Origin of the sequence: Kitasatospora sp. NPDC005856, assembly GCF_040629945.1 — a bacterium.
Classification (GTDB): Bacteria; Actinomycetota; Actinomycetes; order Streptomycetales; family Streptomycetaceae; genus Kitasatospora.
This window is the reverse complement of the sequence record NZ_JBEXWT010000018.1, coordinates 1-57,671: the sequence shown is the minus strand read 5'-3', so window position 1 is coordinate 57,671 and position 57,671 is coordinate 1. Positions and strand designations below refer to the sequence as shown.

Here is a 57,671-nt window from a genome sequence, read left to right as displayed (position 1 = left end):
CTCACCGTCCTGGCCCGCCCGCTCTGGCACGTCGCCCGCAACGCCGTGACCATCGCCCACGAGGGCGGCCACGGCCTGGCCGCCCTGGCCACCCGCCGCAAGCTGACCGGCATCCGGCTGCACTCGGACACCTCCGGGCTCACCCTCTCCTACGGCCGCCCCACCGGCCCCGGCATGGTCCTCACCACCGCCGCCGGCTACACCGCCCCCGCCCTGCTCGGCCTCGGCTGCGCCGCCCTGCTCGCCGCCGACCGGATCACCCTGCTGCTCTGGCTGGCGATCGTGCTGCTGCTCGCCCTGCTGCTGCGCATCCGCAACGCCTTCGGCTTCCTCAGCGTGCTGGTCGCCGGCGGCGCCTTCTTCCTGGTCTCCTGGTTCGGCAGCGCCGAGGTCCAGGCCGGCTTCGCCTACCTCGGCTGCTGGTTCCTGCTCTTCGGCGCCGTCCGCCCCGTCCTGGAGCTCCAGCACCAGCGCCGGATCGGCTGGGCCCGCGACTCCGACGCCGACCAGCTCGCCCGGCTCACCCACGTCCCCGCCCTCGCCTGGGTCACCGTCTTCCTGCTCGTCGCCCTCGCCTGCCTCGCCCTCGGCGCCGCCTGGCTGCTCCAGCCCCTGCGCTAGCCGACGGCCGCCCGCCGCCCGCCGACGGCCGCCCGCCGGCAGCGGCCCGGCACCGTCCCGCCGCCGTGACCGACGCCGGGGGTTCGTCCACGGCCCCTAGACTTGCCCCATGACCGAGACCCTGTGGCCCGCCCCCGTCGCGACCAGCCCCGTCGACGCCACCATCACCATCCCCGGCTCCAAGTCGGTCACCAACCGGGCCCTGGTGCTGGCAGCACTCGCCGACGGGCCGGGCTGGGTGCGGCGCCCGCTGCGCAGCCGCGACTCCCAGCTGATGGCCGACGGCCTGCGCGCCCTCGGGGTCACCATCGAGGAGAAGGTCAACAACGACTCCGGCGGCATCGGCGGCGGCGAGGCCTGGCGGGTCATCCCCGCCCCCGCGCTGCTCGGCCCGGCCTCCGTCGACGTCGGCAACGCCGGCACGGTCATGCGCTTCCTGCCCCCGCTCGCCGTCCTCGCCGACGGCCCGGTGCACTTCGACGGCGACCCGCGCTGCTACGAGCGCCCCCAGCACGGCGTGATCGACGCCCTGCGCGCGCTCGGCGCCCGGATCGAGGACGGCGGCCGCGGCGCCTTCCCGCTCACCGTGCACGGCACCGGCTCGCTGGACGGCGGCCCGGTCGAGCTGGACGCCTCCTCCTCGTCCCAGTTCATCTCCGCCCTGCTGCTCTCCGGGGCCCGCTACAACCACGGCATCGAGGTCCGCCACGTCGGCGGACCGGTCCCGTCGCTGCCGCACATCCGGATGACCGTGGCGATGCTGCGCCTGGCCGGCGCCCAGGTCGACGCCCCCGAGGACGGCGGCGAGAAGGACGTCTGGCGGGTCACCCCGGGCGCCCTGATCGGCCGCGACCTGGTGGTCGAGCCGGACCTCTCCAACGCCGCGCCGTTCTTCGCCGCCGCGCTGGTCACCGGCGGCCGGGTCACCGTGCGGGACTGGCCCAGGCAGACCACCCAGCCCGGCGACCAGCTGCGCGAGATCTACACCCGGATGGGTGGCGCCTGCGAGTTCACCGACGAGGGGCTGCAGTTCACCGGCACCGGCCGGATCCACGGCATCGAGGCCGACCTGCACGACGTGGGCGAGCTGACCCCGGTGATCGCCGCCGTCGCCGCGCTGGCCGACTCCGAGTCCCACCTGTACGGCATCGCCCACCTGCGCCTGCACGAGACCGACCGGCTCGCCGCGCTCGTCAAGGAGATCAACGACCTGGGCGGGGACGTCACCGAGACCGAGGACGGCCTGCGGATCCGCCCGCGCCCGCTGCACGGCGGCATCTTCCACACCTACGAGGACCACCGCCTCGCCACCGCCGCCGCCGTGCTCGGCCTCGCCGTGCCCGGCGTCGAGGTCGAGAACGTCGCCACCACCGCCAAGACCCTGCCCGACTTCCCCGGGATGTGGTCCGAGCTGCTCGGCGAAGCGGCGGCGGGCGCCTGAGCGGAGACTGAGCACATGCGCCGCTACGGCAAGGACGCCGACGAGGACGACATCCGCAACCGCCCCGCCCGCCGGGGTTCCCGGCCGCGGACCCGGATCCGGCCCAAGCACGAGGACGCCGCCGAGGCGATGGTGCTGACCGTCGACCGCGGCCGGATCACCTGTCTGGTCGACCCGGGGACGAAGCAGGAGCACGAGGTCGTCGCCATGAAGGCCCGCGAGCTGGGCCGCAAGGGCGTCGTCGTCGGCGACGTCGTCAACCTGGTCGGCGACCTCTCCGGGGACGCCGACACTCTCGCCCGGATCGTCCGGGTCGAGGAGCGCACCTCGGTGCTGCGACGCACCGCGGACGACGACGACCCGTACGAGCGGATCGTGGTCGCCAACGCCGAGCAGTTGGCCATCGTCATCGCCCTGGCCGACCCGGAGCCGCGCCCCCGGCTGATCGACCGCTGCCTGGTGGCCGCCTACGACGCGGGCATGGAGCCGCTGCTGGTGCTCACCAAGTCGGACCTCGCCCCGGCAGCGACCCTGCTGGACTCCTACGCCCCGCTGGGCATCAAGTACGTGGTCACCCGCCGCGACGAGCTGGAGACCACCGGCGCCGAGGCCGTCCGGGAGCACCTGCGCGGCCTGTCCACGGTGTTCATCGGCCACTCCGGCGTGGGCAAGACCACCCTGGTCAACGCGCTCGTCCCGGACCGCCAGCGGCAGACCGGCCGGGTCAACGCCGTCACCGGCCGCGGCCGGCACACCACCGTCTCCGCGCTGGCGCTGCGGCTGCCCCCGCCGACCGGCGCCAAGGCCGGCTCGAAGAAGGCGCTGAACTCCGGCTGGGTGATCGACACCCCCGGCTTCCGCTCCTTCGGCCTCTCGCACATCGACCCGTCCCGGGTCATCCACGCCTTCCCCGACCTGGAGCCCGGCACCGTCGACTGCCCGCGCGCGTGCAGCCACGACGAGCCGGACTGCGCGCTGGACGCCTGGGTCGCCGAGGGCCACGCCGAGGCGGCCCGGCTCTACTCGCTGCGCCGGCTGCTGGCCAGCAAGGAGGGCGAGGCCGACTGAGTCCGGCCGCCCTCCGCCCCTGCCCGGGGTTGGTGGCCCGTTCGAGGTGTCGGAGCGGGCCCACCTGGCGATCATAGGAAAGTCGGGCCACACGCGGTCCGACCGTCGATCGACAGGGAGGGCACGGATGGCATGGGCCCTGGTGGTCCTGGCCGGCCTGCTGGAGACCGGCTTCGCGATCAACCTCAAGCTCAGCGAGGGCTTCACGAAGCTCTGGCCCACCATCAGCTTCTGCGTGTTCGCCCTCGGCAGCTTCGGCCTGCTCACCCTCTCGCTGAAGACCCTGCCGGTCGGCCCCGCCTACGCGGTGTGGACGGGCATCGGCGCGGCCGGCACCGCGATCTACGGCATGCTCTTCCTGGGCGAGAGCACCTCGGCGCTCAAGCTGGTCTCGATCTCGCTGGTGATCGCCGGGGTCATCGGCCTCCAGCTCAGCGGCACGAGCCACTGAGCGGCACCCGCACCGAGCCGCACGGCGCACCGGGCGGGCGCGCGCCCGTCCCCGCCGCGTCCCGCTCCGCGAGCCCGGCTGTGCCGATCGGGGCGGGCTCGCTAGGGTTTCGGACATGGCCGATTACCACGACGACCTCCGACTCGCCCATGTCCTCGCCGACTCGGCCGACTCGGTCACCCTGGAGCGCTTCCGCGCCCTCGACCTGAAGATCGAGACCAAGCCCGACCTGACGCCGGTCAGCGACGCCGACAAGGCCGCCGAGGAGCTCGTGCGCAACGTGCTCCAGCGCGCCCGTCCGCGCGACGCCGTCCTCGGCGAGGAGTTCGGCCTGCAGGGCTCCGGCCCGCGCCGCTGGGTGATCGACCCGATCGACGGCACCAAGAACTACATCCGCGGCGTCCCGGTCTGGGCCACCCTGATCGCCCTGCTGGAGGACGGCCCGGACGGCGTCGAGCGCCCGGTGGTCGGCATCGTCTCCGCCCCCGCGCTGCAGCGCCGCTGGTGGGCGGCCAAGGGCCTGGGCGCGTTCGGCGGCCGCAGCCTGGCCAAGGCCTCCCGGCTGCAGGTCTCCGGCGTCTCGCGGATCGAGGACGCGTCCTTCTCCTACTCCTCGCTCAGCGGCTGGGAGGAGCGCGGCCGCCTCGACCCGTTCCTGGACCTCACCCGCGCCTGCTGGCGCACCCGCGCGTACGGCGACTTCTGGTCCTACATGATGGTCGCCGAGGGCGCCGTCGACATCGCCGCCGAGCCCGAGCTGTCGCTGTGGGACATGGCGGCCAACTGCATCATCGTCGAGGAGGCCGGCGGCCGCTTCACCGGCCTGGACGGCGTCCCCGGCCCCGGCGGCGCCGACGCCGTCGCCTCCAACGGCCTGCTGCACGAGGAGGCCCTGCACCGGCTCTCCGTCTGAGCGCGGTCGCGGGCCGACCGTGGTCGCGGGCCGAACTGACCGCAGGCCGGCCGTGGTCGCGGTCCGAACGTCACCATGGGCCGACCGTGGTCGCGGCCCGAACATCACCATGGGCCGACCGTGGTCGCCGTCCGAGCGTGGTCGCGGCCCCTTGACCAGTGGGAGCCGGTCAAGGGGCCGCCGCCCTTCCCGGTCCGTGACTACTGCTTGCGCAGCTCCCGGACGGCCGCGTCCAGCCGCTGCCCGAAGTCGGCGTCGGCCTTGCGGAAGTTGTCGACCGCCCGCTCCACGATGTCCTCGCGGTCGGCGGAGACCTTGGCGATGAAGCCCGACAGGTTGCCGATCAGGCGCTGCTTCTCCTCCTCGGAGAGCAGTCGGTAGAGGTTGCCGGCCTGCACGAAGTCGTCGTCCTCGGCGTGCGAGGGCGCGGCGTGGGTGCCGGTGAGGCCGTCGACGGCGGTCGCGGCCCACAGCGGGCGGCCGGTCTGCACCGGGCCGCCGAAGCTGTTCGGCTCGTAGTTCTTCTGCCGGCCGTGGCGGCCGTCGTAGAGGTGGCCGTCCCGGCTGTTGGTGCGGGCCTCGGTGGCGTGCGGGCGGTTCACCGGCAGGTGGTCGGCGTTGATGCCGACCCGGTAGCGGTGGGCGTCGGCGTACGCGAACAGGCGGCCCTGGAGCATCTTGTCCGGGGACGGGCCGATGCCGGGCACGAAGTGCGCCGGGGAGAACACCGACTGCTCGACCTCGGCGAAGACGTTGTCGGGGTTGCGGTTGAGCTCCAGCTTGCCGATCTCGATCGGCGGGTAGTCGGCGTGCGGCCAGACCTTGGTCAGGTCGAAGGGGTTGAAGCGGTAGTTCGCCGCGTCGGCCGCCGGCATGATCTGGACCTGCACCGTCCAGCTGGGGAACTCGCCGCGCTCGATCGACTCGCGCAGGTCGCGCTGGTGGCTGTCCGGGTCCTCGCCGGCGAGGGTGTTGGCCTCGGCCTGGGTGAGGGTGCGGATGCCCTGGTCGGTCTTGAAGTGGTACTTGACCCAGAAGTGCTCGCCGGCCTCGTTCTGCCACTGGTAGGTGTGCGAGCCGTAGCCGTTCATGTGCCGGTACGAGGCCGGGATGCCGCGGTCGCCGAACAGCCAGGTCACCTGGTGGGTGGCCTCGGGCGACAGGCCCCAGAAGTCCCAGACGTTGTCCGCCTCCTGCGAGCCGGTGTACGGGTCGCGCTTCTGGGTGTGGATGAAGTCGGGGAACTTGAGGGCGTCCTTGATGAAGAACACCGGGGTGTTGTTGCCGACGAGGTCGTAGTTGCCCTCCTCGGTGTAGAACTTCACCGCGAAACCGCGCGGGTCGCGCACCGCGTCGGCGGCGCCGAGGTTGCCCGCCACGGTGGAGAAGCGCAGGAAGACCTCGGTCTGCCGGCCGATCCCGGACAGGAAGGCCGCCCGGGTCCAGGGCGTCACGTCGGCGGTCACGGTGAAGGTGCCGTACGCGCCGGCGCCGCGGGCGTGCACCACGCGCTCCGGGATGCGCTCGCGGTTGAAGTGCGCGAGCTTCTCGAACAGCAGCTGGTCCTGGAGGAGCGCCGGACCCCCGACGCCCGCCGTCTCGGTGTTCTGGTTGTCGGCGACGGGGGCACCCGCCTCCGTGGTCAGGGTCGGGCGCTGCTCGTCCTGGGTCGTCATGGGAGTGCCTCCGCGGTGTCCGGTCGTGATGACACGATCCTAACTTGGACTTTGTCCAAGTCAACACTGGAACCAAACTCGGATCCTGACCTACTCTGGATGACATGAGCGACCTGCTGGAGAGACTGCGCGCACGGGGCTGGCGGCTGACCTCGCAACGCCGGGTCGTGGCCGAGGTCCTGGACGGCGAACACGTGCACCTCACCGCCGACGAGGTGCACGCCCGCGCGACGGCCCGGCTGCCGGAGATCAGCCGCGCCACCGTCTACAACACGCTCGGCGAACTCGTCACCCTCGGCGAGGTCCTGGAGGTCGCCACCGACGGCCGCGCCAAGCGCTACGACCCCAACGCGCACCGCGCCCACCAGCACCTGATCTGCTCGGGCTGCGGCGCGATCCGCGACGTCCACCCGCAGGGCGACCCGCTCGCCGCCCTCCCCGCCGCCGAACGCTTCGGCTTCGCCGTCACCGCCGCCGAGGTCACCTACCGCGGCCTGTGCCCGAACTGCCGCCCCTGACCGGGGAACCGCACCGATCGGGGCCAGGACCGGCCCTACGCGCTCAACTCGGCACTCAGCGCGCCCAGCAGCCGCCCGGCCCGCTCGGCCACCTCGGCCGGCCCGGAGTCGATCGCCCGCCGGCACCAGTTCTCCGCCTGCACCGGCTCCCCCCGGCGCAGCGCCAGCAGTGCCAGGCGCAGCGCCGCCCGGCCGTGCCCGGCGTCGGCGGCCCGGGTGTACCAGAGCATCGCCTCGGCCTCGCTGTCCTGCCGGGCCAGCAGCAGCCCCAGGTTGAACGCGGCGCTGCGGCTGCCCGCCTCGGCCGCCCGCCGGTACCAGCTCTCCGCGATCTCCAGCGCCCCGCGCTCGGCCGCCCGCACGCCCATCCGCACCTGCGCCCGGCGGTGCCCGGCGTCGGCGGCCACCGCGTACCAGTGCTCGGCCTCGGCGTCCGCGTCCCCGCGCCGGTCCAGCAGCGAGGCCAGCCGGAACGCGCCCTCGGCCGAGCCCCCCGCCGCCGCCTGCCGGTAGCGCTCCAGCGCCCCGCCCAGGTTGCCGCGCTGCTCCTGGACGACCGCGAGCTGCAGGGCCGCCTCGCCGTGCCCCTCGGCCGCGGCCCGCGCGTACCACTCCTGGGCCTGCTGTTGCTCGCCTCGACCGGCGTGCAGCACGCCGAGGTTGAACGCGCCGTCCACGCTGCCGGCCTCGGCCGCCTTGGAGAACCAGGGCTGGGCGCCGGACTCGTCGCCGCGCTGCAGCAGCACCACGGCCAGCGCGTTGCAGGCCTCCCGGTGCCCGGCGTACGCGGCCCGGCGGTACCACTGCTCGGCCTGCTGCTCGCGGCCGGTGCCGGCGCAGAGCAGGCCGAGGTTGAAGGCGCCGTTCTGGTCGCCCGCGTCGAGGGCGGCGCGGTACCAGCGTTCGGCCGCGGCGGCCTCGCCGCGGCTCGCGTGCAACGCGCCCAGCGCGTTGGCGGCGTTGCCGTCCCCGGCCTCGGCGGCCTCCTGCCACCACTCGGCGGCGGCCGCCGGGTCCCCGGAGTCGCGCAGCAGGAAGCCCAGCGCGCAGGCCGCGCGCGGCTCCCCGTTCTGCGCGGCCTGCCGGTACCAGCGGGCCGCCTCCTCCAGCAGCGACTGGTCGGTGCGGGCGCGCTCCTCCAGCAGCACGCCCAGGCGCAGCGCGGCGCGGGCGTGGCTGCGGGCGGCGGCGGTGCGGTACCACGTCTCGGCGGTCTCCTTGTCCCCGGCGGCCTCGCGCATCCGGGCCAGCCGGTAGGAGGCCTCCCGGTGCCCGGCGTCGGCGGAGACCTTGAACCAGCGCTCGGCGCGCACGTCCCGCCGGTGCTCCATCAGGTCGCCCAGGGCGTAGGCGCCCAGCGGGTGGCCGTGGTCGGCGGCGAAGTGCAGCCAGTACTCGGCGGCCTCCTCCTCGCCCTGGTCGCGCAGTTGGAGCCCGAGCGCGTGCGCGGCCGGCGCGCTACCGGCCACGGCGGCCTGGCGCCACCACTGGCCGGCCTCGGCCCGGTGGCCCTGCTGGTGCAGCAGCACGCCGAGGTTGTTGGCGGCGGCGCGCACCCCGGCGGCCGCGGCGGCGCGCAGGTAGGGCTCGGCGTCCTCCAGTTCGCCGCGGCGCAGCAGCAGGGTGCCGAGCCGGCAGGCGGCGTCCGGGTCGCCGCCGTCGGCGGCCTGCCTGTGGCGGGCCTCCAGCGCGGCGGACTCGCGGGCGGCGAGGGCGGTCTCGAAGCTGGTCGTGTCCAGTCCGGCCGGGTCGAGCGCGGCCCCGGCGGCCGGCTCCCCGCCGGAGGGCCCGCCGTACGCGCCGACGGCGGCGGCGAACTGACGGGTCGACACGTGGACCAGGCTGTCGGGCCCGTAGCCCGGGGTCGAGGGGCGCTCGGACAGTCCGCTGGTGCGCTGGGCGGGCAGGGCTCCGGGGTGGGCGGCGGTGCTCTCGGCGCTCTCCGCCCAGGCGTCGGTGTCCGCCTCGACGGCCGCCGCGGACTTGGCGCCTGACTTGCCGATCAGCCTCATGCCGACTCCCGCTCCCCCAGAGTGTCGCGGCATCGTGCCCCGGCGTGCGGCCGGGAGGACCAGGAGAGGCGCCGGACCCGACGGCCGGTCAGCGGCCGTGCACCGTCCCCCATGTGTCCCATCGTCGCATCACCCAGTACCCGCGTACACCTGCCCCGGCCGAATTCCGGCGGGGCCGACCCGAAGCCGACGAAATTGCTTCGGCGCTTTGTCGATTTCCCGACACTTCAACCCCACAAACCCCGCTGCCGTCCTCCTTGGCGACGGTCGATAGTACCGGAGCGGTTCCCGCCGCTTCCGGACGAGAACGGGCGGGAACGGCTCGGGAACGGCTCGGGAACGGCTCGGGAAACACCAGAGGCCCGGAGGAAGGATCCTCCGGGCCTCTGGCCTTTGTAGCGGGGACAGGATTTGAACCTGCGACCTCTGGGTTATGAGCCCAGCGAGCTACCGAGCTGCTCCACCCCGCGTCGGTGATTGAACCTTAGCACGGACGCGGGGTGGAACGGAAAACGGTTGCCGCAGCTCAACGGCCGCGGCCGCGGGCTACGGCTGCGGGCTGGGCGATCCGCCGCCCGTGGCGCCCGGGGCCGGAGTGCCGCCCGGGGCGGGCGCCGGGGTGCCGCCGCCGGCCGCCGCGATGGCCTTCAGGGCGTCGCCGAGCGCCTTCTGGGCGGTGCCGTAGGCCGCCCAGTCGCCGTTCTTGATCGCGGTCTGGCTGTCGTTGTACGCCTTCTGCGCGTCCGAGATCGCCTTCTGGAGCTCCGGCGAGACCGTCGCGCCCGGCGCCGGCGTGGTCGGCGTCATCGGGGCCGTCCCGGTGCCCGGCGTGGACGGCGCGGTCGGGGTGGTCGACGGGGGCGCCCCGCCGAACACCTTCTTCAGCGCGGCCTCCAGGGTGTCCTCGAAGGCCACGTTGTCGTCCCCGTACACCGCCAGGACCTTCTGCATCGTCGGGTACTTGGCGCCGCGGCCGCGCACGTACACCGGCTCGATGTTGAGCAGTCCGCCGCCGACCGGCAGGGTCAGCAGGTTGCCGTACTCCAGCTCGGCGTCCCCGCCGCTCTTCAGGGCGAAGATCTGCGAGGCCACCTCCTGGCGGGAGTTGAACTTCGACTGCACCAGGCCGGGGCCGGGGGCGCCGCTCTCGCCCGTCATCTTCAGGATGCGGATCTTCCCGTAGTCCTCCCCCGGGTCCGCGTTGACGGCCATGAAGGCCGCCAGGTTGGGCCGCTGGTTGGGCACGAAGGTGCTGGTGAGCGAGAAGCTCGCGGTGGTGGTGTCCGGCATCCGCACCGTCACGTAGTACGGCGGCTGGACCTGCTTGGTGTCGCTGGTCGGGTCCACCGGGACCTGCCAGATGTCACTGCCGTTGAAGAAGGAGTTGGCGTCGGTGACGTGGTACTGGCCGAGCAGGTCGCGCTGCACCTTGAACATGTCCTGCGGGTAACGCAGGTGCGGCAGCAGGGTCTGCGGGATGTCCGCCTTGGGCTCGACGGTGCCGGGGAAGGCCTTCATCCAGGTCTTCAGGACCGGGTCCTTGTCGTCCCACTGGTAGAGCTTCACCTCGCCGGTGTAGGCGTCCACCGTGGCCTTGACCGAGTTGCGGATGTAGTTGACCTGGTTGGCGACGGTCAGCAGCTCACCGCGCTGGTTGGTCAGCGAGTCCTTGGTGGCGGCGCCCAGCGTCGTCTTCGAGGAGAACGGGAAGCCGTCCGAGGTGGTGTAGCCGTCCAGCACCCACAGCACCCGGCCGTCCTCCACCACCGGGTACGGGTCGGCGTCGATCGACAGCCACGGCGCGACCTTCTCCACCCGCTCCTTGGGCGTCCGGTTGTAGATCACCTTCGCGCCGTCGGTGATCGCCCCCGCGTAGAGGATCTGCGGCTCGGCGAAGCGCACCGCGTACGCGGCCCGGGTCAGCGGGTTGTCCAGCGAGACCCCGCTGCCACCGGTGTAGGTGTACTCGGCGTTCTGACCGGTCTTGGGATCGGTGTAGTCGATCTCCTTGTTCGCGCCGCCCACGATCGAGTACGTGGTGGTCTTCTCGCCGTAGTAGATCCGCTGCTGGTAGTCGCCCAGCGTGCCGGTGGCCGGCAGCCCCGACTCGGTGAACACCGGCTGGCCCTTGTCGTCGACCTGGTTGCCCTTGGCCGCCACCGCGCCGTAGCCGTGGGTGTACTTGAAGTGGTCGTTGATCCAGTTGCGCTGCACGCCGTTGAGGTCGAGCTCGCGCAGGCCGATCACGCTGTCCTGCTTGTCCTGCCCGGTGCCGTAGCGGTCCACGTCCAGCGTGTTCGGGAAGGCGTAGTAGTTGCGCTGCTGCTCCAGCGACTGGAACGCCGGCGAGACGACGTTCGGGTCCAGCAGCCGGATGTCACCGACGGTCTGCGCGTCCGGCTTCAGCGCCTCGGCGTTGGTGGTGCCCTGCGGGGTGTACTGGGTGGTCTGCGCGTCCGCGATCCCGTACGCCTGGCGGGTGGCGTCGATGTTCTTCTGGATGTACGGCGTCTCCTTGGCCTGCTCGTTCGGCTTGACCTGGAACTGCTGCACGATCGCCGGGTACAGCCCGCCGATCAGCACCGCCGACAGCACCATCAGCCCCAGACCGATCAGGGCCGGGGCCCAGGTGCGGCGGATCGGGGTCAGGAAGAACAGCACCGCGCAGATGATCGCGACGAAGAACAGGATGGTCTTGGCCGGCAGGAACGCGTTGGCGTCCACGTACCGCAGGCCCGTCCAGCCGGAAACGCCCTTGTACGAACCGGTCTTCACCGCCAGCGCGTACCGGTCCAGCCAGTACGCGACGGCCTTCAGCAGCACGAACACGCCCAGCAGCACCGCCAGGTGCCCCTGCGCGCCCGCACTCGCCCGGCGGCCCGGGCCCTGCAGCCGCAGCCCGCCGTACAGGTAGTGCACCAGCGCCGAGGTCAGCAGCGAGACGATCACCGCGCTGAACGCGAAGCCCAGCACGAACTCGTAGAACGGCAGGTCGAAGGCGTAGAACGAGACGTCCATGCCGAACTGGGCGTCCTTCTCACCGAAGGAGGTCGAGTTCGTCCACATCAGCCAGGTCCGCCACTGCCCGGAGGCCGCGGCGCCGGCCACCAGGCCGATCACCAGCGAGATGCCGATCAGCGCCCAGCGCTTGAACGGCGCGAGGCCCGCCCGGTAGCGGTCCAGGCTCTGCTGCTCCACCGACATCGCCGACAGCGGCGGGCGCAGCCGGTGCGCCAGCCAGATGTTGAAGCCGACGATCACCGCCATCAGCAGCCCGAACACCGCGAACAGGCCGGTCTTCGTCCACAGCTGGGTGGTGAACACCGAGGAGAAGTGGACCGACTTGAACCACAGCCAGTCCGTCCAGAAGCCCGCGAACATGACGAACAGCAGGAAGAGCACCGCGAGCACGCCCACGGTCAGCAGGGCCACCCGCGCCCGCCGGGAGGGCGGGCCTACCCTGCGCCGGAAACCCGGCCCTGAGCGTTCGGGCATCTGGAAGACCACGGTGGCACCTCGGCAGTGTCGGCTGAATGGGTTCGGTCGTCAGAGAAACTTAACCAGGCTTTGGCCGAGTTCCCACCGTTAGCAGACGGTTACGACAGCCGCCCGCCCGGCGGGCGGGCCCCGCCCGACGTGTGAGGATTGAGGCATGTCCGACGCGTCTGAACTGAACAACTCCCCCGACGACGTCTCCAAGCTCCCCGCCGCGACCCCGCTGACCCGGGCCGCGCTGGAGATCGACGAGTACGCCGCCACCCTCGGCTGGGACCTCCCGGCCCGGCTGTTCGCCCTGGTGGACAGCGCCGCCCTGCGCAAGGCCAACCCGAAGATCGCCAAGCAGCTCGGCCTCGCCGAGGGCGACGAGGCCGGCCTGACCCCGATCGAGCAGGACGAACTGCCGGCCGGCATGGAACTCGACAAGTTCCTCGGCACCATCGCCTGGCCCGACTCCGTGGCCGGCTGCGCCCTGGTCGTCGAGCGCCTGATGCTGCCCCCGGGCGCCGAGCAGTCCCGTCCGCGGGGCGCCACCGACGCCCAGCTCGCCGAGTGGGTGGCCAACCACCCCAAGCGCGAGGAGGTGCGGATCACCGCCGCGGTGCTGCGCGACGGCAAGAAGGAGATCGCCCTGCGGCTGCGTTCCAAGGACGTCGCCCGCGAGGTGCTGACCGGCCCCGACCTGGTGCCCGGCCTGACCGACGCACTGCTGGCGACCTTCTCCTGACACCTACCGGCCGGCTCCGGCTTCCCTGACCGGGCCGGCTCCCCCGCCCTGCACCGCCGGTTCCCCCGGCGGCCGCTCGCCCAGTGGCTGCCGGGGCGGGTGCCCGGCACCGGCTCGGCGTCCGCGGCTAGCCGGCGGTGCAGGACGGCAGCGCGGAGGTCTGCCCGGAGCGGACCTGCTCCAGCGACTTCAGCGCACCGTCCAGCGTGTCCGCCTTGATCAGGGTCAGCCCGGACGGGACGTTCTTGGTCGCCTCGGCGCAGTTCGAGGACGGGGTGAAGAAGTACTCGGCCCCGGCGTCCCGGGCGGCGATCAGCTTCATCGAGATGCCGCCGATCGGGCCGACCTTGCCGTCGTCGTCGATGGTCCCGGTGCCGGCCACGAACTTGCCGCCGGTGAGGCCGCCGCCCGGGGTGAGCTTGTCGATGATGCCGAGGGAGAACATCAGGCCGGCGCTCGGGCCGCCCACGTCCTGCAGGCCGATGTCGATCTGGAACGGGTAGGTGTGCCGGATCCCGGTGCCGATGCCCACCACCGCGAGCTCCGCCCGCTCGGCGGGGGCGTTCGGGTCGAGGTCCTTGGCCCGAACGGTCGGGACGGTGACGTCGGTCTTCCCGCCCGGCGCGGCGGCGCCGTTCGCGTCCTTGACCCGCGGCACGACGGTGAAGACCACCGACTCGCCGGGCTTGTGCTTGGTGACGGCCGCGACCACCTGGTCCACCGAGCCGGCCGGCGTGCCGTCCACCGCCACGATCTGGTCGCCGGCGTGCAGCCGGCCCTCGGCCGGGGCGCCCGCGGTGACCGACTTGACGATCAGCTCGTTGCCGACCGGGACGCCCAGCTGCTTGAGCGCCGCGGTGCGCGCGCTGTCCTCGGAGGAGGCGAACTCCTCCGCGTTCTGCTTCTTGGCCTCCGCGTCCGACTGCCCCTTGGGGTAGACGTTGTCGTGCGGCACCACCAGCACGTCGTCCCGCAGCCAGCCGACCACCGCGTTGACCAGGCTGGGCTCGTACTTGGCCCCGGTGACCTGGACGGTGGTCATGTTGAGGTGACCGGTCGTCGGGTACGAATCGTGCCCGCTGATGCTGATCACCGGCTTGCCGCCCTGGTTGCCGAGCGTGTTGTACGTCGGCCCCGGGCTCATCTCCGTGTACGGCACCTTCATCAGCACCGAGACGCAGAGCAGCGCTATGAGCAGCAGGGTGGCAGCGAGCATCGTCGCGGAGCGGCGTGGCATGCCTCGACAGTACGGGACGCGGCCACGGCGACGCCCGCCGGGCTACCTGCCGGAGCCCTCACCGGGGGCGGCCGCGCCCGCGGTGGTGCGCTCCATGGCGGCCATGAAACGCCGGTGCTCGGCGAGTGAAGCCGGATCCCCGGTGGCCCGCGGCTCCCGCTGGGCCCACACCGCCCAGAGGGCTGCGACCAGGACGGCGACAACCGGAATGATCAACCAGGCGAGCACACCCATACCAGTACTCCCAGCTCGTCGTGTCTATGAGCAGATTAACCACTCCGGCGGACAACGCGATCGGCGCCGTCCGGGTTACGGGACGGCCGATCGGCTCACTTCCAGGGAGTATTCGGGGCACCCTCACGGGCCCGTTGGAGTGAGACCACGGCGCGCCTGACCCGACGGACGTGCCGGATGTGCTGATCGGTTCCGTCGTCCCGGACCGCTCTCAGCAGCCGCCGGCGCCGACCCACTCCTCCCCGCCGTCGGTGAAGACCTGGTGCTTCCAGATCGGCACCTCGTGCTTGAGGTCGTCGATCAGCCGACGGGCGGCCGCGAAGGCCTCGCCGCGGTGGGCGCAGGAGACGGCGACGATCACGGCCTTGTCGGTGATCTCCAGCCGGCCCACCCGGTGGACCGCGGCGAGCGCCCGGACCGGGAAGTCGGCGACCACCTTCTCGGCGATCCGGCGCATCTCCTGCTCGGCGGTGGGGTGGCAGCTGTACTCCAGCGCCGAGACCGACTTGCCGCCGTCGTGGTCCCGGACCGTCCCGACGAAGACGGTGGTGCCGCCGGCCGCGTCGTCGCCGACCGCCTCGTACACCTCGTCCAGCGAGAGCGGGGTGTCGCGGATGGCGAGCAGGCGGATGGGGTCGTGGTTCTCGGACATGACCCCATGATTCCCCATCCGGGACGGCGCGGGGCAAGCACTTTCCGCATCACGACGGCGAAATTTCGCATCGTGAGAAGCGCTGGCCCCCTCCCCTCGGCCGGCTCCCGACCCCTCGGCACTCCCGACCGGCTCCCGGCCAAGCGGAACCAGCCGATCAGGACCGGCCGGTCAGAACCGCCGCCGCTTGCGGGCCCGGCGCACCAGCGCCGCCGTACCGACCAGCGCCACCGTCGCCCCGGCCGCCCCCAGGCTGGTCGCCGCCTCCTTGCCGCCCAGTCGGCGCCCGGCCACCGCGTGCTTGCCGGACACCTGCTCCAGCAGCTCGGCCAGCACCTGCTCGTTGGAGTGCGCCGGGCGCCAGCCCGCCTCGTGCAGCCGGCTGCCGGACACCACCCACGGGTACATCGTGTACGCCAGGTCCCCGGCCGGCGCCGGGGTCAGACCCAGCCGGTGCAGCCGCGCCGCCGTGCCGAGCGCCAGCGAGGCCGGCAGCTCCATCCGCCGGATCCCGGACAGCCGCTCCACGTCCTCCTGCTCCAGCCAGCCGTCGCAGCCGACCGTCACCTCGCCCTCCACCAGGCCCAGCGCCGCGTACTCCAGCGCCGCCGCCAGGTCGTCCACGTGGCAGAACTGCCAGCACGGCCGGGAGCCGGCCACCACCAGCAGCCGGGGCGCCTCGAAGTGCCGGGTCAGCACGGTGTCCACGCCGGGGCCCACCACCACGGCCGGGCGCAGCACCGTCACCTGGAGGCCCGGGTGGGCGCGCGGCGCCCGGCGGGCCAGCCGCTCGATCTCCAGCAGGTCCCCGACCAGGGAGGCCTCCTCGGTGGCCCGCAACTCGGAGTCCTCGGCCAGCGGCACCTCGTTGTCGGCCAGCGCGCCGTAGACCATCGCCGAGGTGCACAGCACCACCCGGTGCACCCCGGCGGCCGCGGCCGCCGTCAGCACCGTCTGGGCTCCGCGCACGTTGTAGGCGCTGCGGGCCCGGGCGTCGGACTCCATCCCGAAGTCCATCGCCAGGTGCACCACCACGTCCACCCCGGCCAGCCGCTCGGCCACCGCCGGGTCGCGCACGTCGAGCACCCGCCACTGCACACCGGGCACGTCACCGCGCCGGTCGTCCACCGCGAGGACCTTGCGCACGTGCGGGGAGGCCACCAGCCGGGCGGCCACCCGCTCGCCCAGCACCCCCGCGGCACCGGTGACCGCCACGGTCAGCGGCCGTCCGCCGTAGGCTGGATGCGGCGACGCCGTGGTGTCCGACGCGTCCTCTCCTCCGGTCAGCCCAGAGCGAACGTCCGAAGGCGGGGAACTCACCGGCCATCCTCCACGGTTAGCTTTATGTGCGTACGGACGTGTGTCACGTACGTCCATCCTGCCCGAGGCGAAGGCCCGGCGGTGCACCCGGCGCGGGCCTGCCGCACGGGAGCCGCCCCCGAGTCCCCAACTCCGCCGCCGCCCCGGGCGCAGACTTTTCCGCCACACCCGCATGACGGCCGACCGGATCGAGGACCCCGTGAGCGACCTTCCCTTCGGATTCGGCGTTCCGCCCGAGGAGCCCGAGGACGGCAAGGCCAAGCCCGACGACGCGCAGAAGAAGAAGGACCAGGAGCAGTCCGGCACCGGCCCGCAGCCGTTCGGCTTCGGCGGCGGAAACCCCTTCGGCGCGATCTTCGGCATGCCCGGCGCCCCGGGCGGCCCCGGCGGCGCCGGTTCCGACAACCCCTTCGCCGCGATGTTCGGCGGCATGAACCCGGGCGACCTCGGCGCCGCCTTCCAGCAGCTCGGCCAGATGCTCTCCTTCGAGGGCGGCCCGGTGAACTGGGACCTCGCCAAGAACATCGCCCGCCAGAGCGTGGTCGCCGAGCCCGCCGAGGGCAAGAGCAAGGACCGCTCGGTCAGCGCGGCCGAGCGCTCCGCCGTCGCCGAGGCCGTCCGCCTGGCCGACCTCTGGCTCGACGGCTCCACCGAGTTCCCCTCCGGGGCCGGCACCGCCGTCGCCTGGAGCCGCGCCGAGTGGATCGAGGCCACCCTGCCGGTCTGGAAGGACCTGGTGGACCCGGTCGCCGAGCGGGTCGGCAACGCCATGGGCGGCGTCCTGCCCGACGAGATGCAGGCCATGGCCGGCCCGCTGATGGGCGTGATGCGCTCGATGGGCGGTGCCATGTTCGGCACCCAGATCGGCCAGGCGCTCGGCGCCCTCGCCGGCGAGGTGGTCGGCTCCACCGACGTCGGCCTGCCGCTCGCCCCGGCCGGCAAGGCCGCGCTGCTGCCGCAGAACGTCGCCGAGTTCGGCGAGGGCCTGAACGTGCCCGCCGACGAGGTCCGGCTCTACCTCGCCCTGCGCGAGGCCGCCCACCAGCGGCTCTTCGCCCACGTGCCGTGGCTGCGGGCCCACCTGCTGGGCGCCGTCGAGGCGTACGCGCGCGGCATCAAGGTCGACACCTCCCGGATGGAGGAACTGGTCGGCCAGCTCGACCCGAGCAACCCGGAGGCGCTCCAGGAGGCGCTGGCCGGCGGCCTGCTCCAGCCCGAGGACACCCCCGAGCAGAAGGCCGCGCTCGCCCGCCTGGAGACCGCGCTCGCACTGGTCGAGGGCTGGGTCGACGCCGTCGTGCACGCCGCCGCCGAGCCGCACCTGCCGCAGTCCGGCGCGCTGCGCGAGACCGTCCGCCGCCGCCGCGCGGCCGGTGGGCCCGCCGAGCAGACCTTCGCCACCCTGGTCGGCCTGGAGCTGCGTCCGCGCCGGCTGCGCGACGCCTCCCGGCTCTGGGCACTGCTCGCCGACGCCCGCGGCATCGAGGGCCGCGACGCGCTCTGGGAGCACCCGGACATGCTGCCCACCGCCGCCGACCTGGACGACCCGGACGCCTTCGTGCACCGGGGCTCCGCCGACGACCTGGAGGGCGGCATCGACTTCGACGCGTTCGACAAGCTGCTCGGCGAGGCCGCGGCCGGCAAGCCCGACCTCACCAAGAAGGACGAGCAGCCGAGGACCGACGAGGACGGCACCGACGGAAAGGGCGAGCCCACCGCATGACGACGACCGAGACGCCCGCCACCGGGACCTCCGGCGCCGGCGCCCGCGCCACCGGCCTGCACGCGGACGCCGTCCGCACGCTGAGCGGGTGGCGGCCCGCCGACCCGGACCAGGAGCGGCTGCGGCTGGACTACCTGGAGCACCTGGCCGCACAGCCCGAGGGCCTGTACCGCTCCTGCCTGCCCGCGCACATCACCGCGAGCGCGGCGGTCGTCGATCCGGACGCCGGTCGGGTACTGCTCACCCTGCACCCCAAGGTCGGCATGTGGCTCCAGATGGGCGGGCACTGCGAGCCCGGTGACGGCAGCCTCGCCTCGGCCGCGCTGCGCGAGGCCGTCGAGGAGTCCGGCATCCCCGACCTGGTGCTGCTGGAGAGCGACGGCGCCCCGGTGCCGGCCAAGCTGGACCGGCACCTGGTCCGCTGCACCGGCAAGGACCGGCCGGAGAACACCCACCTGGACGTCCAGTACATCGCGCTGGCCCCGGCCGGCGCTCAGGCGCTGATCAGCGAGGAGTCGCTGGACCTGCGCTGGTTCGACTACGACCGGCTGCCGGAGCTGACCGACCACTCGGTGCGCGACCTGGTGGCCCGGGCGCGCCGGCTGACCGGCTGAGGTGTGACACCGGAAGGGGGCGCGGGCTTGTTGGCCCGCGCCCCCTTCCGTCGTTCCTCCTGGTCGGACCGGCGGGATGCGCTGACTCCCGGCTCGCATCACCGGTCCCACGCACGGCGCCGGGCCCGCTCGCATCGCCGGGCTCGCCGGCGCCACCGGACCCGCTGACACCGCCGCGGCCTCAGCCGCAGGAGGCTGCCGCGTCCGGCCCGGTCGGTGCCGGGTCCGCGTGCCGCGCCCCGGGGATGTGCGGCAGCCGGGCGGCGGAGACCACGCCCTCCAGGTAGCCGCGGGCCCGCTCGGTCCGCGGATAGGCCTCCAGCAGGGCCCAGAACGCCGGGCCGTGGTCCGGCACCAGCAGGTGCGCCAGCTCGTGCAGCAGCACGTAGTCCAGCACGTACTCCGGCATGCCCTGAAGACGGTGGGAGAGCCGGATCGTCCCCTCGCTGGGGGTGCAGGAGCCCCAGCGGGAATTCTGGTTGGTGACCCAGCGGACCTGGCTGGGCCGGGCGCGATCGTCCAGGTAGGCGGCCGACAGCCCACGGGCCCGGGCCATCAGGGCCTCGTCACCGGGGATCCGCCGGGACTCCTGGGCGGCGAGCTTCTCCAGCATCTGCGCGACCCAGCGCTGCTCCTCGGCATGCGACATCCGGGCCGGGATCAGCACGACGGTGCGGTCGCCCTCGCGGTAGGCGGAGACCGTACGGCTGCGGCGGGCGCTGCGGCGCACCTCGACCCGGCCGCGGTCGCGCGCCTCGGGGGCCGTGGCGCCGGCGGGCGGCGGCTGCGGCGGGGTCGGCCTCGGCTGCTGCCGCTGGTCGGGACGCCCGCGCGTGTTCGGTGCCGCGACCTGCGACCCGGACGCTGCACGGGCACGCCGACGCGACGCCGGTGGATGGGAGTCCCGCTCGGCTGCCATGGCACACGACGTTACCCGGTGCCACGGACAGAAGTCCGCTGCCATGGCCGGAATCTTTCATGGAGTGATCGGGAACGAAAAGTCGACGGAGGGTGTCCGGAAACCGACCCCGAAGGGGATGGCCAGTTATCCACAGGGCGTGCGAACGGATCTTGTGATCATGAGCACGGACCTGTGGATAACTTTCTGCACGACATCGGCTCGATGGGGCAAGCTGCGGTTGTGACGGTGACCCGTATCTTGCGATTGAGATGTGTAGCTTGCGAGCCGGGGTCAAGCCACAGAGCGCCGGAGTTGATCTTGGGGGGCTGCCACGTCAGCGCGCGGTGGACCTGACGAGTGCGCCTCGGCGAAGCGCCAAGCGAGCTCGGCTAAGACTGCCTTGGGGAATCTTCGTCAACCGGGATGACATCCCACCACCCATGCCGGGTAGCCTTGGCGAGCTGCACTCCTCCGCACGCCCAAGCCGCTACCAGGAGGAGGTACTGGGAGGTTAGCGTGGAGTTGAGCTGGGAAGCCGATGGCTACCTACGGCCCGGCCGATACCAGGTCGACCTGGATGAGGCTGAAAAGCTCCTAGTCCTCGATCCACTATTCGCAGGTTCTCCCACGCGAGCCGAAATCTGGAATGGCCTTGAGCGCTACCTTGTCCGATTCTGGGCGCTTGATGAGAATTTCGAATCGGTCCTACAGGGACGCTCCCTGGTTGACCGCCTCTGGCTTGGCGGCAGCTTTGTTAGCAGTCGTTTCGATCCCAATAATATCGATCTGACAGTCTTTATCGACAGTGAGGCCGAACGGCTCGTCCAGAACAAGGAGGGCGCCGGGTGGCTTGGCAAGGCATTCGACCGGAGGGACATCCTTAGGGACTTCCGGCTGAGCCCGCTGCCCGTGCGGTATCACAAGGTCATCTCACCCTTCCGGCTGAAAGAACTTAGCCAGGTTGAACGGGCCTACCTTGCAGGTCGCGGGGGTTGGGACGATTGGTGGCAGCGAAGAAGAGCTTCCGATCAAGTGAAGGATGGCCCTACCGTAGAGACGGTGCGGCCGGTGCGAGGCTACCTGGAGGTGACGCTGTGAGTACCACGCGTGAACGCCTCCTGGCGAAGCACAGGGCCGATCTTGCCCAGTGGTCCCAGGAACAAGCCAGCCAGCCAGCACTGCCTGAAGATGAGTACGACGCGCTACAGCGCACCCAGTGGCTGGAGAGCGCCCGCTCCTACGATCCGGACGCGAACCTGGCCGAGGAGCTGGTGCTCCGACTCCGTGGAGAGGCCGCTGAGGCCGGCGGTCTCGATCTAGCAGTAGGGGGAGCCCTGCTCAAGCCACTTCACGAGATGGTTGCAGCGGCAGCGGACCGAAACGTCAAGCTCTTGCTGGTTGGGATCTCTCCGGGCAGCACGGTTCTGCACTTCAGACCCCAAGACGAAGTGGCCCCTCCCACGGTCGACGGCGGCCCCGTTCATCTTCCAGTCGAATCCGCCGTGCGAAAGATCATTGATCTTGTCGCTGCGGCAGAATCCGGCATTCCCGCAGAGGCTTGGGGAGATATTGAGAAGGGTCTCGGAAATCTTGCCCGAGTCCTTGATCAATTTGACCTGACGGCAGACTTTCGCTGGATGGATTCGATTGGCGGCGTCAAGTCATCATCGCTGACCGGGCAAGGCCGAGCGAATGTTCTAGCATGGCACGCCCCCGTTCCTGAGGTCGAGCCAACTCGCTTTAGCATCACGGGGAGAATTACCTCTCTTAGTGATCCGGGCGAGGCGAAGGTCAAGACCGGAGCCTCGAAGAAATCAAAAGCCTATGTGGTCCACTTTGCGCCGGGTGAGCTGATCGGGTTGAATCTGACACTCGGAACAAATGTGGCCTTCACGGTCGAGGAGCGCACTCGAATCACTCGGGGCGGAGAAGTGATTTCTGAACACTTCTTCGTAAGCTGGGACAATCGCACTCTCAACTAAGATGACTTCTATACCCATCGGCCCTTTAAGGGCTCGCCGGGACTAAGAATCGGTGAATACGAAGGGGATGAGCGCCAGGGAAACCTCCCTGGCTGCATCTTGCTTTGCTCGGACCACGAACTCGACCTGCCTATTCCGCGTGTCTGCGCGGACGGTTCGCGACCAGTTTGGGTGAGACTCGATGGCGTGAATCACCTTTGCCATAACCTCGGCAGGCTTCCCGCTGCGGATGAATACGAGAAGGGCTGCATGGGTGTCAGCCCAGCTGAGGTAGCCCAAGACCTGGGTCAAGGCGCCGGCGACACTTTGCTGCCCTGACCAGATCTTGCATTCGGCGATGAGCACGTTGAGGTCAGCAACCCGCACCAGGATGTCGGTCTTGCCGCGATGGTTAGTGGTCTCCCCTGTCGTCCGCCCCTCGAAGTAGCCGTTCAGAGCGACGAGCAGGATGTCCCGAGTGAGTTCCTCGCCCAAGCCTGCGGTAAGCCGCGGACTGCGCTCAAGCTGCGTGCGCGCATTCCGCAGGATCCGCAGGGCCATCTCGTACGACTCGGCTGCTGACGTCGCATGTTCGGGCCGGTCGTCCCCAAATCTCAAGATCTGCATCTTGCCGTTGACCTGATAGCCGTCTTCTCCGAACGCTTTGATGACGTCCGTGAGACCGCTGGGCAAGCCCCGCTCATCGGCGCTGTTCTGGATCATGCGGAGCATTCGCTCGAAAGCTCGGAGTCCCTTCGCTGCTGCTGCCGGGTCCGACCAATCCACGGCGGCGTCGTACGCGTCAAACGTCCGGCTACGGACTGCCGAGCCGGCTTGAACGACGTGGGCCTGCACGAAGCCCTCGCTCTCCCAGCATCCTTCGATCTCAGCGACCGTAAGACTGGATGAGCATTTCGCGCGTACCGCCCGACGGCTCTGGGTGCTCACCGCTACCTGCACAGTCATCCGTTGATAGTACGGAACGGGGCCCAGCTAGGTGTGCGTCTCGCGGCGACCAGCACCCTGTTCGATCCGTAGTCCGGCAGGCGTCGTGTACCCGACTATGTCCCCTCAGTCGGGACATAACAAGGAGAAAAGGTCAGGTATCGCGACATTTATGTCAAAAGGTCTGACACTTTCGCGCCTACTGTGGTCGGCGCACTTGGTGCAGTGACGCCACTCGGCAGCGGTAGGTGCCCGCGCGATCGGCCCACTGACGGAGCCAGCCTTCATCTTCTGGCGATCACAATTGGTCACCTTCGACTCGAAGCCGCGACTTTCGCGGCGAGTATCGGACGGGAGCGGAGTTCCAGCTCCGATGAGCGCACCAGAGTGGTCAGATGACCTGGTGGGAGTGTCTGCAACACCGTTGGTGAGGTCTGATACCTGTGGCTTGGACGACCTGCTCGTTCCCTTCACGGGTGATGCCGCCGCCCGAGAGTGCCTGACGCTGAGCGGTGACTGGCTGCGGCGCTGGGTCGGATCGTGGGTGGTCGGCACGGGCAAGGTGTCGTGGCCGCTGCGGGACATGGCGTCAGTCCCGGTGCTTTCGTCCCAGCCTGTTCGACAGTTCACCTGGCGCGCTCGGCAGAAGCACCGCCCTGGCCTGCAATTCATGGTTTCCACGGGTCGGCACCATGGGTTCGAATCGCTTGAGGAACAGCGTTTACTTCTCGCGCTCGACTTCGTGAACGTCGTTGAGGTACTCCCGCAGCCGTTCGAGCTCGACTTTGAGCATGCAGGTGGGCGCGGGCGTCACATCCCGGACTTTCTTGCCGTCCTAGCGGGCGGAGGGTTCTGGCTGTTCGACGTCCGGCCCCGCTCGCTGGTGAAGGAGGACGACCTCCTGAAGTTCGGTGCAGCCAGAGAGGCTGCGGCGGCCTGCGGCTGGCACTACAGCGTGGTCACCGGGTGGAAGCCGCACGTCCAGGCCGCTCTGGACCACCTGTCGTCCCAGCGCCGTCCGCTCCAGGACCGGATGGGTCTGGAGGCCGAGCTGCTGGACGCGGCCAGCCGGGGGCAGGTGCGGTTCGGTGATCTGGTGGCGGTGACGAGGCTGCCAGCGATCGCCCGGGCTCATGCCACCCATCTGCTCTGGCATCGTCGACTCGGGATCGACCTGGGCCAGCCGCTGGGTGACGGGTCGATGGTCTGGCTGGCGGGGCGTCCGGGTGGGGTCCGGTGACGGGGCAGGGGCCGCTGGAACTGAGCCCGGGGGCGGTACTGGTGCTCGACGGGGTCGAATGGACGGCCCGGCAGGTCGAGCCACAGTTCGGCCGCCTGGTCTTGGAGCACGCGGACGGCAGGGTCGAGACCCGCTCGTTCCGGTGGCTTGTCGAGCACTGCGACGCCCGTCTCGCCCCGGCTCCGGGCGCCGCTTCCCCGGCCGCTGGCCGGGCTCCGGCTGGTGAGGGGGTCCAGTCGCGAGCGTTGACGGACCTGACCGAGGACCAGCTGCGGCGGGCGATAAACCGGGCGGAGCATGTTCGGGAGGCGGTGACGGGCTTTCGGGAAGGCAGCGCGGAGCGGGCCCGGCCGGGCGAACCGCGTCCGGCCTACGACCCGGCGCACACGACCTTGACCGAGCGCCGCCGGGCGAAGACCGCTGAAGTGGAGGCGCTAGATCCGGCGGAGGCCCAGTTGCTGGGCCTGGCGGGCCTGGGCCTTCGCACTCTGCAAGGTCTCTCGACTGTCGCCCCGCAGGACCTCGTGCTGGCCTGCGCGGACGGCCGGTGGACCCGCAGACGGGACGGGCGCCGAAGTGTCACTGAGGAGATCCGGGAAGCGATCTTCGCGGTCAGGCGGGAGTGCGCGGGGCGGTCGCGGATCAGCATGAGCGCCAAGCATCGCCTGCTGCACCAGTATGTCCGCGAGACGTTCCCGCAGTTCCCGCTGGAGAAGGTGCCGTGTCGGCACACGCTGGCCGCGGTCTGGCGGGAGTGGTTCGGGCCTGAGGGCGGGCGGCAGCGCTATGTGAGGTCGGCCGCGGCGGCGGCGGAGGCCGGGGCCGGGTCGAGGACGGTGGTCCACCGGCCGGGGCAGGTGCTGGCGTTGGACTCGACGCCGCTGCCGGTCAAGCTGCGGGAGACGGTCTTCGGTGAGCCGGCGGACGTGACGCTGACCCTGGCGCTGGACCTCTACACGCATTCGGTTCCCGCGTTTCGTCTCACGCCGAAGGGCGAGCGGTCGGTCGACGTCGCGATGTTGCTGCGGGACGTGATGCTGCCGCTGCCGATGCGGGAGGGCTGGGGCGAGGAGATGCTCTGGCCCTATCCGGGGGTCCCGTCGCAGATCGTGGCCCAGTTCGCGGGGCACGAGGTCGCGGCGCTGCCGTTCTTCGCCCCGGAGACCGTGACGACGGATCACGGCGGTTCCTACAAGAGCCACGACCTGGTGGCGGCCGAGCGGGAGCTGGGCTGCAACGTGCTGCCGGCGCGGGCCCTTCGGCCGACCGACAAGTTCGCGGTCGAGCGGGCGTTCTCCTCGTTCAAGACGCTGCTGTTCGAGCACCTGCTCGGGTTCACGGGCACGGACGTCGCCGACCGGGGCGCGGACCCGGAGGCGGACGCGGTGCTGACGGTCGGACAGATGGAGCACCTGATCGCGGCCTGGATCGTGGAGGTCTGGCAGCGCCGGGAGCTGGGCGAGTACGCGCCGGCCTGGGGTCCGGGCGAGCGGCACAGCCCGAACTCGCTGTTCGCCGCCGCGATGGACCAGGGCGGGTTCAGCCTGCGGATCCCGGATCCGTCGCTCTACTACCGGCTGCTGCGGCGGCACCACGTCAAGGTCCATCCCCGGCGCGGGGTCAAGATCCTCGGGCTCTGGTACTGGGGGGACGTCCTTACCGCCGACCGCTACCAGCGGCCCTCGGCACGGGGTGGGCGGCACTCGGGGAAGTGGGTGGTCAGCAGCGACCGGCGGGATCGGCGGGCGGTGTTCTTCCAGGACCCGGACGACCATGATCTCTGGCACACCCTGCGCTGGAGCGGGCTGCCGCCGGAGGGCGATGTCCCGGCGTTCTCCGACCGGACCGCCGCCGAGCTGCTGGCGGGGGCGGCCCGCTCGGGGCTCGCGCCCCGCTCGGATGCCGAGCTTCTTCCGTCACTGCTGAAACTGCTGGGCGATGTCGCCCCGGTTGCGGCCTGGCCGAGCCAGGCGGGCAGGAAGAAGCGCACCGCCCGGTCCGGCGAGCAGGCCCGGGCGGCAGCGGCCGCAGCGGACCGGCCCCGGCCCGAGACGTCCGGGCCCACCCCCGGGCCGACGGTGCTGCCCGAACCCTGGCGGGAGCGGGAGCGGACCATCCGCAAAGAGGTCGACGCCGACCGGCGGCGACGACGGCATGCGGCGACGGCCACGGGACCGACCGCGCCGCCGCTGCTGGACGACGCGCTGCGAGGCGGCCTGTTCCTCCTGCCCGCGGCCGTCCCGGACAACGAAGCATCGGAGAGCACGTGAACCAGCCGGCACAGGACGACGACCTGCGGGCCCGCTGGCCGTCCCGCGAGCGGATCGCGGAGCTGATCCTGCGGCCCCGCCCGCACCGGGACACCTTCGAAGGCTGGCAGGACTTCCGGCGCACCCGCGGCCGGCTGACCCTGCCGCCGCAGCTGGATTTCCGGCAGTGGCAGGCGCTGACGCCGGACGCGCGGTTCGACTACGACATCTACCGGCGGCTGACGAACGTGAACCTGCCGCTCCAGCAGACGCCGATGGCCGCGAAAGTGACCCGGCTGATCAAACGGCGCCTGCACGGCAACACCTACAAGCAGGACGACCCGACGCTCGCCGGGGTGATGGTCAGCGGGTTCGGCCACTACGGCAAGACCGCCAGCGTCAGCGCGGTCTGCGCGGCGTTCGAGGACTCCTGGCTCCAGCTGCACGGATTCCTCAACCCGGCCTCGGTGCCCGGAACGATCGACCTCCACGCCCCGGTCGTATTCGTCTCCACGCCGGTGACGGCGACGCCGAAGAGCACCTGCGCGGCGATCCTGCGGTTCTTCGGCGCCGACGTCCGCAGTTCGGCGACGCTGCCGAACCTGGTGCGGCTCGTCGCGGACTCGCTGCGTGACCACGGGGTCAAGGCGCTGGTGCTGGACGACATCAGCCGGCTGCGGATGCACCGCGCGGACGACCAGGACGTCCTCGACCTGATCCGCGCGTTCATGAGCCTGAACGTCACCCTGATCCTGACCGGGGTGAACATCCCCGGCACCGGCCTGCTGCGGGAGGCCCGCTGGAACGAGCGGGCGCGGCAGTGGGTGATGCCACCGCTGGAGTCCACGCGCGTCCACGGCCTGGAGATCACCCAGACCGAGCACCGGTTCGAACTCGTCGAGATGGACCGCTTCCGCTACTCGACGCCCGAGCAGATCCAGGCGTTCGTCAACCACCTGCACGGCATCGAGGTCCACCTGCGGCTGTTGAAGGCCAAGCCGGGGATGCTCACCTCCGGCACCATGCCGGAATACCTCATGCGCCGCACCGGCGGCGTCGTCGGCCTGCTGGGCCGTCTCCTGGAGGACGGCTGCCAGGAGGCGATGGACAGCGAGCACGAGGTGATCGACCAGCGGCTCCTGGACGAGATCGTCATCCGCCGCGAGGACCCGGATCTGGCCCCGGAGGAGATCGCGCCGCAGGAGCCGCAGGCGGCCCAGGCCCGGCCCACCCGGCGCCGGCGCGGGCGCAACACCGTCTTCGACGACACCGGCCCGCAGGCCGCGGCCGGGGCGGCGGGCTGAGGATGACAGCGTCAGCGGACCCGTTGCCGCGTTCACTGACGCCGCTGCCGGACGAGAGCCTGCCCGGGTTCCTGCTGCGGCTCGGCCACCGCCTCGACCTCGCGCCGGGGTTCGTGGCCTGGCGTCTGGGCCTGGCGGGGCTTCGGCCGATGACGACCACCGCCCGGGTCGGCCACCTGTTCATGCTGGAGGCCGACCGGATCCGGCACTTCACGCAGGCCGCCCGGATCTCGGCCGAGGACGCCGAGGGGCTGACCTTGCGGTCGCTGGTCGGCCGCTATCCGCCGGTCACCCACGCACTCGTCCCGCCGAAGGACCCGACCGGCACCCCCCGGCCGCTGCACCGGTTCCCGCCCGGCGTCCTGGTTCGGGACAGCCGCTACTGCCCGCGCTGCCTGGCGGGCGACGGCTCGCCGGTCCAGGCCCGGCACGGCGGTCCGTGGCGGCGGAGCTGGCGTCTCGCCGTCTCGTTCGCCTGCCTGGAGCACGGCGTCCTCCTTCAGCACACCTGCCCGCGCTGCCGCACCGCGCCGGGCACGGGTGATCCCGACCGGCCCGCGAAGCTGCTGTCGCTGCCGGGCGGCACCGGGCTTCACCCGGCCCAGTGCCGGGAGGAGTATTCCGGCGGGGTCTGCGGGCAGCGGCTGGACGACCTCACGCTCGCGCCCGGCCCCGGGGGCCTGCCGGCTGGTCTGGCCGCGCTCCAGGCCCGCATCGACGGTCTCCTCGCGCCGGACACCCCGGACCGGGCCTGTTTCGAGGCGTTCGCGGACCTGCACCTACTGACCACGCTGATCCTCGCTGGCTGGCCCGCGGCCGCCCCACTACTGCCGCCGGATCAGGCGGAGGCGGTCGAGGCGCATGTCAGCTCTCAGCGGCGGCGGGTCGAGAAACTGCCGGAGTTCCGTCACCGGAACCAGCAGCTGTCCTGGATGCTGCTGCCCGCGGCACCGCTGGCCGCCGCCGCGGTCCTGAGCGTCGCCGCCCGGGCTCTGACCCCGCCAGGGCGGGAAATGACCGAGGCAGTCGGGCGCCTGGCCGCGGCGGCTCCGAGGAAGCAGTCACTCCAGTGGGGAAAGACCTGGAAGATCCTCCTGCGGGACGCTTCGGGCGCCTGCCGGGCAGCGGTCGAGGAGGGCCTGCCCTGGGATCTGCACCCAAAGCGCCGTGTGATCAAACCGGCTTCATCGCAATGGGTGAGGTTCCGGACGATTCCCGCGTTTCTGGCGATTCCCGCCGAGCGGCTCGACGGGTACTTACCGGAATTCGTTCCACAGGAGATCCCCGATAAATGGTTCAAGGAATTTCACATCGGACCACCCGGCCCGTTACTTCCCGCGACGCGGAGGCTTCGCCGGGCGATTGCCATTCATCTGGTCAGGGCGGCCTCGGGGATGGATTCCCAGGAGGCCGCTGGCTTTCTGGGGATCCCGGCCGACTGGTGTCTCCTGGAGATGGGTCAACAGCCGTCCTCATCAGGTCCTGATGCCCGGGAGGCCGAGTTCGTCGAGGGGATGAGACGGGTTGCCCGATGCGCGGCCGGGGTTCCGTCCACAGAGCGGGTCAACTACCGGGAGCGGCGCCGGTATTTCTCAGGCTGGCGTTTGGAGCGGGAAGTCTATTTCGGATTCCTTGACCACTACACCGGAATTCTCGGCCGTCGTCCGCCGGTTTCTCGGGACCGGCTTCACGAGGCTCTTTCGGCAGTGATCTGGAGCCGCCTGACCGGAAGTGAATTTCCTCTCGCGCCCTGCTTCCACCCCCCGTTCTCCGAGGCCCGGCGACGGGTTGATGCGGGGAGTCCTGAGAACCGGCTGGCCCACGCGGTCGCCCGAGCGAGTGGGCGTTCTCCCTACGCGGTGCTGCTGCCACTTCTGGAACGGTATGAGCAAGAGCTGCTGACCGGCTTCCAGAACACGGCTGGCAGCACAGACCTCGCAAACTAGCCCTCTCCAGCTCTCGCAAACCGCTCATCTCAACTCCGGGACGACCTGTGGTCCTCGATCTCAGGCTCGCAAACTAACGGTCTCAGTCACAGCGGTCAGCCGTCCGGAAACGATCACAAGGGAGATCGTCGTGCGCCTCGCCCTCAAGCCCGCGCTGTCCCGCAGCTGGCGGGACTCGGAGACCCTTCAGTTCGGCACCGTCACCCGGTTCGCCGGGGTGCTCGGCAACGCCGACAAGACCCTCTGCGACTTCCTCGCGCTCCTCGACGGGACGCGGGAGCGACCGGAGCTCCTCAACGAGGGCGAACGCATCGGGCTCGGCCGCGAACCGGCCGACGCCCTGCTCACCGGCCTGGAGGAGACCGGCCTGCTGGACGACGCGGAGGCCGGCCGCCGTGCGCTGGCCCGCTTCCCCCAGCAGCAGCGGGACCTGCTCGGACCCGACCTCGCCTCGCTCTCCCTGGTCCACTCCGGGCCGGGCGCCGCACCGGCGGTCCTCGGCCGCCGGGCGGACGCCCGGATCGAGGTGCGGGGCGCGGGCCGGGTCGGCGCCGCCGTGGCGGCGGTGCTCGCGGCGGGCGGCACCGGCACGGTCACGGTCGCGGACTGCGGCCGGGTGAAGCCCGGTGACTGCTCCCCCGCCGGGCTTCCGCCCGGAGACGTCGGACGGCTGCGCTCGACGGCGGTCCGGGAGGCGGTGCAGCGGGCCGCGGGCCGGCCTCCGGCGCCCGTGCCCCGGCGCCGCCCCGGGGACCCGCCACCGGACTTCGTGGTCCTCGCGCCGCGGGACGGCAGCGCCGCCTTCGCCGGCGGGACGTACGAGGCCCGGCTGCTGCTGCGGGCCGGGGTGCCGCACCTCTATGTGGGAGTGGTCGAGGAGTTCGGCGTCATCGGACCGCTGGTGATCCCCGGGATGTCGGCCTGCGGGCACTGCCTGGTGCTGCGGCGGGAGGACGAGGACGCGGCCTGGCCGCGGGTCCTGGCCCAGCTCGCCGACGGAGGGCCCGGACGGGCCCGGACCCCGGCCTGCGACACGGCGCTGGCGACGGCGGTTGCCGGGCTGGCGGCACTGCACGTCCAGGTGTACCTGGACGGCGGCCGGCCGCCGAGCGTGGACGGCTGGTGCGAGGTCTCGGCCGGGGACGGCATGCCAAGGCGCCTGCGGCTGCGCGGGCACCCGGACTGCGGCTGCCTGTGGCAGCCGCTGCCGCCGGGGTGAGGAACGGAGGAAGAGGAGGAGGAAGAGGAGAACGAGAACGACGGGAGCGGGCCCGGCGACTGCACGGCTCGGCAGCCTCCGGCCTCCCCACGGCACCACGGGCACCCACCCGGCCATACGAGCCGATGGCCAGGTGAGCCCGCGGTCCCGACGAACCCCCGACCGGGGCCGACGCCCCACGGGCGGGCCCGAGGCCTCTGCTGGCTCGCGCCCTGCCCTGGGCAGGGCGCGAGCCGACGGGGAGCGGGGAGCCACCCCTCGGGGTACGAGGTGCGCTGGTGATGGGTGGCGGGTGTGGTGCGCGGGTGGCGGGTGGGTGGCGCGGGTGGGGTGGGGTGGGGGAGGGGGGAGGGGCCCCGGGGAACAGAAAGCACCGCAACTCCGCGCAGGAAGTCGGCCCAGCCGACTTCCTGCGCAGAACCCCAGCCCCCACCCACCGGACCAAGCCGCCCAACTCCCCGCAAAGCGAGGCCACTCCCGGCCCCGCCCCACGGAATTCCGAGGGCCACGCAGCGGGGAGCGGGCACAATGGCGTAGAGATGGTCGGCCGTCCGGAACCGGGGGGCCAGGGATTGGAGGCCCGGGGTGAGCGATCTTCCGCGCAAGGCAATGACCCGCACGGCACGGCTCGCCGCCCTGCCGTTGGGAATAGCCGGCCGCGCCACGCTCGGCCTGGGCAAGCGGATCGGCGGCCGCTCCGCCGAGGTGGTCACCGCCGAGCTCCAACAGGCCACCGCGGACCAGCTGTTCAAGGTCCTCGGCGAACTCAAGGGCGGGGCGATGAAGTTCGGGCAGGTGCTGTCCGTCTTCGAGGCCGCGCTGCCCGAGGAGGTGGCCGGGCCGTACCGGGCGGCGCTCACCAAGCTCCAGGACGCCGCTCCCCCGATGCCCGCCGCCAAGGTGCACACCGCGCTCGCCCAGCGGCTCGGCGAGGACTGGCGCCGGCTGTTCCGGGAGTTCGACGACCGGCCCGCGGCCGCCGCCTCGATCGGCCAGGTGCACAAGGCGGTCTGGCACGACGGCCGCGAGGTCGCCGTGAAGGTGCAGTACCCGGGCGCGGGCGACGCGCTGCTCGCGGACCTCTCGCAGCTGAGCCGGGTGGCCTGGCTGCTGGGCCCGCTGATCCCCGGGCTGGACATCAAGCCGCTGATCACCGAGCTGCGCGAGCGCGTCTCGGAGGAGCTGGACTACGAGCTGGAGGCGCAGGCCCAGCGCCGGCACGCCGAGGAGTTCACGGACGACCCGGACATCGTGGTGCCGGGCGTGGTGGCCCAGGCCGACCAGGTGCTGGTCACCGAGTGGATGGGCGGCACCCCGCTGGCCGAGGTGATCGCGGGCGGCTCCCAGGAGGAGCGCGACCGCGCCGGGCAGCTGCTGGCCCGGTTCCTGTTCGCGGGCCCGTCCCGGACGGGTCTGCTGCACGCGGACCCGCACCCGGGCAACTTCCGGCTGCTGAAGGACGACGGCCCGGTGTCGGGCTGGCGGCTGGGCGTGCTGGACTTCGGCACCGTGGACCGGCTGCCCGGCGGGCTGCCCTCTCCGATCGGGGCCTCGCTGCGGATGGCGCTGGCCGGGGACGCGGCGGGGGTGCTCCGGATGCTGCGCGAGGAGGGCTTCGTGAAGCCCTCGGTCCGGCTGGATCCGGACGCGGTGCTGGACTACCTGCTGCCGATCATCGAGCCGGCCGCGGTGGAGAACTTCCACTTCACCCGGACCTGGATGCGCGCCCAGGCGGCCCGGATCGCCGATCCGCGCTCGCCCGCCTACAACCTGGGCAAGCAGCTGAACCTGCCGCCGGCGTACCTGCTGATCCACCGGGTGACGCTGAGCACCATCGGGGTGCTCTGCCAGCTGGGCGCCAAGGCCCCGTTCCGCGCCGAGATGCTGGAGTGGCTGCCCGAGTTCGCCGAGCGCCCGTCGGCCAGGCCGACGAAGCCCGCCGAGCCCGCCCGGGCCCGCAAGGACTGACCCCGGCACCGCGACAACGGCCGCAGGCCGCTCCCCGGAGACGGGGGGCGGCCTGCGGCACGACGGGGGTGGACCTGAGTCCGGGAGGGGCCTGTCGGGGCCCCGGAGGCGGGCGGCGCTACATCAGCGCGACGGCGAGCGCCTTGCGGGCCCGCATCGAGGCCCGCTCGGCCCGCTGCTTGAGCCTGCGGGCCCGGGCGACCCGGCTGACGAGCCGTTGGTTCTCGGCCTCGTGCATCCTGTCTTGCATATGGGCACGGGCCAGGGATTCGTGGAGGAGTTGCATCTCGAGGATCCTGTTCTGGGTCTGACGTTCGGTGGCCTGCTCGGCGCGGGCGGTGGGATCGACGGCGGCGGGGTTCATGTGGTGGTCCTGCTCGTGGTGCTTGCTCGGGAACGGAATGCGGGCTGCGGCGTCGGCCTTGGCGGCGGCGATCCGCACGGATCGGCGGAGGGCGCTGTCCAGCGGGGGCTGCTCTCCCCGGCGGACGACCCTGGCCTCGTGGGCGGGGTTCACGCCATGACCTCGGTCTTGCGCGGACGGCCACGGGGACGCTTGCGGGCCACGACGACGCCCTGGACGAACAGCTCGCCACCCCAGACGCCCCACGGCTCGCGCCGCTCCAGGGCGCCGGCCAGGCAGGCCTCCTTCACCGGGCAGGTGCCGCAGAGGGACTTCGCGTACTCGACGTCGGCCGGCGTCTCGGCGAAGAAGACCTCGGGGTCGAAGGCACGGCAGGGGATGGGGAGACCGAGGGACTCGGCCTGCTCGATCGAGCTGAGCTGCATGGAAGGAACCTCCGGGGGGTCGGCCTGGTCGGCCTTGGTGATCTGGCTTGTCGGCGGTACGGACGGGGTGGGCGGTGTGATGACCGTGGACACTGTGGGCGTCTTCCTCGTCTTTTCTCAGTGGTTCCGGCCCAGGTGACTGGTGGTGCTGGGCCGGAGGCCCCGGAGGGCCTGGGTGGTCTTGCGTACCGGACAAAACAGAAGGGCCGCGGATCCCGGTGTGACGGGTTCCGCGGCCCTGGAGGTGCCGACCTGAGGCTGACTCAGGTTCGTTCTCTCCAGGGTTCAGGGCCGCGGAAGGCCTGCATCCGGATGGCCTTGGCGCCCGTGAAGGCGGCCATGGCCTGGTTAATCAGCTGCTCGTTCTGCTTCTGGGTGTTTCCGGCACCGATGACCCGCGCATAGCCGCCATGCATGGCGGCGGCTACGGCCGCCTTCGGTGCCTGGGTCGGTCGCTCATCGCGCAGGGAGCACGACGTGCCGACCGACGCCCAGTCACGGGACAGACCGGTCTCGACAGAGGTGCCGTCGACGCTCCTGCTGCCCGTGAGGCACAGATCAGTGTGTCCAAGACCACTGACAACGGGGGCGACGGAGACACCGGTGGTGTCGAGACCCAGACCGGTTCCACCGAGTTCGGCGAGCGCCCGCAGACGGGCGGCACGCAGGGAGGCAGCGACAACGGTCTGGCCAGTCATTTTGGTGATCATGATGTTTCCCACTGTCTTCGCCTCCTCTCGGCGTCTCGCGGAGCCTGGTCTCCCTGGCTCCGAATGTTCGGATGTCTGTCTCGGTAAAGCTCTGGGTGAAGCTCTCGGGCGAGGGGCATCCGCACAGGTTTCACCCCGTGCGACCGCGTCCCCTTGACCGCTCCGGCAGGCTATTGCGCTCCCGGTACGCGGCGCAAACTATTTTTCACGCGAGTTCTTCGGCGCGTCACACAACGGGTTCCGAAACCCTCGAAGCGGCTCCCCTGAACCGCGCCCGGAACGGCTCACGCCGGATCGGCCGAACCGCCGTCCTCGACGTCGTCCGGGTCCTCCTCGGGCTCCTCCCCCGCACACAACGAGAGCACGGCCGCCCCGTACTTGTCCAGCTTCATGGCGCCGACCCCGGAGATGGCGGCCAGCTCCCCGCGGTCCGCCGGCACGTCCTCGGCGATCGCCATCAGCGTGGCGTCGGTGAACACCACGTAGGCCGGCGCGCCCTGCTTCTTCGCCTGCCGGGCCCGCCAGTCGCGCAGCCGCTCGTACAGCCCCTCGTCCATCGTGGACGGGCAGCTCTCGCAGCGGCGCAGCTTGCGCTCGACGGCGTCGGTGAGCGCCTTGTCGCAGACCCGGCACTTGACCGGCCCGCGGACCCGTCGCGCGGCGGAGCGCTCGCCGGGCTCGACGCCCCCTCGCCCGCCGCGCGCGCCGGTGCGCGCGCCGGGGGCGGCGGAGCCGGGGCGCAGCCCGTCCAGGAAGCGGCTGGGCTTGCGGCCGGCCCGGCCGCCCGGGGAGCGGGAGAGTGCCCAGGAGAGGGTGAGGTGCTTGCGGGCGCGGGTGACGCCGACGTAGAGGAGGCGGCGTTCCTCCTCGACCTGTTCGTCGGTCTTGGCGTAGATGATCGGCAGGGTGCCCTCGGTGAGGCCGACCAGGAAGACGGCGTCCCATTCGAGGCCCTTGGCGGCGTGCAGCGAGGCGAGGGTGACGCCCTCGACGGCCGGGGCGTGCTGGGCCGCGGCACGGGCGTCCAGTTCGGCGACGTAGGCGGCGAGGTCGGTGCCCTGGCCGGCCGCGGTGCGGGTGCGCTCGAACTCCTCGGCCAGCCGGACGAGGGCGGCCAGCGACTCCCAGCGGTCGCGGACGGCGCCGGAGCCGGCCGGGGGCTCGGCGGTGAAGCCGCGGGTGGCCAGCACCGCGCGGACCTGGCCGGCCAGGTCGGGGGCGCCGTCGGTGAGCGGGTCGGAGGCGGCCCGGGCGGCGCCGCGCAGCAGCACGCCGGCGTCCCGGACCTCGGGGCGTTCGAAGAACCGTTCCGCGCCCTTGAGCTGGTAGGGGACGTCGAGGTCGGCGAGGGCCTGCTCGTAGACCTCGGACTGGCCGTTGGTGCGGAACAGCACCGCGATCTCGCTGGCGCGCACGCCGGCGGCGAGCAGTTCCTTGATCCGGCGGGCGGTGGTCTCGGCCTCGGTGGGCTCGTCCTCGTACTCGGTGTAGACGGGTTCGGGGCCGGCCTCGCGCTGGGAGACCAGCTCCAGGCGGTGGCGGGCGGCCTCGCCGCGGGCCTGGGCGAGCAGCCCGTTGGCGAGGTGGACGACCTGGGGGGTGGAGCGGTAGTCGCGGACCAGCTTGACCACCGTGGCCCCGGGGTGCCGGTTGCGGAAGTTGAGCAGGTAGTCGGGGGTGGCGCCGGTGAAGGAGTAGATGGTCTGGCTGGCGTCGCCGACGACGCAGAGGCTGGCGCCGCCGTCGGGGCCGGTCCACTGGTCGAGCAGGCGCTGCTGGAGCGGGGAGACGTCCTGGTACTCGTCGACGGTGAAGTGCCGGTACTGGGAGCGGACCTGGTCGGCGATGTCCGGGCGGTCCTCCAGGATGGCGGCGGTGAGCAGCAGGACGTCCTCGAAGTCGATGTTGCCGCGGCGGCTCTTGGTCTCCTCGTAGACGCGGTAGACCTGGGCGGTCTCGGCCGGGTCGCGGGGGGCATCGCGGCCGGACTTGGCGACGGCCACCGGGTAGTCCTCGGGGGAGATCTGGGTGACCTTGGCCCATTCGATCTCGGAGGTGAGGTCGCGCAGTTCGGTGCGCTGGACGCGCAGGCCGCAGCGACCGGCCGCCTCGGCGACCAGTTGGACCTTGCGTTCCAGGAGCTGGGGGACGGGGCCGCCGACGGCGCGCGGCCAGAAGTACTGGAGCTGGCGCAGTGCGGCGGCGTGGAAGGTGCGGGCCTGGACGCCGTCGGCGCCGAGCTGGCGCAGCCGGCCGCGCATCTCGCCGGCGGCGCGGGCGGTGAAGGTGACGGCGAGGACCTGCTGGGGGTGGTAGACGCCGCTGCGCACGCCGTAGGCGATCCGGTGGGTGATGGCGCGGGTCTTGCCGGTGCCGGCGCCGGCCAGGACGCAGACGGGGCCCTGCAGGGCGGTGGCGACGGCGCGCTGCTCGGGGTCGAGCCCGGCGAGCACGGCGTCCGGGCCCGTGGCGGCGCCGGGGTCGGCCCAGGGGGAGCCGTGGGGGCCGTCGTACGGGCTGCCGCTCAAGAGGTCTTCCTGCATGCGTTCCATCCTCTCAGTCCGGGGGGACATCGCGGACGGGGTTGTCCACAGGCCCGGTGCGATCGCAGGATGATCGCTCCGCGCGACGGTCGACGGGGTGCCGGAATGCCCGCTGCCCGGTGGACGTTGCCTCCGGAGTCCGTACGCACCTCTCTTTCGAAGGAGCCCCCTCGATGTCCGGCACCGTGACGATGTACAGCACGACCTGGTGTGGGTACTGCAACCGACTCAAGAGCCAGCTGGAGCGTGAAGGCATCGGCTACACCGAGATCAACATCGAGGAGGACCCGGCGTCGGCGTCCTTCGTCGAGTCGGTGAACAACGGCAACCAGACCGTTCCGACGGTGCTGGTGACGCCGGCCGGCGGCGGCGAGCGGGTCGTGATGACGAACCCGAGCCTGCTGCAGGTCAAGAAGGCCCTGGCGGCCTGAGTCCGCCGGGCCCGGGTGCACCGGGCCCGGACCGACCGGGCCCGGGCCCGGGTGCGCCGGGGCCGGCGCGCGTCACGGTGCGTCGGCCCGGGCCGGGTCGACGGGCGTGGCGGGGGCGGGCAGGGTGGTGCGGGCGCCGAGGTCGCCGACGCCGTAGACGAGCCGGCTGCGGTCGGCCGAGTAGCGGGTCTCGATGACCCTGACGGGCCCGCGCCGGTCGTAGGTGACGCGGGTCTGCACCATCAGCGGGACGCCGGGGCCGCCCTGGAACCACTGGGCCTCCTCGGGGCCGGGCATCCGCGCGACCAGGTGGTCGACGGCGCCGATCTCGATGCGCCCGAGGGTGGCGAGCACCGCCTCGTCGCCGCCTTCGACGGGGTCGGGTTCCATCAGCGGGGTGCCGGCGGCGAGGCCGGCGCGGTAGTGGCTCTCCTCGATGGAGTACGGCTCGCGGTCGAGCAGCCGCAGCTGGCGGCGGACCACGATGGCCTCGCCGGGGCGCAGTCCGAGCCGTTCGGCGATGTCCACCCGGGCCCGGACGATCATCATCTCGAAGTCGGTGCCGAGTTCCCGTCCGGCCTCGACGGCCTCGCCGAGGTACACGGCGGAGGGCGCGGCGAGGCAGTCGCGCGGCGCGGGGGTCAGGCCGGGCCCGTAGGCGCGGTGGTCCAGGACGGGGTGTTCGCGCAGGTAGGTGCCCTTGCCCTGGAGGCGGACCAGGCGGCCCTCGTTGACCAGGACGTCGACGGCGAGCCGGACGGTGTTGCGGGCGACGCCGTACTGGCGCTCCAGTTCGCTCTCGACCGGCAGGGCGGCCTCGGCGGTGAACTCGCCCTCGGCGATCCTGCGGCGCAGGTCCGCGGCGAGGCGCTGGTATTTGGGGGATTGGGCGGTGCCCCGGGGGATTGTCACCCTCGTGAATGTAGCGAGCGCGGCGAGCCGGTTTCAGCGGTTTCCGGCAATATCGTCCGCGCGGGTTGACAACGGGACCAAACGCGCCCCTCCTGGTAGCAGAACTGGCCCGTCCGGATACGAACAGCGGGGCGTGGCGAATGCGGGAAGGGGTCGGAGAGAAAAAAGGGGGCGCATGGAATTTGCCACGCGCCCCCTTTCGCGCGAGCCGTTTCGTATGATCCGTTTCGTACGATCCGTTTCGCACCGGCCATTTCCGGCAGGCCGCCGCCCCGCGCGACTACCAGCGCGCCGCCGAGGGCAGCGGTTCGCCGTACCAGAGCTCGACCAGGTGGCGGGCGATCGAGATCCCGGACGGCGGCAGGATCTCGCCCGCCTCCATCCCGGCCCGCAGCTCCTCGCGGGAGAACCAGCGCGCCTCGGCCAGTTCCTCGCCGTCCACGGTGATCTCGGTGCCGCCGGGCAGCGCCTTGCCCAGGAAGCCGAGCATCAGGCTGGACGGGAACGGCCAGGGCTGGCTGGCGACGTAGCGCACCTCACCGACCCGCACGCCCGCCTCCTCGTGCACCTCGCGGGCCACCGCCTGTTCGATCGACTCCCCCGGCTCGACGAAGCCGGCCAGCGTGGACCAGCGGCCCTCCGGCCACAGCGCCTGGCGGCCGAGCAGGCAGCGGTCCTGCTCGTCGGTGATCACCATGATCACCGCCGGGTCGGTGCGCGGGTAGTGCTCGGCCGCGCAGGAGGTGCAGCGCCGCACGTGCCCGGCGCCGGCCTTCTCGGTCGGGTGCCCGCAGCGCGAGCAGAAGCTGTGCAGCCGGTGCCAGTGCTCCAGCGCCACCGCGTGCACCAGCAGCCCGGCGTCCCGGTCGGACAGCAGCCCGCCGACCTCGCGCAGCCCGGCCGGGCGGGCGTCGCCGTCCAGGCGCCCGGGCAGGCTCTCGCCGGCCAGCGCGAAGTACGAGACGCCGTCCTCGTCGGTGCCGAGGAAGTACCGGTCGCCGGTCTGGGGCGCCTCGAAGGAGGGCAGCAGCACGAGTTCGGTGCCCTGCGCGGTGTCGACCACGAACGCCTCGCCGCCGGCGATCGGCAGGACCCGGGTGCTCGGGTGGCTCCAGGCCGCCGCCAGCCAGGGCTCGTCGACACGGTGTTCGGCCGCCCGGTCCACCCCGGACCGGGCCAGTGCCAGGTGCAGCGGGCGCTCGGTCTCAGGCACGGTGCTCACGTCTGTTCCATCCCCACGTGGTGAATCATCCGGATGAGTGATCTGGCTGCCATGGTGCGTGTGGCGGGGGTCATGCTCCCGGCCGGAAGTTCTCGGCCAGGTCGCCCCAGAGGTACGCGGCGGTCTCCACGCCCTTGGCCAGCAGGTCCAGCTCGACCTTCTCGTTGACCGAGTGCCAGCCGTCCGAGGGCACCGAGATGCCGAGGAACAGCACCGGCGCGCCCAGCACGTCCTGGAGGTCGGCGGCGGGGCCGGAGCCACCCTCGCGGGTGAACAGGATCTTCTGTTCGAAGGCCCGCCCCATCGCCCGGACGGTGGACTGGAGCGCCGGGTGGTCCAGCGGGGTCAGGCAGGGCCGGGTCGCGCCCGGGAAGACCAGCTCGTGCCGGATGCCCGCGGGCACCCGCTCGGCCACCCAGGCCGACACCGCCTCGCGGACCTTCTCCACCTCCTGTCCGGCGACCAGCCGGAAGGACAGCTTGAGGTGCGCGGAGGCCGGGACGATGGTCTTGCCGCCGGGGCCGGTGTAGCCGCCCCAGATGCCGTTGACCTCGGCGGTCGGGCGGGCCCAGATCCGCTCCAGGGTGGAGTAGCCGGCCTCGCCGCGGGTGCCGTACGACTTGGCGACCCTCAGCCACTGCTCCTCGTCGAAGGGCAGCTCGGCGAACAGCTCGCGCTCGGTCTCGGTCAGCTCGACGACGCCCTCGTAGAAGCCCGGGATCGCGACCTTGCGGTCGGCGTCGTGCAGGGCGGCGGCCAGCTCGGCCGCGACCTGGGCCGGGTTGGGGACGGCGCCGCCGAAGGAGCCGGAGTGGATGTCGGTGTCCGGCCCGTACAGGTCGATCTGGGCGTCGGCCAGGCCGCGCATGCCGGTGCAGACCGTCGGGGTGGTCGCGGACCACATGCCGGTGTCGGAGATGACGACCACGTCGGCGGCCAGCCGCCCTGCCTCGCGCCGGACCAGCTCGGCGAAGTTCGGCGAGCCGGACTCCTCCTCGCCCTCGATCAGCAGCTTGAGGTTGACGGCCGGCGCGGTGCGGCCGGTGGCGGCCAGGTGGGCGCGCACGCCCAGGGTGTGGAAGAACACCTGGCCCTTGTCGTCGGCGGCGCCGCGCGCGTACAGCCGGCCGTCGACCACGGTCGGGGTGAACGGCTCGGTCTCCCAGCCGTCCTCCCGGGCCGCGGGCTGCACGTCGTGGTGGCCGTAGACCAGGACGGTCGGCGCGGACGGGTCCCCGGAGGGCCACTCGGCGAACACCGCCGGCAGTCCGTCGGTCTCCCACACCTCGGCCACCGGGAAGCCGGTCTCGCCGAGCTTGGCGGCCAGCCACTCGGCCGAACGCCGCACGTCGCCGGCCCGGTCCGGATCGGCGGAGACCGAGGGGATGGCCAGCCACTCGGAGAGGTCGGCCAGGAAGGCGGGCTGGTGCCGGTCGATGTAGGAGCGGACGACGCTGTCCGGGGTTCTCGTCATACCGACGACTGTAGTTCGCCCGTGCGGGTGCCCGCCCCGACCGTCCGGCTGCCGGGCGCCCCCGGCTCTGTAACATGCGTCACCCCCGCCGCGGACGAGGCGCGCGACGGGGGTGGCGGACGGGTGCGCCGGCTCAGCCGGAGCGGCGCAGCAGGGTGATCCGCGAACGGGTCATCAGTGCCGCGAGGCCGGCCGCGAGCAGTGGCAGCAGCAGCACGGTGGCGGCGATGGTGGGCCACGGGAAGACCAGGGCCGACTTGCTGGCGATCTCCTCGGGGCTCATGCCGGGGTAGGTGCTCGCCGCGGCCTCGACCTTGCGCAGCGCCACCCCCGGCACCACGCCGCAGACCGCGCCGAGCAGGGCGCCCATGGCGGCGATCACCCCGCACTGGAAGCCGGACAGCGAGCGCCGGATGCGGGGTTCGGCGCCGACCGCCGCGAGGGTGGCGAGGTCGCGCTGGGAGTCGGCGGCGGCCAGTCCGGTGGCGATGCCGGCCGCGCCGAGGGCGACGATGCCCGCGAAGGCGTTCAGCCCGAACTGGATCAGTCCGGCCGGGGACTCGTAGCCGCGTTCGATCTTGAGCACGTCGTGGTCGCTGAGCTTGGCGAGCGCGCCGTCGGCCTTCTGCTGGGCGGTGTCCGAGGGCATGGCGCCGGGCAGCCAGACCGAGCCGATCGGGGTGGTGGAGAAGCCGAGCCGGGCAGCGGTGGCCTGGCTGACCACGGCCTGGGCCGGGGCGGGCAGCGCCGGCTCCGCGAGGACGGCGTCCACGGTGATCTCGGTGACGGTGGGCTTGTCCCGGCTGCTCCCGTTGCCGGCGACCGGGCTGCTGTAGCGCAGGATCGCCTTGCCGTCCTTGAGGTAGCGGGCGTCGAAGACGACCGCCTTGCCGCCCGCGAGGGCCTGGCCCGGGGCCGGGTCGGTGACGCCGAAGAGGTTGCGCAGCAGGTCGGCGTCCCCGGCGGTGACGGCGCTGAAGGCGTTGCCGCGCCGGTGGTCCCGCTGGCAGCGCTTGTCGGTGCTCATGACGTGCTCGCTCTCGGCCACCGAGAGGTTCTCGCCCGAGTCCATGAGCGGGCAGCGGTCCTCCTTGGGCAGCTCCACGCTGATGTAGCCGCAGTAGGAGCCCTCGGCGCAGTCGCTCTTCGGCTGGACCCGCTGGACGTCGGCGCGCGGTCCCAGGTCGGGGATGCTGCGCTCGACGGCCTCGCGCATCTGCGGGAACAGCTTGGCGTCGGACTGCCAGCCGTTGCCGAGGATGACGGCCCCGGAGGGACCGGAGGCGACGTAGTCGAGCCGGTACTGCTCCTCGAAGCTGGCGATGTAGACGCTGACGGCCACGGAGCCGGCGACGGCGGCCATCACGGCGGCCACCGCCGGCGCGGTGCGGCCGCGGTGGCGCACCGAGTCGCGCAGGGCGAGCCGGGGGCCGAGCGGGAGCCAGCGCCCGAGCCGGCCGAACAGGCCGACCAGGTAGGGCACGAGGGCGACCATGCCGAGTTCGGCGAGGGCCGAGCCGCCGAGGACGGCGAAGCTGCGGTTGCCGATGCCGCTGGTGGCGCCGGCCAGGGCGAGGGCCGCGCCGCCGCCGAGCATCAGCAGTCCCACGACGGCGAGCCTGCGGCTCGGCGGCTTGAGGTTGTCGCGGCCGGTGAGCGCGGCGACGACGTCCTGCCGGGAGGCCTGGACGGCGGGCACGACGGCGGCCAGCAGACCGGTGACGAGCCCGACCAGGAGGATCCCGAGCAGGTCGAGCGGCGGCAGCGCGAAGTGGCCGAAGCGCTGGCCGGACTTCTCCTCGGCGGCGGTGCGCAGCAGGGCGACCAGGCCGATGCCCAGGCCCAGACCCAGCACGGCGCCGGTGATGCCGAGGACGATGCCGCCGCCGAGCACCACCGCGCGGACGTTGGCGCGCTCACCGCCGGCGGCGGCGAGCAGTCCGAGCTGGCGCCGGGAGCGCCGGGCGCCGACGGCGAAGGCGGGGCCCGCGAGGAGGACGATCTCCAGCAGGGCCATGCCGACGACGGTGGCGAGGATGACGATGTCGGTCCGGTCGAAGTAGCCGGGGCTGCTGCCGTCGTCCTTCTGGTCGACGAAGTACGGGACGTCGGAGCGGGCCGGCGGGTCGGCCAGGACGGCGCGCGAGGTCACCTGGAAGCCGTACTCGTTGAGCTCCTTGACCTTCCGCCAGTCGATGGAGCCCCCGGCCGGGAGCTTGACCAGCCAGCGGGTGGGCTCGCCCGGGTCCTCGGTCGAGCCGTCGGATCCGCGCGGCGCCTTGGGGAGGCGGTCGAGCACGGTGCCGGGGCGGGCGGTGAGCTCGGTGGACCGCAGTTCGCCGGGGTACTCGTAGACGCCGGTGATGGTGAAGGGGCTGGACTCCAGTCCGCGGACGGCGGTCCGGTCCCCGATCCTGAGTCCGGAGCGCTTGAGGAAGTCCCGGGTGACGGCGGCCTCGGTGTCGGCGGTGGGGGCCCGGCCCTCCAGGAGGTCGATCCGGCCCCGCCAGACCGGGTCGGTCAGGTCCGCCTCGCTGACCCGGGTGCTGAGCAGGCCCTCGGTGCTGCTCGCGGCGGTGAACGGGCCCGTGAGTTCGGGCACCAGGGTGGCGCCGGCCGGGAGCAGTTGGCGGGCCAGTTCGACGGGCGCGGTGTCGAGGGAGCGCTGCTGCGCGGGGCTGTGCTTGGGGGCTTCGCCCTCCTTGGCGTCGTCCTTGGGGCTCTGGATGGTGAGCCCCTTCTCGGGGTCGGGCGCCTGCTTGACGGAGGAGCCGCGCTCGACCAGGTGCAGTTCGCCGGCCGCCTGGCCCATGACCCGTGCCGCGTGTTCGGCGGGGGTGAGTTCGGCGCTGCGGAAGACCACGTCGGCGCCGGTGACGCCGAGGACGGGCAGGGCGACCATGGCGATGACGAGGGCGCTCCGGCCCTTGGCGCGCAGGGCGTCGCGGCGGGCGATGCGCAGGGCCACCCGCCAGGCGCTGAGGTTCACTCGTCCACCTTCAGGCTGTTGGTGGCGGCGGTGACGAGCAGGCTGGCGGCGTCCTGGCTGGCGGACTCGTCGACCATCCGGCCGTCGCGCAGGAAGACGACCCGGTCGGCCCAGGCGGCGTGCCGGGCCTCGTGGGTGACCATCATGGCGGCGGCGCCGGCGTCGCAGCGGGCGCGCAGGACGGCGAGGACGGCTTCGCCGGTGGTGGAGTCGAGGGCGCCGGTGGGTTCGTCGGCGAGGACGAGGCGGCGGTCGCCGATCAGGGCGCGGGCGATGGCGACGCGCTGCTGCTGGCCGCCGGACATGTCGTCGGGGAAGCGGTCGGCGAGTTCGGGGATGCCGAGTTCCTCCAGGGCGGCGAGGGCCTCGCGGCGGGCGGCGCGGGTGGACGTCCCGTCGAGTTCGCGCGGCAGCGAGATGTTCTCGGCGGCGGTGAGCGCGGGGATCAGGTTGTAGTCCTGGAAGACGTAGCCGACGGAGCGGCGGCGGACCTGCGCGAGCTTCTTGCGGTTGAGTTCGCCGAGCGTGACGCCTTCGACCAGGACCCGGCCGCTGCTCGGGGTGTCGAGGCCGCCGGCCAGGGTGAGCAGGGTCGACTTGCCGGAGCCGGAGGGGCCCATGACGGCGACGAACTCGCCGGGGTGGACCTTGAGGTCGACGCCGCGCAGGGCCTGGACCTCGGCGGCGCCGTGGCCGTGGACGCGGGTGACGTCGTCCAGGTGGAGCACCGGTGTCTGCCGGGCCTCTTGGGTGTGGGACATGGATTCCCCCCTCGTACTGGGTGTGCGCTCGGTGTCGGGGCCGAGCCTGGTGGTTCGGGTGCGGCGGCGGCTCAGATGCGCTGGCGGCGGCCTCGCTTGACGGGCGCGGTGCCGCCGCGGGCGGCCTCCGCGGTGCGGGCGGCCTCGGCGGTGCGGGCCTGCAGGAGTTCGGCCTGCTGGGCGAGGCGGGTCTCGCAGTGGTCGAGCCAGCGGATCTCCGCCTCGGTCTGGAAGATGAGCTGGTCGAGGACGAGCAGCCAGGCCAGGTCGTTGCTGTCGGAGGGCACCACGCCGGGGCGCTTGTCTCCCGCGAGGGCGCGACCCTTGAGCCGGGTGTAGTCCTGGAGCGCCTTGATGCTGTGCCGGCGCTGGCCCTGGACGACGGCGGAGACGTCCACCCCGGGGACGGTGACCGCCATGGCGAGCTTGATCGCGAGTTCGTCGCGCGGCGGGTTGGTCCGCGGCACCGGGGTGTCGAACCAGGTCCGCAGCTCCTCCCGGCCGGCGTCGGTGGCGGCGTAGAACTGGTGGCCCTCGTCGTCCTCCCCGGCGGGCTGGACCAGCCCGTCGCGCTCCAGTCGCGACAGTGTGGTGTAGACCTGCCCGACGTTGAGCGGCCAGGTGGCGCCGGTGCGCGCCTCGAACTCGGTGCGCAGCTGGTAGCCGTAGCGCGGGCCCTGGTCGAGCAGGGCGAGCAGACCGTGACGGATGGACATACCGAGTATGTATACCCGGTATGCCCTGCCGTCTCAAGCCGCGCCCACCCGGTCCGGGGAGCGGGTACCGTCGTGCGGTGTGAGCCAGTTGCGCATTGCCACCTTCAACCTGTTGCACGGCCAGCCGCTCGCCCCGGACGGCGCCCCGCGGCCCTACCCGTCCGACGCCGGCGAGCCCTTGGCCGAGGCGGTGGCCGCGCTGGACGCCGACGTGCTGGCGCTCCAGGAGGTGGACCGGCACCAGGCGCGCTCCGGCGGCACCGACCAGGCGGCGGTGGCGGCCGCGGCGATGGGCGCCAAGGACTGGCGCTTCGCCGCCGCGCTGCACGGCCGCCCGGCGCAGGTCGCGGGCTGGGTGCCGGAGCCGGCCGCCCCGAACGGCCTGCGGGTGTACGGGCCGGGCGAGGTGGGCGACGGGGCCCCGCCCTCCTACGGGACGGCGCTGCTGACGCGGCTTCCGGTGCGGCACTGGCGGGCCCGGCGGTTCGCCCCGGCGCCGTTCGGGCTGCCGCTGCGGGTGGCCGGGCGGCGCGGGCTGACCCAGGTGCCGGACGAGCCGCGGGCGGCGCTGGCGGCCGTCCTGGAGGGCGACCGCGGGCCGTTCACCGTGGTGGCGACGCACCTGTCCTTCGTCCCCGGCTGGAACATGGCGCAGCTGGCCGGCATCCGGCGCTGGATCGCCGACCTGCCGCGGCCGTACCTGGTGCTGGGCGACTTCAACCTGGTCGGGGCCGTGCCCCGCACGGTGCTCGGCGGGGCGACGGCGCTGGAGCGCACCGCGCCGCGGGCGCGGGTGCGCGAGCTGCGGGCGGCACGGCGGGCCCGGCCGGCCCTGGCCGAGCCGCGTCGGCGCCGGGTGCGCGAGCCGCGCCCCCGTCTGCAGGGCTGGTACGACCTGGCGCGCACGCCGACCTACCCTTCGCACCGGCCCGCGGTGCAGTTCGACCACGTGCTGGCGATCGGTGTGCCGCGCGCGGCGGTCGGCCCGGCGGCGGCGCCGCGCGCGGCGGTGTCGGACCACCGCCCGCTGCTGGTCGAGGTGTCGCTGTAGGACGGGGCGCGCACACCCCGGGCGGGCCCTACGGGCGGGTCAGGATCCCGGCCTGCTGCGGGAGGTGGACGGTGGTGGCGGTCGGCGCCTGCCCCGGCCCGAGCGCGGACGGGGGTTCGAACTGGAGCAGCAGCATGGCCGCGTCGTCGCCGAGCTGGCGCCCGACGTGGCGCACCACGTCCTCGTGCAGGCGCCGCAGGACGTCGGCCGGGTGTCCGTCGGCGCAGTGCGGAAGGCGTTCGGCGAGCGGGTAGAAGACGCCCGCACGGTCGCGGGCCTCGATCACGCCGTCGGTGAACAGCAGGACCCGGTCGTCGCCCTGGAGCGGCAGCCGGTGCACCGGCGGGCGGACGTCGGCCGGGTCGAGGACGCCCAGCGGCGGTACGGTCTCGGCGAGTTCGAGCGGGCGGACCTCCCCGCCGCGCAGCAGCAGCGGGGCGGGGTGGCCGCAGTTGACGATCTCGGCGGCGCCGTCGGGACCGACGCCGATCAGCACCAGGGTGACGAACTCCTCCTCCACGCCGGGGTGGTCGTTCTCGTGCAGGGCGCGGTCGAGGCTGACGGCCAGCCAGCCGGCCACCCGGTCCAGGGCGGCCTCCTGATGGGCGGCCTCGCGGAAGGCCCCGAGCACGGCGGCGGCCGTCTCCACCGCGCCGAGGCCCTTGCCGCGCACGTCCCCGACCACGGCCCGCACCCCGTGCCGGGTGTTGACCACCTCGTAGAGGTCGCCGCCGATCCGGGCGTGCGCGGCGGCGGCCTCGTAGTGGACGGCCGCCCGGACGGTGCCGACCCGCTCGGGGACGGGCCGCAGCAGCACCCGGCGGGCGATCGAGGCGACCAGCTGGGCGTCGGCCAGCGCCCGTTCCTGGCGCAGTCTCAGGGTGGCGCTGACCCAGCCGATCGCGGCGACGAGCAGGATCGCGACGACGCTGGCGGCGTGCACGGACTCGCCGAGCGTGTCACTGCGGAAGGCCATCAGGAAGGCCGCCGCCTCGGTGCCCAGACCGATGGCGAGCGGGTACCAGGTTCGGTGGCTGACCACGGCGGCCAGCGCGGGTACGGCGGTGAGGGCCGGTTCGACCGTCACCTCGGTGCCGCTGAGGTAGTCGAGGGCGACGATCAGCACCATGCCGATGAACGGCAGCGCCAGCGCCGTCCTCGGCCAGGTGCCGGTCGCGCGCGGAGCGGGCCCCGGTGTCGGCCCGGTGAACCGCTCTCTGATCCATCCGGTCGCGCTCAACTTCGGTCTCTCCAGCAGAAGACGCCGATGCCCAGGGGCACCTGCGGTGATGACTGAGGGTCAGGGATTGCGGGCCTCGCTGGCGGCCGGAGCTCGGGGGTTGACCGGTTACCGACCCCACAATAGGCGCGAAACGTGCACGACGCACAGGTTTCGGGCACTGGCGTGATGACTTGGATGCTCTGCGTGACTCAATAGTCACTGTTCCCGATCAGGAGCCGTTCCAACTCTTTTCGGTCGGGAAGTCCTGCCGGACGGACGATCCGGCCGCTGCGGACGTACAGGAACGAAGCCGTGACCTGCTCGGGATCGACGCCCGCGTGCTCGGCCCAGGCCAGCCGGTAGACCGCGAGCTGCAACGGGTCGGCGGTCTCCTCCCGGTGGGTCTTCCAGTCCACCACTTCGTAGCGTGACGCACCACCGGATTCCGACAACGCGTCACCTTCCCGGTAGACCGCGTCGATCCGCCCCCGCACCACCCGCCCCGCCAGCACCAGCTGGAACGGCGCCTCCACCCGGTGGGGCTTGCGCTGGGCGTACGGGGTGCGCAGGAACGCCTCCTTGAGCCGCTCCAGGTCCTGCTCGTCCTCGATGCCGTCGTCGTCGGCCCCGGGCAGCGCGCCGGGCTCGACCAGCAGCAACGGCTCGATCCGGGACTGCACCCAGGCGTGGAAGCGGGTGCCCCGCCGGGCCGCCGGCTGCGGGGGGCGCGGCATCGGACGGGCCAGCTCGTGCGCGAAACCGTCCGGGTCGGCGGCCAGGCGGAGCAGCTGGGTGGCGGACAGCGAGGCGGGCAGCGGCACGTCCCGCGCGGTGCGCCGGGAGCGCTCCAACTCGCCCAGCAGCGCGGTCAGATCGCGGTCCCAGGAGGCGACCTGGCGCTGGTCCTCGGGGGCCATCTCCTCGGCTTCGGCGGTGGGTGCCCCGGCGATCCGCCCGCGCACCACCTCGGCGACCCGGCGGCGGGCGTGCTGGGCGCCCGGGTCCAGCGGCAGCGGCCAGGGGCGCTCGATGGGGGCGGCCAGCGCCGGGTTCACGGCGCCCTTCTCCGGCTGCTCGGCCCAGTGCTCGACCTCGCCCGCGCCGGGCTGTTCGCAGTGCTCGCGCAGCCGCTCCAGGAAGGCGGACGGGCCGCGGACGGTCTTCTGGCTCGGCCCCCACCAGTGCCCGGAGGCCAGCAGCAGCGACCGGGGCCGGGTGAACGCCACGTAGCCCAGGCGCAGTTCCTCGACGCCGGAGTGCTCGGCGAGCTCCTTCTTGAACGCCGTCATCGACTTCCCGTTCCACCCGCCGCGCACGTCGGGCAGAGTTCCGGCGTCGCCGCGCAGGGCGTGCGGGAGCACCCGCTTGGTGCTCGTCCAGCGTTCGCGCGGGCTCGACGAGGGGAACGCGCCCCGCACCAGGCCGGGGACGGCCACCACGTCCCACTCCAGGCCCTTGGACTTGTGCGCGGTGAGCACCTTCACGGTGTCCTCCCCGCCGGGCAGGCTGCTGTCCAGGCCGCGCTCGTACTCCTGGGCGGCGCGCAGGAAGCCGAGGAAGGCGGCGAGGCCCGGGTCGCCGTCGAGGTCGGCGAAGGAGGCGGCGACGTCCAGGAAGGCGTGCAGGGTCTCCCGCCGCCGGGCGGCCAGGGCCTGCGGGGAGGCGGCGAGTTCGACCTCCAGCCCGGTGACGGACAGCACCCGGTGCAGCACGTCCATCAGCGGGTCGGCGAGCGAGCGGCGCAGTTCGCGCAGCTCGGCGGCGAGCCGGGCGAAACGCACCCGCGCCTCGGCGGAGAACGGCAGCTCGTCCGGCTGGTCGCCCTCCTCACCGGTCGGGGCGGTGAGGAAGGTCTCCACCGCGTCGGCCAGCGAGACCACCTCGGTCGGGTCCGTCTCGGCGACCGCCGCGGCCAGCGCCTCGACGCCCTCGGGCCGGTCGGTGCGCACCAGGTCGGCGGCCCGGCGGCCGAGCAGCGCGAGGTCGCGCGGGCCGATCCGCCAGCGCGGACCGATCAGCAGGCGCACCAGCGCGGCGTTGGCGGTCGGGTCCTGCAGCACCTCGCAGACCGCCACCAGGTCGGCCACCTCGGGCAGCTGCAGCAGTCCGCCGAGGCCCACCACCTCGACCGGCACCTGACGGGCGACCAGCGCGGCGTGGATGTCCGGGAAGGCCGCGCCGCCGCGGCACAGCACGGCGATCCGGCCGGGCGCGGTGCCGGTGCGCACCAGGTGCTCGATCGAGTCGGCCAGCCAGTCGATCTCCTCGGCGTGGGTGGGCAGCAGCGCCGCCCGCACGTAGCCGTCCCGCTCGGCGCCGGGGGCCGGGCGCAGCGCCTCCACGCCCTCGTGCATCTCCCGCAGCGGGGCGGCGAGTTCGTTGGCGAAGGCGAGCAGCCGGCCGCCGCTGCGGCGGTTCTCGCTGAGCGCGTAGCGGGTGGCGGGGCGGCCGTCGGCCTTCGGGAAGTGCCGGGGGAACTCGTCGAGGTTGGCCACGGAGGCGCCGCGCCAGCCGTAGATCGCCTGGCAGGGGTCGCCGACGGCGGTCACCGGGTGGCCGCTGCCCTTCACGGAGCCGCCGTCCCCGGAGGTGCCGTCCCCGGAGCTGCCGTCGGGCCCGGCGCCGAAGAGTCCGGCGAGCATCAGCCGCTGGGCGACCGAGGTGTCCTGGTACTCGTCCAGCAGCACCACCTTGAACTGGCCGCGCAGCAGCTCGCCGACCTCCGGGCGCTGCTGGGCCAGGCGGGCGGCGGCGGCGATCTGGTCACCGAAGTCCATCAGCCCGGCGGAGCGCTTGCGGCGCCGGTAGTCCTCGACGAGGCGCAGCAGTTCCAGCCGGGCCCGGGCGGTGGCGGGCACAACCCGCAGGTCGTCGTTGGTCAGCTTGACGGTGGCGAGGGTGTCCAGCAGCCGCTCGTCGAACTCGCGCAGGGCCTGCGGCTCGACCAGGTGCTCGGCGAGTTCGCCGTCCAGCGCGGTCAGGTCGGCGACCAGGTTGGCGAAGGTGCCGGTGAGGGCGGGGAACGGGCCGCGGGCGGTGCGCAGCACCTTGGCGGCGAGCTGGAAGCGGGTGGCGTCGGCGAGCAGCCGGACGTCCGGCTCGATGCCGATCCGCAGGCCGTGCTCCTTGAGCAGTCGGCCGGCGAAGGCGTGGTAGGTGGAGATCTCCGGGTCGCCGAGCGGCTCGGCGCTGTCCCGGTCGGTCACGCCGGCCCTCAGCAGGGAGGCGCGCACGCGTTCGGAGAGCTCGCCGGCGGCCTTGTTGGTGAAGGTGAGGCCGAGCACCTCCTCGGGCCGTACGGCGCCGGAGCCGACCAGCCAGACCACGCGGGCGGCCATCACCGTGGTCTTGCCGGAGCCGGCGCCGGCCACGATCACGGCCGGTTCCAGGGGGGCGCCGATGGCCGCCATCTGCTCCCTGTTGAAGGGAATCCCCAGCAGCTCCTTGAGCTGGTCGGGATGGCTGAGCACGGCGGTCACCACGCAACCGTAACCGGAGCGGCGGACAAACCTCGCCCGGCCGTTGCCCGCCCGACCCCGGGGGCCGTCCGCCGGGCGGGCCCTACTCGACGAGTTGGGTGCCGTCGCGCTGGGCGGAGCAGCTGCTGCGGAAGCCGCAGCGGTCGCAGCCGCCGCCGGTCTGCGGGACGAAGCGCTCGGCGAGGACCTTCCCGGCGGCCTCGGCGAGCAGGTTCTCGATCCACGGCTCGCCCTCGGGCGGCTCCTGCCGCTGCACCTTGGGGGCGTCCTGGGCGGCCTTGGCGGCGGGCTCGCGCAGGTGGACCAGTTCGGCGCCGCCGGTGTCCGGCGGGTGCCCGGGGAAGCCGGGCAGCTCGTTCAGGGCGCCGGCCCGGACGGCGAGCTGGTAGACGGCGAGCTGCTTGTGCTCGGGCAGCGACTTGTCGGTGGGCATCTGCTTGCCGGTCTTGAAGTCGACCACGTAGGCGCGCCCGGCCGCGTCCTTCTCCACCCGGTCCATCGAGCCGCGGATGCGCACCGAGACGCCGCCGACGTCGAGCGTGACGTCGAAGCCGTGCTCGGTCGCGACGAGGTCCCGGCCGCGCTCCAGGACGTGCCAGTTGAGGAAGCGCTCCAGGGCGGCGCGGGCCTCGGTCTTCTCCTGCTGGGACTTCCAGGGCGCGTCGAAGGCCAGCGCGTCCCAGACGGTGTCCAGCCGCTCCATGAGCACGGCGAGGTCGGCGGGGGTGCGGCCGGAGCCGACCTCGTCGGCGAGGGCGTGCACCACGTTGCCGAAGCCCTGGGCGGCCGAGCCCGCGCCGCGGGCCTTGACCTCCTTGTCCAGGAACCACTGCAGGGAGCAGTTCTCCAGCTGTTCCAGCCCGCTGCCGGACAGCCGGACCGGCAGGTCGGCGCTGCGTAGCGGCTCGGGGGCGGCGGTGGGGTCGTCCAGGCCCCACCAGCGCTCGGGGCGGGCGGCGGGCACCAGCGGCTGGCCCTCCTCGTCGGTGGCGGCGGCGAGGGTGGCGAGGCGTTCGGCGGCGGCGCGGCGCAGTTCGGGCGAGCGGGCGGGGTCGACGGTGACGGCGCGCAGTTCGGCGACCAGCGCGGCGACGGACAGCGGGCGGCGCGGGCGGTGGGTGACGTCCTCGACGGTGACCGGCGGGGTGCGGCGGATCACCTTGCCGGTCCTGGGGTCGACGTCCTCGCGGTAGAGCTCGCGCAGGAACCGGGACGGTTCGTCGCCGTCGTCGGCGGGGGCCTTGACGGCGGTGACGATCAGCCGTTCCCTGGCGCGGGTCGCGGCGACGTAGAAGAGCCGGCGTTCCTCGCCGAGCAGGGCGCCCGGGGAGAGCGGTTCGGCGAGGCCGTCGCGGCCGATGCGGTCGGCTTCCAGCAGGGAGCCGCGGCGGCGCAGGTCGGGCCAGAGGCCGTCCTGGACGCCGGCCACCACGACCAGCCGCCACTCCAGGCCCTTGGAGCGGTGGGCGGTCATCAGGCGCACCGCCTCGGGGCGCACGGTCCGGACGGTGAGGGTGTCGGCGGCGATGTCCTGGGCTTCGAGTTCGGCGAGCAGGTCCAGGGCGCTGCGGTGGCCGGTGACCTGCTCCTCGGCCCGGGCGGCGGTCTCGAACAGGGCGCACAGGGCGTCCAGGTCGCGGTCGGCGTTGCGGCCGGCCGCGCCGCCGCGCAGGGCGGCCCGTTCCAGTCGCTCGCGCCAGCGGCGGCTGCCGTCCCACAGCTCCCAGAGCGCCTCCTCGGCGGTGCAGCCGCCGGCCAGCTGTTCGCGGACCTTGCGCAGCAGGGTGCCGAGGTCGCGGGCGCGGCGGGCGTGCGCGGGGTCGAGGGCGACGAGGCGCTCGGGTTCGGCGAGGGCCTCGCGGATCAGTTCGCCGGCCGGTCGCGGGACGGCGGCGGGGCGGCCGTCGGCTCGCAGGGCCGCGCGTTCCTCCTCGCGCAGGGCGCGGCCGAGCCGGCGCAGGTCGGAGCCGTCGAGGCCGCCGAGCGGGCCGGTGAGCAGGGCGTGCGCCAGTTCGGTGGTCAGGGGCTCGGTGGCGAGCGGGCCGGGGGAGTCAAGGTCGCCCTGCTTGTCCCGGGCGGCCTGTTCGGCGCAGGCCCGCAGGGCGAGCAGCAGGTGGGCGACGGCCGGTTCCTCGCGCAGCGGCAGGTCGTCGCCGTCGATCTCCAGCGGGACGCCGGCCGCGCCGAGCGCCCGCCGCACGCCGGGGATGGAGCGGGCGCCGGCCCGCACGAGCACGGCCATCTCGCCCCAGGGCACGCCGTCCTCCAGGTGGGCGCGGCGCAGCAGGTCGGCGATCGAGTCGAGTTCGGCGCCGGGGGTCGGGTAGGTGTAGACCTCGACCCTGCCGCCCTCGCGGGAGGGCAGCAGGGCGCGGTGCTGGGCGAGCTTGTCGGCGGGCAGCCGGCCCATCGGCATCCGGCGGGCGACTTCCCGGGAGGCGGCGAGCAGCACGGCGCCGGAGCGGCGGGAGACCCGCAGCACCTTGACGTCGGCGGGGCTGCCGTCGGCCTGCCGGAAGGTCTGCGGGAAGTCGAGGATGCCGTTGATGTCGGCGCCGCGGAAGGCGTAGATCGACTGGTCGGGGTCGCCGACGGCGACGAGGTCGCGACCGCCGCCGGCGAGCTGGCGCAGCAGCCGGACCTGGGAGGGGTCGGTGTCCTGGTACTCGTCGACGAAGACGACCTCGTAGCGTCGGCGCAGCTGCTCGCCGACCTCGGGTCGTTCGGCGAGCAGGACGGCGCGGTGGACGAGTTCGGCGTAGTCGAGGACGCCGCGCAGGTCGAGGACGTCGAGGTAGTCGGCCAGGAAGTGCGCGGCGGCGGCCCAGTCGGGGCGCCGGACGCCCTGGGCGAAGCGTTCGAGTTCGGCTTCGCCGAGGCCGAGTTCGCGGCTGCGGGCGAGGACGGCGCGGACCTCGTCGGCGAAGCCGCGGGTGGTCAGGCAGGCCCGCAGGTCCAGCGGCCACTCGATGCGGGTGCTGCCGTGCTTGGCGTCCTCGGCGCCGCCGGCCAGCAGTTCGCGGACCATGACGTCCTGCTCGGGGCCGGAGAGCAGCCGCAGCGGCTCGGCGTAGTCCTCCGGGTCCTGGTGGGAGCGCAGCAGGGCGTAGCAGAAGGAGTGGAAGGTGGTGGCCTGAGGGGCGGCGGCCGAGCCGCCGAGCCGGCCGGACATCCGGTCGCGCAGTTCGGTCGCGGCCTTGCGGCTGAAGGTGAGGACGAGGATCCGCTCGGGGTCGGTGCCGTCCTCGACGCGCCGGGCGACCGCCTCGACCAGGGTGGTGGTCTTGCCCGTGCCCGGTCCGGCCAGCACCAGCAGTGGCCCGCCGGTGTGCTCGACCACGGCGCGCTGGTAGGCGTCCAGCACGGGTGGGTCGGGCTGGACGAGCGGGCTGCGCACGAGCCGGTAGGGGGAGCTCACGAACTGGTCCTGGGGTCGAACGGTGGGGCACGGCGGGGGCGGGCCCGGCGGGCCCGCCCGTACCGAGCCTACGATCCTGCCCCGTCATTCCCGTCCGCGCGGCGTTTTCGGGAAGTGGGGGAAGCCGGGGCGTGAGGCACGCCCTAGCCGTCCTCCTGGCCGTCCCAGCGGGCCCGCCCGAGGTCGACCCGGGGCGGGTCGGCGAGTTCGCGCAGCGGGGTGCCCTCGTCGCCGTAGTGGGCGAGGGCGCGCTGCTCGTGGCCGGGCAGCAGGCGGCCGTCGGCGCGGATCACCCGCCACCAGGGCACCGATCCGCCGTAGAGTGCCATGACCCGGCCGACCTGCCGGGGGCCGCCCTGGCCGAGGTATTCGGCGACGTCGCCGTAGGTCATCACCCGGCCGGGTGGAATCCGCTCGGTCAGGTCGAGCACCAGTTCGGCGAACGGCGGCAGGGCGTCCGGAAGACCGTCGTGTGTTGCGTCCGTCACCTGCGGCATTCTTCCCTACGGGGGCGCTCGCGTGGCCCGGTGCGTACGATCCGCCGCGCCCGATCCGCCCCCTGTCCCGCACGGGGCGCCGGGGCATGCCACCATCTTCCGGGGCGGTGAGTGGTGATACGAGGACAAGACCAGATGACCGGGACGGCTGACGTGGGCGTGGACAAGGACTCCGACGAGTCCGCCGCCGCCGTGCCGCCGACGCCCGGGAACGGGGGCGAAGGCCGGCCCGAACCGGGGCCGACGCCGGAAGTCTCCCTGATCAAGGACCGGACGATCAAGACCCCCGCACCCACGAAGGCCCCCGAACAGCCCGGACCGCCCCCGGCCGAGACCACCGCGGCCCGCGAGCCGGCGATCCCGGAGCCGACGGTCCCGGAGCGGGCCGACGGCCGCCCGGGCGCCCCGAAGGCCCCCGCCGTCCCGCCCGAGGACCACGACCCGCTGGACGAGGCCCCGCACCTGGACGTCGACGAGCCGCTGCTCGCCGCCCGCGCGCACCGCCCGTCCGACCTGATCCGCTTCCTGGCCGGCGTCTTCGGCATAGTCGCCGTGTTCGTGCTGGCCGGCATCGCCACCTCGACCACCACCGGCATCGAACAGGACATCGCCTCCAACGCGCCGCACTTCTCCGCGGTGTTCTCCACCATCACCGGCCTGCTCTCCAGCGTCGCGGTGCTCGCCGTGCCGCTGGCCTTCGCCGTCGAGCGGCTGATCAAACGCGACGGCCTGCGGGTCGCCGACGGCGTGCTCGCCTCGGTGCTGGCGTACGGCGTCTCGCTCGGCATCGACTGGTGGGTCGCCGAGGGCGCCTCCGAACACATCCGGGACGCGCTGACCAGGCTGCCCCTGGACAGCAACGGCACCCTCACCGACCCGGTGCACGGCTACCTCGCCCCGGTGATCGCCTACATGACGGCCGTCGGCATGTCGAGCAGACCGCGCTGGCGGGTCGCCCTGTGGGTGGTGGTGATCTTCAGCGGGGTCACCGAGCTGCTCGGCGGCTACACCACCCCGCTGTCGCTGCTGCTCACCGTGCTGATCGGCTGGTCCGTCGCCTACGGCACGCTGTACGCGATCGGCTCCCCCAACATCCGGCCCACCGGAAAACACCTGATGATCGGCCTGCGCAAGGTCGGCTTCACCCCGGCCGGCGCCGTGCGCGCCCCCGACGCCCCCGGCGGCACCCGCCGCTACCACGTCACCCAGCAGGGCGGGCCCCCGCTGGACGTGCACATCATCGACCGGGAGCAGCAGGCCTCCGGCTTCTTCTACCGGGCCTGGCGGCGGCTGCGGCTGCGCTCGGTCGCGGTGCGCCGCAGCCCCCAGTCGCTGCGCCAGGCGCTGGAGCAGGAGGCCCTGATCGCGTACGCGGCGGCCGCCTCGGGCGCCCGCGCGCCGCAGCTGGTCGCCACCTCCGAGCTCGGCCCGGACGCCGCGATCCTGGTGTACGAGAACGTCGAGGGCCGCACCCTGGACGAGCTGGCCGACGAGGAGGTCACCGACCGGGTGATGGCCTCGATCTGGCAGTCGGTGGCCGCCCTGCACGAGCGCCGGATCGCCCACCGCCGGCTCACCGGCGAGTCGCTGCTGGTGGTGGACGGGCGCACCGGCTGCCTGGTCAACCTCTCCGGCGGCGACATCGCCGCCACCGACCTGACGCTGCGCATCGACGTCGCCCAGCTGCTCACCACCTTCGCGCTGCGGATCGGCCCGGAGCGCGCCGTCGCCACCGCCAACGCGGTGCTCGGCGCCGAGCGGGTCGCCCAGGCGCTGCCGCTGCTCCAGCCGGTCGGGATGAGCCGCTCCACCCGGGTCGACCTCGCCAAGCTCACCAAGGAGCGCAAGACCGCCGCCCGGGCCAGGGCGCTGGAGCAGGTCGCGGCCGGCGAGCGCACCCAGCAGCAGGCCGAAGAGGACATCGCGGCGGCCGGCGAGGACCTGCTGAGCCGCGTCCGCGGCCAGATCCTCCAGATCGCCCCCGAGGCCCCGATGGCCCCGGTCAAGCTGGAACGGCTGAAGCCGAAGAGCCTGATCATGGTGATCGCGCTGACCTTCGCCGCCTACCTGGCGCTGACCACCATCAAGCCGGCCCAGCTGAAGCTCTCCCAGATGAACTGGGCCTGGGCCGCGGCCGCCCTGCTCGCCGCCGCCTTCAGCTACGTCGCCGCCGCGATGAGCCTGACCGGCTTCGTCCCCGAGCGGCTGCCGTTCCGGCGCACGGTGGCCGCCCAGCTGGCCGGCTCCTTCGTCAAGCTGGTCGCCCCCGCCGCGATCGGCGGCATCGCGCTCAACACCCGCTACCTGCAGAAGTCCGGCATCCGCTCCGGCCAGGCGGTGGCCTCGGTCGGCGCCTCCCAGCTGGCGGGCCTGGCCGGGCACCTGCTGCTGCTGTTCAGCTTCGGCCTGATCACCGGCAGCCAGACCAACGGCGACCTCTCCGCCTCCCGCGCGGTGATCATCGGCGTGCTGAGCGCCGCCGTGCTCGCCCTGGTGGTGGCCGCCGTCGCACCGCTGCGCCGGTTCGTGCTGGGCCGGCTGCGCTCGCTGTTCTTCGGCGTGGTGCCGCGGATGCTCGACCTGATGCAGACGCCCAGCAAGCTGGTCACCGGCTTCGGCGGCATCCTGCTGCTGACCCTCTCCTTCACCGCCTGCCTGGACTTCTCGGTGCAGGCCTTCGGCGGCGACGTCAGCTTCTCGGCCGTCGCGGTGGTCTTCCTGACCGCCAACGCGGCCGGCTCGGCGATCCCCACCCCCGGCGGCATCGGCCCGGTCGAGGTCGCCCTGATCGGCGCCCTGACCGTCGCCGACGTCTCCCCCACCATCGCCACCCCGGCGGTCTTCCTCTACCGGGCGCTCACCTTCTGGCTGCCGGTGCTGCCGGGCTGGATCGCCTACAACGTGCTCCAGCGCAGGAACGCGCTCTGAGCCGCCGGCACCGGCACCCAGAAGGTGAGCGCCCGGTAGAGGAAGACCGCCGGGGTGGCGATGGTGGGGGAGACGTCGGCGACGGTCAGGG

General features: G+C 72.9%; 43 protein-coding genes and 1 tRNA gene (1 of these 44 running past the window's edge). 20 read left to right on the top strand and 24 right to left on the bottom strand.

What is annotated here, in order from left to right; translation table 11 throughout:
- From ABZ449_RS13955 to hisN, 5 genes are all read left to right on the top strand, one after another.
- Positions 1-621, top strand: the 3' portion of a protein-coding gene (locus ABZ449_RS13955; protein ID WP_360345143.1) for a M50 family metallopeptidase. Its footprint begins 105 nt before the window's first position; only the last 621 of its 726 coding nucleotides appear in the window; its start codon lies beyond the left edge, outside the window; the stop codon is at positions 619-621.
- A gap of 109 nt (positions 622-730) precedes the next feature.
- On the top strand, positions 731-2,062 hold the full coding sequence (gene aroA / locus ABZ449_RS13950; RefSeq protein ID WP_360345141.1) for a 3-phosphoshikimate 1-carboxyvinyltransferase: 1,332 nt from the start codon (positions 731-733) through the stop codon (positions 2,060-2,062).
- Between the two features lie 15 nt (positions 2,063-2,077).
- Entirely contained in the window at positions 2,078-3,130 is a 1,053-nt protein-coding gene (gene rsgA / locus ABZ449_RS13945; protein ID WP_360345139.1) for a ribosome small subunit-dependent GTPase A, read from the top strand.
- A gap of 127 nt (positions 3,131-3,257) precedes the next feature.
- Positions 3,258-3,581, top strand: coding sequence for a multidrug efflux SMR transporter (locus ABZ449_RS13940; RefSeq protein ID WP_360345137.1), 324 nt, complete (start codon positions 3,258-3,260; stop codon positions 3,579-3,581).
- A 115-nt stretch (positions 3,582-3,696) separates the two neighbouring features.
- The gene (hisN, locus tag ABZ449_RS13935; RefSeq protein WP_360345135.1) at positions 3,697-4,494 is read left to right on the top strand and encodes a histidinol-phosphatase; all 798 of its coding nucleotides are present in this window, start codon (positions 3,697-3,699) and stop codon (positions 4,492-4,494) included.
- Positions 4,495-4,694: 200 nt separating this feature from the next.
- Here the strand turns inward: hisN and ABZ449_RS13930 are convergent, their stop codons facing one another.
- On the bottom strand, positions 4,695-6,170 hold the full coding sequence (locus ABZ449_RS13930; protein ID WP_360345133.1) for a catalase: 1,476 nt from the start codon (positions 6,168-6,170) through the stop codon (positions 4,695-4,697).
- Positions 6,171-6,274: 104 nt separating this feature from the next.
- Here ABZ449_RS13930 and ABZ449_RS13925 point away from each other — a divergent pair, with 104 nt between their 5' ends.
- Complete coding sequence (locus ABZ449_RS13925; RefSeq protein WP_360345131.1) at positions 6,275-6,688, top strand: Fur family transcriptional regulator; 414 nt, start codon at positions 6,275-6,277, stop codon at positions 6,686-6,688.
- Between the two features lie 35 nt (positions 6,689-6,723).
- Here the strand turns inward: ABZ449_RS13925 and ABZ449_RS13920 are convergent, their stop codons facing one another.
- The 3 genes from ABZ449_RS13920 to ABZ449_RS13910 form a co-directional block, all read right to left on the bottom strand.
- Positions 6,724-8,700 carry a tetratricopeptide repeat protein gene (locus ABZ449_RS13920; protein ID WP_360345129.1) on the bottom strand — a complete coding sequence of 659 codons (1,977 nt, stop codon included), beginning with the start codon at positions 8,698-8,700 and terminating at the stop codon, positions 6,724-6,726.
- 396 nt (positions 8,701-9,096) lie between these two features.
- Positions 9,097-9,170, bottom strand: a tRNA-Met gene (locus ABZ449_RS13915).
- A gap of 76 nt (positions 9,171-9,246) precedes the next feature.
- Positions 9,247-12,195 carry a UPF0182 family protein gene (locus ABZ449_RS13910; RefSeq protein ID WP_360345248.1) on the bottom strand — a complete coding sequence of 983 codons (2,949 nt, stop codon included), beginning with the start codon at positions 12,193-12,195 and terminating at the stop codon, positions 9,247-9,249.
- A gap of 157 nt (positions 12,196-12,352) precedes the next feature.
- Here ABZ449_RS13910 and ABZ449_RS13905 point away from each other — a divergent pair, with 157 nt between their 5' ends.
- Complete coding sequence (locus tag ABZ449_RS13905) at positions 12,353-12,925, top strand: PPA1309 family protein (protein WP_360345127.1); 573 nt, start codon at positions 12,353-12,355, stop codon at positions 12,923-12,925.
- Between the two features lie 127 nt (positions 12,926-13,052).
- Here the strand turns inward: ABZ449_RS13905 and ABZ449_RS13900 are convergent, their stop codons facing one another.
- From ABZ449_RS13900 to ABZ449_RS13885, 4 genes are all read right to left on the bottom strand, one after another.
- Entirely contained in the window at positions 13,053-14,162 is a 1,110-nt protein-coding gene (locus tag ABZ449_RS13900) for a PDZ domain-containing protein (protein ID WP_360345125.1), read from the bottom strand.
- 42 nt (positions 14,163-14,204) lie between these two features.
- On the bottom strand, positions 14,205-14,396 hold the full coding sequence (locus ABZ449_RS13895; protein WP_360345124.1) for a hypothetical protein: 192 nt from the start codon (positions 14,394-14,396) through the stop codon (positions 14,205-14,207).
- Between the two features lie 211 nt (positions 14,397-14,607).
- A complete protein-coding gene (locus tag ABZ449_RS13890; protein ID WP_360345122.1) occupies positions 14,608-15,048 on the bottom strand; it encodes a molybdenum cofactor biosynthesis protein MoaE in 441 nt (146 codons plus the stop codon).
- A 171-nt stretch (positions 15,049-15,219) separates the two neighbouring features.
- Positions 15,220-16,368 carry an NAD-dependent epimerase/dehydratase family protein gene (locus ABZ449_RS13885; protein ID WP_360345120.1) on the bottom strand — a complete coding sequence of 383 codons (1,149 nt, stop codon included), beginning with the start codon at positions 16,366-16,368 and terminating at the stop codon, positions 15,220-15,222.
- A 199-nt stretch (positions 16,369-16,567) separates the two neighbouring features.
- Between ABZ449_RS13885 and ABZ449_RS13880 the strand changes: the two genes are divergently transcribed.
- Together ABZ449_RS13880 and ABZ449_RS13875 are read left to right on the top strand one after the other, a co-directional pair.
- Positions 16,568-18,091 carry a zinc-dependent metalloprotease gene (locus tag ABZ449_RS13880; RefSeq protein WP_360345118.1) on the top strand — a complete coding sequence of 508 codons (1,524 nt, stop codon included), beginning with the start codon at positions 16,568-16,570 and terminating at the stop codon, positions 18,089-18,091.
- Positions 18,088-18,705: an NUDIX hydrolase gene (locus ABZ449_RS13875; protein ID WP_360345116.1), complete on the top strand. Its 618-nt coding sequence runs from the start codon at positions 18,088-18,090 to the stop codon at positions 18,703-18,705. The genes ABZ449_RS13880 and ABZ449_RS13875 overlap by 4 nt, the downstream gene beginning before the upstream one ends.
- A gap of 181 nt (positions 18,706-18,886) precedes the next feature.
- Here ABZ449_RS13875 and ABZ449_RS13870 read toward each other — a convergent pair whose 3' ends face one another.
- Complete coding sequence (locus ABZ449_RS13870; protein ID WP_360345114.1) at positions 18,887-19,624, bottom strand: YgjP-like metallopeptidase domain-containing protein; 738 nt, start codon at positions 19,622-19,624, stop codon at positions 18,887-18,889.
- A 498-nt stretch (positions 19,625-20,122) separates the two neighbouring features.
- On the opposite strand from ABZ449_RS13870, the gene ABZ449_RS13865 reads away from it, so the two are divergent.
- Together ABZ449_RS13865 and ABZ449_RS13860 are read left to right on the top strand one after the other, a co-directional pair.
- Entirely contained in the window at positions 20,123-20,704 is a 582-nt protein-coding gene (locus ABZ449_RS13865) for a hypothetical protein (RefSeq protein ID WP_360345112.1), read from the top strand.
- Positions 20,701-21,588, top strand: a complete 888-nt coding sequence (locus tag ABZ449_RS13860) for a hypothetical protein (RefSeq protein WP_360345110.1) — start codon at positions 20,701-20,703, stop codon at positions 21,586-21,588. Before ABZ449_RS13865 ends, ABZ449_RS13860 begins: the two co-directional genes overlap by 4 nt.
- A 42-nt stretch (positions 21,589-21,630) precedes the next feature.
- Here the strand turns inward: ABZ449_RS13860 and ABZ449_RS13855 are convergent, their stop codons facing one another.
- Positions 21,631-22,533 (bottom strand): hypothetical protein, encoded by a 903-nt coding sequence (locus tag ABZ449_RS13855; protein ID WP_360345108.1) that lies wholly within the window; start codon positions 22,531-22,533, stop codon positions 21,631-21,633.
- Positions 22,534-22,960: 427 nt separating this feature from the next.
- On the opposite strand from ABZ449_RS13855, the gene ABZ449_RS13850 reads away from it, so the two are divergent.
- The 6 genes from ABZ449_RS13850 to ABZ449_RS13825 all read left to right on the top strand — a co-directional run bounded on the left by ABZ449_RS13850 (position 22,961) and on the right by ABZ449_RS13825 (position 32,438).
- Positions 22,961-23,752 carry a TnsA-like heteromeric transposase endonuclease subunit gene (locus tag ABZ449_RS13850; RefSeq protein ID WP_360345106.1) on the top strand — a complete coding sequence of 264 codons (792 nt, stop codon included), beginning with the start codon at positions 22,961-22,963 and terminating at the stop codon, positions 23,750-23,752.
- Between the two features lie 245 nt (positions 23,753-23,997).
- Positions 23,998-26,022 carry a transposase gene (locus ABZ449_RS13845; protein ID WP_360345104.1) on the top strand — a complete coding sequence of 675 codons (2,025 nt, stop codon included), beginning with the start codon at positions 23,998-24,000 and terminating at the stop codon, positions 26,020-26,022.
- Entirely contained in the window at positions 26,019-27,305 is a 1,287-nt protein-coding gene (locus ABZ449_RS13840) for an AAA family ATPase (protein WP_360345102.1), read from the top strand. The genes ABZ449_RS13845 and ABZ449_RS13840 overlap by 4 nt, the downstream gene beginning before the upstream one ends.
- Before the next feature lie 2 nt (positions 27,306-27,307).
- Positions 27,308-29,251 (top strand): TniQ family protein, encoded by a 1,944-nt coding sequence (locus ABZ449_RS13835; protein ID WP_360345100.1) that lies wholly within the window; start codon positions 27,308-27,310, stop codon positions 29,249-29,251.
- 130 nt (positions 29,252-29,381) lie between these two features.
- Positions 29,382-30,470 carry a ThiF family adenylyltransferase gene (locus ABZ449_RS13830; protein WP_360345098.1) on the top strand — a complete coding sequence of 363 codons (1,089 nt, stop codon included), beginning with the start codon at positions 29,382-29,384 and terminating at the stop codon, positions 30,468-30,470.
- A gap of 585 nt (positions 30,471-31,055) precedes the next feature.
- Complete coding sequence (locus ABZ449_RS13825; RefSeq protein ID WP_360345096.1) at positions 31,056-32,438, top strand: AarF/ABC1/UbiB kinase family protein; 1,383 nt, start codon at positions 31,056-31,058, stop codon at positions 32,436-32,438.
- A gap of 118 nt (positions 32,439-32,556) precedes the next feature.
- On the opposite strand, the gene ABZ449_RS13820 is transcribed toward ABZ449_RS13825, so the two are convergent.
- The 4 genes from ABZ449_RS13820 to ABZ449_RS13805 form a co-directional block, all read right to left on the bottom strand.
- The gene (locus tag ABZ449_RS13820) at positions 32,557-32,955 is read right to left on the bottom strand and encodes a hypothetical protein (RefSeq protein ID WP_360345094.1); all 399 of its coding nucleotides are present in this window, start codon (positions 32,953-32,955) and stop codon (positions 32,557-32,559) included.
- The gene (locus tag ABZ449_RS13815; protein WP_274538670.1) at positions 32,952-33,269 is read right to left on the bottom strand and encodes a WhiB family transcriptional regulator; all 318 of its coding nucleotides are present in this window, start codon (positions 33,267-33,269) and stop codon (positions 32,952-32,954) included. Before ABZ449_RS13815 ends, ABZ449_RS13820 begins: the two co-directional genes overlap by 4 nt.
- A gap of 221 nt (positions 33,270-33,490) precedes the next feature.
- On the bottom strand, positions 33,491-33,949 hold the full coding sequence (locus ABZ449_RS13810) for a hypothetical protein (protein ID WP_360345092.1): 459 nt from the start codon (positions 33,947-33,949) through the stop codon (positions 33,491-33,493).
- A gap of 272 nt (positions 33,950-34,221) precedes the next feature.
- A complete protein-coding gene (locus tag ABZ449_RS13805; protein ID WP_360345247.1) occupies positions 34,222-36,390 on the bottom strand; it encodes an ATP-dependent DNA helicase UvrD2 in 2,169 nt (722 codons plus the stop codon).
- A gap of 263 nt (positions 36,391-36,653) precedes the next feature.
- On the opposite strand from ABZ449_RS13805, the gene ABZ449_RS13800 reads away from it, so the two are divergent.
- Complete coding sequence (locus tag ABZ449_RS13800; protein ID WP_030058313.1) at positions 36,654-36,911, top strand: mycoredoxin; 258 nt, start codon at positions 36,654-36,656, stop codon at positions 36,909-36,911.
- A 72-nt stretch (positions 36,912-36,983) separates the two neighbouring features.
- Here the strand turns inward: ABZ449_RS13800 and ABZ449_RS13795 are convergent, their stop codons facing one another.
- The 6 genes from ABZ449_RS13795 to ABZ449_RS13770 form a co-directional block, all read right to left on the bottom strand.
- On the bottom strand, positions 36,984-37,823 hold the full coding sequence (locus ABZ449_RS13795) for a GntR family transcriptional regulator (protein ID WP_360345090.1): 840 nt from the start codon (positions 37,821-37,823) through the stop codon (positions 36,984-36,986).
- Positions 37,824-38,103: 280 nt separating this feature from the next.
- Positions 38,104-39,045, bottom strand: a complete 942-nt coding sequence (gene nudC, locus ABZ449_RS13790; RefSeq protein WP_360345088.1) for an NAD(+) diphosphatase — start codon at positions 39,043-39,045, stop codon at positions 38,104-38,106.
- Positions 39,046-39,115: 70 nt separating this feature from the next.
- Positions 39,116-40,519 carry a dipeptidase gene (locus ABZ449_RS13785; RefSeq protein ID WP_360345086.1) on the bottom strand — a complete coding sequence of 468 codons (1,404 nt, stop codon included), beginning with the start codon at positions 40,517-40,519 and terminating at the stop codon, positions 39,116-39,118.
- Between the two features lie 133 nt (positions 40,520-40,652).
- Positions 40,653-43,508: an FtsX-like permease family protein gene (locus ABZ449_RS13780; RefSeq protein ID WP_360345084.1), complete on the bottom strand. Its 2,856-nt coding sequence runs from the start codon at positions 43,506-43,508 to the stop codon at positions 40,653-40,655.
- The gene (locus tag ABZ449_RS13775) at positions 43,505-44,269 is read right to left on the bottom strand and encodes an ABC transporter ATP-binding protein (protein WP_360345082.1); all 765 of its coding nucleotides are present in this window, start codon (positions 44,267-44,269) and stop codon (positions 43,505-43,507) included. The genes ABZ449_RS13780 and ABZ449_RS13775 overlap by 4 nt, the downstream gene beginning before the upstream one ends.
- Positions 44,270-44,340: 71 nt before the next feature.
- Positions 44,341-44,985, bottom strand: coding sequence for a PadR family transcriptional regulator (locus tag ABZ449_RS13770; RefSeq protein WP_360345080.1), 645 nt, complete (start codon positions 44,983-44,985; stop codon positions 44,341-44,343).
- Positions 44,986-45,064: 79 nt separating this feature from the next.
- Between ABZ449_RS13770 and ABZ449_RS13765 the strand changes: the two genes are divergently transcribed.
- Positions 45,065-46,036, top strand: a complete 972-nt coding sequence (locus ABZ449_RS13765; RefSeq protein WP_360345078.1) for an endonuclease/exonuclease/phosphatase family protein — start codon at positions 45,065-45,067, stop codon at positions 46,034-46,036.
- 28 nt (positions 46,037-46,064) lie between these two features.
- Here ABZ449_RS13765 and ABZ449_RS13760 read toward each other — a convergent pair whose 3' ends face one another.
- The 4 genes from ABZ449_RS13760 to ABZ449_RS13745 all read right to left on the bottom strand — a co-directional run bounded on the left by ABZ449_RS13760 (position 46,065) and on the right by ABZ449_RS13745 (position 54,643).
- The gene (locus tag ABZ449_RS13760) at positions 46,065-47,276 is read right to left on the bottom strand and encodes a PP2C family protein-serine/threonine phosphatase (RefSeq protein WP_360345076.1); all 1,212 of its coding nucleotides are present in this window, start codon (positions 47,274-47,276) and stop codon (positions 46,065-46,067) included.
- A gap of 191 nt (positions 47,277-47,467) precedes the next feature.
- Complete coding sequence (locus tag ABZ449_RS13755) at positions 47,468-50,737, bottom strand: ATP-dependent DNA helicase (RefSeq protein WP_360345074.1); 3,270 nt, start codon at positions 50,735-50,737, stop codon at positions 47,468-47,470.
- Positions 50,738-50,819: 82 nt separating this feature from the next.
- Positions 50,820-54,155, bottom strand: a complete 3,336-nt coding sequence (locus ABZ449_RS13750) for an ATP-dependent DNA helicase (RefSeq protein WP_360345072.1) — start codon at positions 54,153-54,155, stop codon at positions 50,820-50,822.
- Positions 54,156-54,298: 143 nt separating this feature from the next.
- Complete coding sequence (locus ABZ449_RS13745) at positions 54,299-54,643, bottom strand: MGMT family protein (RefSeq protein WP_360345070.1); 345 nt, start codon at positions 54,641-54,643, stop codon at positions 54,299-54,301.
- Positions 54,644-54,787: 144 nt separating this feature from the next.
- Here ABZ449_RS13745 and ABZ449_RS13740 point away from each other — a divergent pair, with 144 nt between their 5' ends.
- Positions 54,788-57,580, top strand: a complete 2,793-nt coding sequence (locus ABZ449_RS13740) for a flippase-like domain-containing protein (protein ID WP_360345068.1) — start codon at positions 54,788-54,790, stop codon at positions 57,578-57,580.
- Positions 57,581-57,671: the final 91 nt, after the last annotated feature.

Coding starts and splice junctions, on each gene's coding strand:
- hisN (WP_360345135.1), top strand. CDS start 3,697: ATGGCCGATTACCACGACGACCTCCGACTCGCCCATGTCCTCGCCGAC.
- ABZ449_RS13785 (WP_360345086.1), bottom strand. CDS start 40,519: ATGACGAGAACCCCGGACAGCGTCGTCCGCTCCTACATCGACCGGCAC.
- ABZ449_RS13890 (WP_360345122.1), bottom strand. CDS start 15,048: ATGTCCGAGAACCACGACCCCATCCGCCTGCTCGCCATCCGCGACACC.
- ABZ449_RS13900 (WP_360345125.1), bottom strand. CDS start 14,162: ATGCCACGCCGCTCCGCGACGATGCTCGCTGCCACCCTGCTGCTCATA.
- ABZ449_RS13910 (WP_360345248.1), bottom strand. CDS start 12,195: ATGCCCGAACGCTCAGGGCCGGGTTTCCGGCGCAGGGTAGGCCCGCCC.
- ABZ449_RS13875 (WP_360345116.1), top strand. CDS start 18,088: ATGACGACGACCGAGACGCCCGCCACCGGGACCTCCGGCGCCGGCGCC.
- ABZ449_RS13740 (WP_360345068.1), top strand. CDS start 54,788: ATGACCGGGACGGCTGACGTGGGCGTGGACAAGGACTCCGACGAGTCC.
- ABZ449_RS13855 (WP_360345108.1), bottom strand. CDS start 22,533: ATGACTGTGCAGGTAGCGGTGAGCACCCAGAGCCGTCGGGCGGTACGC.
- ABZ449_RS13920 (WP_360345129.1), bottom strand. CDS start 8,700: ATGAGGCTGATCGGCAAGTCAGGCGCCAAGTCCGCGGCGGCCGTCGAG.
- ABZ449_RS13925 (WP_360345131.1), top strand. CDS start 6,275: ATGAGCGACCTGCTGGAGAGACTGCGCGCACGGGGCTGGCGGCTGACC.
- ABZ449_RS13930 (WP_360345133.1), bottom strand. CDS start 6,170: ATGACGACCCAGGACGAGCAGCGCCCGACCCTGACCACGGAGGCGGGT.
- ABZ449_RS13770 (WP_360345080.1), bottom strand. CDS start 44,985: ATGTCCATCCGTCACGGTCTGCTCGCCCTGCTCGACCAGGGCCCGCGC.
- ABZ449_RS13870 (WP_360345114.1), bottom strand. CDS start 19,624: ATGGCAGCCGAGCGGGACTCCCATCCACCGGCGTCGCGTCGGCGTGCC.
- ABZ449_RS13940 (WP_360345137.1), top strand. CDS start 3,258: ATGGCATGGGCCCTGGTGGTCCTGGCCGGCCTGCTGGAGACCGGCTTC.
- ABZ449_RS13800 (WP_030058313.1), top strand. CDS start 36,654: ATGTCCGGCACCGTGACGATGTACAGCACGACCTGGTGTGGGTACTGC.
- ABZ449_RS13905 (WP_360345127.1), top strand. CDS start 12,353: ATGTCCGACGCGTCTGAACTGAACAACTCCCCCGACGACGTCTCCAAG.
- ABZ449_RS13835 (WP_360345100.1), top strand. CDS start 27,308: ATGACAGCGTCAGCGGACCCGTTGCCGCGTTCACTGACGCCGCTGCCG.
- rsgA (WP_360345139.1), top strand. CDS start 2,078: ATGCGCCGCTACGGCAAGGACGCCGACGAGGACGACATCCGCAACCGC.
- aroA (WP_360345141.1), top strand. CDS start 731: ATGACCGAGACCCTGTGGCCCGCCCCCGTCGCGACCAGCCCCGTCGAC.
- ABZ449_RS13895 (WP_360345124.1), bottom strand. CDS start 14,396: ATGGGTGTGCTCGCCTGGTTGATCATTCCGGTTGTCGCCGTCCTGGTC.
- ABZ449_RS13775 (WP_360345082.1), bottom strand. CDS start 44,269: ATGTCCCACACCCAAGAGGCCCGGCAGACACCGGTGCTCCACCTGGAC.